51 protein-coding genes and 1 pseudogene (2 of these 52 cut by a window edge) are annotated in these 57671 nt (G+C 64.7%); 23 read left to right on the top strand and 29 right to left on the bottom strand.

Going from position 1 to position 57671, the window contains the following annotated elements; all coding sequences use genetic code 11:
• The 4 genes from H1B27_RS17525 to H1B27_RS17540 form a co-directional block, all read right to left on the bottom strand.
• Positions 1-570, bottom strand: partial view of a DegT/DnrJ/EryC1/StrS family aminotransferase gene (locus tag H1B27_RS17525; RefSeq protein WP_197966887.1) — the start only. 582 nt of this gene lie to the left of the window's left edge; only the first 570 of its 1152 coding nucleotides appear in the window; it begins with the start codon at positions 568-570; the stop codon falls past the left edge of the window.
• A gap of 51 nt (positions 571-621) precedes the next feature.
• A complete protein-coding gene (locus H1B27_RS17530) occupies positions 622-1626 on the bottom strand; it encodes a Gfo/Idh/MocA family protein (RefSeq protein WP_197966888.1) in 1005 nt (334 codons plus the stop codon).
• Between the two features lie 184 nt (positions 1627-1810).
• Positions 1811-3223 (bottom strand): mannose-1-phosphate guanylyltransferase/mannose-6-phosphate isomerase, encoded by a 1413-nt coding sequence (locus H1B27_RS17535; protein ID WP_197966889.1) that lies wholly within the window; start codon positions 3221-3223, stop codon positions 1811-1813.
• A gap of 7 nt (positions 3224-3230) precedes the next feature.
• Entirely contained in the window at positions 3231-4220 is a 990-nt protein-coding gene (locus tag H1B27_RS17540; RefSeq protein WP_197966890.1) for an SDR family NAD(P)-dependent oxidoreductase, read from the bottom strand.
• Between the two features lie 197 nt (positions 4221-4417).
• Between H1B27_RS17540 and H1B27_RS17545 the strand changes: the two genes are divergently transcribed.
• Together H1B27_RS17545 and H1B27_RS17550 are read left to right on the top strand one after the other, a co-directional pair.
• A complete protein-coding gene (locus H1B27_RS17545) occupies positions 4418-5377 on the top strand; it encodes a lysylphosphatidylglycerol synthase transmembrane domain-containing protein (RefSeq protein WP_061878871.1) in 960 nt (319 codons plus the stop codon).
• On the top strand, positions 5374-6393 hold the full coding sequence (locus H1B27_RS17550; RefSeq protein ID WP_197966891.1) for an MraY family glycosyltransferase: 1020 nt from the start codon (positions 5374-5376) through the stop codon (positions 6391-6393). The genes H1B27_RS17545 and H1B27_RS17550 overlap by 4 nt, the downstream gene beginning before the upstream one ends.
• Here H1B27_RS17550 and H1B27_RS17555 read toward each other — a convergent pair.
• From H1B27_RS17555 to rfaD, 5 genes are all read right to left on the bottom strand, one after another.
• Entirely contained in the window at positions 6381-7328 is a 948-nt protein-coding gene (locus tag H1B27_RS17555; protein ID WP_197966892.1) for an NAD-dependent epimerase/dehydratase family protein, read from the bottom strand. The genes H1B27_RS17550 and H1B27_RS17555 overlap by 13 nt on opposite strands.
• Positions 7329-7410: 82 nt before the next feature.
• Entirely contained in the window at positions 7411-9324 is a 1914-nt protein-coding gene (locus H1B27_RS17560) for a nucleoside-diphosphate sugar epimerase/dehydratase (protein WP_197966893.1), read from the bottom strand.
• 84 nt (positions 9325-9408) lie between these two features.
• Complete coding sequence (locus H1B27_RS17565) at positions 9409-10695, bottom strand: O-antigen ligase family protein (RefSeq protein ID WP_197966894.1); 1287 nt, start codon at positions 10693-10695, stop codon at positions 9409-9411.
• The gene (rfaE1, locus tag H1B27_RS17570; protein ID WP_197966895.1) at positions 10692-12176 is read right to left on the bottom strand and encodes a D-glycero-beta-D-manno-heptose-7-phosphate kinase; all 1485 of its coding nucleotides are present in this window, start codon (positions 12174-12176) and stop codon (positions 10692-10694) included. The genes H1B27_RS17565 and rfaE1 overlap by 4 nt, the downstream gene beginning before the upstream one ends.
• An 11-nt stretch (positions 12177-12187) precedes the next feature.
• The gene (gene rfaD, locus H1B27_RS17575; protein WP_131872936.1) at positions 12188-13168 is read right to left on the bottom strand and encodes an ADP-glyceromanno-heptose 6-epimerase; all 981 of its coding nucleotides are present in this window, start codon (positions 13166-13168) and stop codon (positions 12188-12190) included.
• 162 nt (positions 13169-13330) lie between these two features.
• On the opposite strand from rfaD, the gene waaF reads away from it, so the two are divergent.
• The gene (gene waaF, locus H1B27_RS17580) at positions 13331-14422 is read left to right on the top strand and encodes a lipopolysaccharide heptosyltransferase II (protein ID WP_197966896.1); all 1092 of its coding nucleotides are present in this window, start codon (positions 13331-13333) and stop codon (positions 14420-14422) included.
• 75 nt (positions 14423-14497) lie between these two features.
• Here waaF and H1B27_RS17585 read toward each other — a convergent pair whose 3' ends face one another.
• On the bottom strand, positions 14498-16048 hold the full coding sequence (locus H1B27_RS17585) for a hypothetical protein (RefSeq protein WP_197966897.1): 1551 nt from the start codon (positions 16046-16048) through the stop codon (positions 14498-14500).
• A 469-nt stretch (positions 16049-16517) separates the two neighbouring features.
• Entirely contained in the window at positions 16518-17555 is a 1038-nt protein-coding gene (locus H1B27_RS17590; RefSeq protein WP_197966898.1) for a glycosyltransferase family 4 protein, read from the bottom strand.
• A gap of 126 nt (positions 17556-17681) precedes the next feature.
• On the opposite strand from H1B27_RS17590, the gene galE reads away from it, so the two are divergent.
• From galE to H1B27_RS17605, 3 genes are all read left to right on the top strand, one after another.
• On the top strand, positions 17682-18695 hold the full coding sequence (gene galE, locus H1B27_RS17595; protein WP_197966899.1) for a UDP-glucose 4-epimerase GalE: 1014 nt from the start codon (positions 17682-17684) through the stop codon (positions 18693-18695).
• Between the two features lie 118 nt (positions 18696-18813).
• Positions 18814-20622: an ABC transporter ATP-binding protein gene (locus H1B27_RS17600; RefSeq protein ID WP_197966900.1), complete on the top strand. Its 1809-nt coding sequence runs from the start codon at positions 18814-18816 to the stop codon at positions 20620-20622.
• 34 nt (positions 20623-20656) lie between these two features.
• The gene (locus H1B27_RS17605; RefSeq protein ID WP_061878860.1) at positions 20657-21358 is read left to right on the top strand and encodes a fumarylacetoacetate hydrolase family protein; all 702 of its coding nucleotides are present in this window, start codon (positions 20657-20659) and stop codon (positions 21356-21358) included.
• A 62-nt stretch (positions 21359-21420) separates the two neighbouring features.
• On the opposite strand, the gene H1B27_RS17610 is transcribed toward H1B27_RS17605, so the two are convergent.
• The 4 genes from H1B27_RS17610 to H1B27_RS17625 form a co-directional block, all read right to left on the bottom strand.
• Entirely contained in the window at positions 21421-21879 is a 459-nt protein-coding gene (locus H1B27_RS17610) for a YybH family protein (protein WP_197966901.1), read from the bottom strand.
• Between the two features lie 12 nt (positions 21880-21891).
• Positions 21892-22821, bottom strand: a complete 930-nt coding sequence (locus tag H1B27_RS17615) for an aspartyl/asparaginyl beta-hydroxylase domain-containing protein (RefSeq protein ID WP_197966902.1) — start codon at positions 22819-22821, stop codon at positions 21892-21894.
• Between the two features lie 146 nt (positions 22822-22967).
• Positions 22968-23123 carry a hypothetical protein gene (locus H1B27_RS17620; protein WP_162832013.1) on the bottom strand — a complete coding sequence of 52 codons (156 nt, stop codon included), beginning with the start codon at positions 23121-23123 and terminating at the stop codon, positions 22968-22970.
• Positions 23124-23269: 146 nt separating this feature from the next.
• Positions 23270-24193 carry a LysR family transcriptional regulator gene (locus H1B27_RS17625; RefSeq protein WP_197966903.1) on the bottom strand — a complete coding sequence of 308 codons (924 nt, stop codon included), beginning with the start codon at positions 24191-24193 and terminating at the stop codon, positions 23270-23272.
• Between the two features lie 213 nt (positions 24194-24406).
• Between H1B27_RS17625 and H1B27_RS17630 the strand changes: the two genes are divergently transcribed.
• From H1B27_RS17630 to H1B27_RS17640, 3 genes are read left to right on the top strand one after another with little or no spacing between them, the layout of a single operon-like run.
• A complete protein-coding gene (locus H1B27_RS17630; protein ID WP_197966904.1) occupies positions 24407-25117 on the top strand; it encodes an SDR family NAD(P)-dependent oxidoreductase in 711 nt (236 codons plus the stop codon).
• A gap of 16 nt (positions 25118-25133) precedes the next feature.
• On the top strand, positions 25134-25364 hold the full coding sequence (locus H1B27_RS17635) for a tautomerase family protein (RefSeq protein ID WP_197966905.1): 231 nt from the start codon (positions 25134-25136) through the stop codon (positions 25362-25364).
• A 28-nt stretch (positions 25365-25392) separates the two neighbouring features.
• Positions 25393-26622, top strand: a complete 1230-nt coding sequence (locus H1B27_RS17640) for a YbfB/YjiJ family MFS transporter (protein ID WP_197966906.1) — start codon at positions 25393-25395, stop codon at positions 26620-26622.
• Between the two features lie 18 nt (positions 26623-26640).
• Here the strand turns inward: H1B27_RS17640 and H1B27_RS17645 are convergent, their stop codons facing one another.
• The 4 genes from H1B27_RS17645 to H1B27_RS17660 form a co-directional block, all read right to left on the bottom strand.
• Positions 26641-28101 (bottom strand): flavin-containing monooxygenase, encoded by a 1461-nt coding sequence (locus H1B27_RS17645; protein ID WP_197966907.1) that lies wholly within the window; start codon positions 28099-28101, stop codon positions 26641-26643.
• A gap of 159 nt (positions 28102-28260) precedes the next feature.
• On the bottom strand, positions 28261-29682 hold the full coding sequence (gene ahcY / locus H1B27_RS17650; protein WP_061878853.1) for an adenosylhomocysteinase: 1422 nt from the start codon (positions 29680-29682) through the stop codon (positions 28261-28263).
• A gap of 87 nt (positions 29683-29769) precedes the next feature.
• A complete protein-coding gene (metK, locus tag H1B27_RS17655) occupies positions 29770-30966 on the bottom strand; it encodes a methionine adenosyltransferase (RefSeq protein WP_061878852.1) in 1197 nt (398 codons plus the stop codon).
• 60 nt (positions 30967-31026) lie between these two features.
• On the bottom strand, positions 31027-32382 hold the full coding sequence (locus H1B27_RS17660) for a hypothetical protein (RefSeq protein WP_061878907.1): 1356 nt from the start codon (positions 32380-32382) through the stop codon (positions 31027-31029).
• A gap of 117 nt (positions 32383-32499) precedes the next feature.
• On the opposite strand from H1B27_RS17660, the pseudogene H1B27_RS40160 reads away from it, so the two are divergent.
• Positions 32500-32713 (top strand): annotated as a pseudogene (locus H1B27_RS40160) (caspase family protein); the annotation flags it as partial.
• Between the two features lie 169 nt (positions 32714-32882).
• Here the strand turns inward: H1B27_RS40160 and H1B27_RS17665 are convergent.
• The 6 genes from H1B27_RS17665 to H1B27_RS17690 all read right to left on the bottom strand — a co-directional run bounded on the left by H1B27_RS17665 (position 32883) and on the right by H1B27_RS17690 (position 38803).
• Positions 32883-34001 carry a cobalamin-independent methionine synthase II family protein gene (locus H1B27_RS17665; protein ID WP_197966908.1) on the bottom strand — a complete coding sequence of 373 codons (1119 nt, stop codon included), beginning with the start codon at positions 33999-34001 and terminating at the stop codon, positions 32883-32885.
• Between the two features lie 73 nt (positions 34002-34074).
• The gene (locus tag H1B27_RS17670; protein WP_061878850.1) at positions 34075-34791 is read right to left on the bottom strand and encodes an ABC transporter ATP-binding protein; all 717 of its coding nucleotides are present in this window, start codon (positions 34789-34791) and stop codon (positions 34075-34077) included.
• Positions 34784-35539 (bottom strand): ABC transporter ATP-binding protein, encoded by a 756-nt coding sequence (locus H1B27_RS17675; protein ID WP_197966909.1) that lies wholly within the window; start codon positions 35537-35539, stop codon positions 34784-34786. The genes H1B27_RS17670 and H1B27_RS17675 overlap by 8 nt, the downstream gene beginning before the upstream one ends.
• The gene (locus H1B27_RS17680; RefSeq protein ID WP_197966910.1) at positions 35536-36564 is read right to left on the bottom strand and encodes a branched-chain amino acid ABC transporter permease; all 1029 of its coding nucleotides are present in this window, start codon (positions 36562-36564) and stop codon (positions 35536-35538) included. Before H1B27_RS17680 ends, H1B27_RS17675 begins: the two co-directional genes overlap by 4 nt.
• An 8-nt stretch (positions 36565-36572) precedes the next feature.
• On the bottom strand, positions 36573-37442 hold the full coding sequence (locus H1B27_RS17685; protein ID WP_197966911.1) for a branched-chain amino acid ABC transporter permease: 870 nt from the start codon (positions 37440-37442) through the stop codon (positions 36573-36575).
• A gap of 170 nt (positions 37443-37612) precedes the next feature.
• Complete coding sequence (locus tag H1B27_RS17690; RefSeq protein ID WP_197966912.1) at positions 37613-38803, bottom strand: ABC transporter substrate-binding protein; 1191 nt, start codon at positions 38801-38803, stop codon at positions 37613-37615.
• Positions 38804-39302: 499 nt separating this feature from the next.
• Between H1B27_RS17690 and H1B27_RS17695 the strand changes: the two genes are divergently transcribed.
• Entirely contained in the window at positions 39303-39587 is a 285-nt protein-coding gene (locus H1B27_RS17695) for a hypothetical protein (protein WP_197966913.1), read from the top strand.
• A gap of 113 nt (positions 39588-39700) precedes the next feature.
• Here H1B27_RS17695 and purU read toward each other — a convergent pair whose 3' ends face one another.
• Complete coding sequence (gene purU / locus H1B27_RS17700; protein WP_197966914.1) at positions 39701-40564, bottom strand: formyltetrahydrofolate deformylase; 864 nt, start codon at positions 40562-40564, stop codon at positions 39701-39703.
• A gap of 152 nt (positions 40565-40716) precedes the next feature.
• Here purU and H1B27_RS17705 point away from each other — a divergent pair, with 152 nt between their 5' ends.
• Entirely contained in the window at positions 40717-41556 is an 840-nt protein-coding gene (locus H1B27_RS17705) for a uroporphyrinogen-III synthase (protein WP_197966915.1), read from the top strand.
• 123 nt (positions 41557-41679) lie between these two features.
• Positions 41680-42942, top strand: coding sequence for an MFS transporter (locus H1B27_RS17710; protein WP_197966916.1), 1263 nt, complete (start codon positions 41680-41682; stop codon positions 42940-42942).
• Positions 42943-42954: 12 nt separating this feature from the next.
• Here H1B27_RS17710 and H1B27_RS17715 read toward each other — a convergent pair whose 3' ends face one another.
• The gene (locus tag H1B27_RS17715) at positions 42955-43629 is read right to left on the bottom strand and encodes a Crp/Fnr family transcriptional regulator (RefSeq protein ID WP_028181433.1); all 675 of its coding nucleotides are present in this window, start codon (positions 43627-43629) and stop codon (positions 42955-42957) included.
• Positions 43630-43964: 335 nt separating this feature from the next.
• On the opposite strand from H1B27_RS17715, the gene H1B27_RS17720 reads away from it, so the two are divergent.
• A complete protein-coding gene (locus tag H1B27_RS17720; RefSeq protein WP_035674435.1) occupies positions 43965-44786 on the top strand; it encodes an ABC transporter ATP-binding protein in 822 nt (273 codons plus the stop codon).
• The gene (locus tag H1B27_RS17725) at positions 44783-46714 is read left to right on the top strand and encodes a long-chain fatty acid--CoA ligase (RefSeq protein ID WP_197966917.1); all 1932 of its coding nucleotides are present in this window, start codon (positions 44783-44785) and stop codon (positions 46712-46714) included. The genes H1B27_RS17720 and H1B27_RS17725 overlap by 4 nt, the downstream gene beginning before the upstream one ends.
• Before the next feature lie 68 nt (positions 46715-46782).
• Here H1B27_RS17725 and H1B27_RS17730 read toward each other — a convergent pair whose 3' ends face one another.
• Positions 46783-47148 (bottom strand): endonuclease domain-containing protein, encoded by a 366-nt coding sequence (locus tag H1B27_RS17730; RefSeq protein ID WP_061878906.1) that lies wholly within the window; start codon positions 47146-47148, stop codon positions 46783-46785.
• Positions 47149-47231: 83 nt separating this feature from the next.
• Between H1B27_RS17730 and H1B27_RS17735 the strand changes: the two genes are divergently transcribed.
• From H1B27_RS17735 to H1B27_RS17750, 4 genes are all read left to right on the top strand, one after another.
• Positions 47232-48125, top strand: coding sequence for a branched-chain amino acid ABC transporter permease (locus H1B27_RS17735; RefSeq protein WP_061878841.1), 894 nt, complete (start codon positions 47232-47234; stop codon positions 48123-48125).
• Positions 48126-48128: 3 nt separating this feature from the next.
• Positions 48129-49202, top strand: a complete 1074-nt coding sequence (locus H1B27_RS17740; RefSeq protein ID WP_197966918.1) for a branched-chain amino acid ABC transporter permease — start codon at positions 48129-48131, stop codon at positions 49200-49202.
• 44 nt (positions 49203-49246) lie between these two features.
• Complete coding sequence (locus H1B27_RS17745; RefSeq protein WP_061878839.1) at positions 49247-50530, top strand: ABC transporter substrate-binding protein; 1284 nt, start codon at positions 49247-49249, stop codon at positions 50528-50530.
• A gap of 130 nt (positions 50531-50660) precedes the next feature.
• Entirely contained in the window at positions 50661-51500 is an 840-nt protein-coding gene (locus H1B27_RS17750; protein WP_197966919.1) for an ABC transporter ATP-binding protein, read from the top strand.
• A gap of 60 nt (positions 51501-51560) precedes the next feature.
• Here the strand turns inward: H1B27_RS17750 and H1B27_RS17755 are convergent, their stop codons facing one another.
• Positions 51561-52715: an AGE family epimerase/isomerase gene (locus H1B27_RS17755; protein ID WP_197966920.1), complete on the bottom strand. Its 1155-nt coding sequence runs from the start codon at positions 52713-52715 to the stop codon at positions 51561-51563.
• An 86-nt stretch (positions 52716-52801) separates the two neighbouring features.
• On the opposite strand from H1B27_RS17755, the gene H1B27_RS17760 reads away from it, so the two are divergent.
• The 4 genes from H1B27_RS17760 to H1B27_RS17775 form a co-directional block, all read left to right on the top strand.
• Positions 52802-54025, top strand: a complete 1224-nt coding sequence (locus tag H1B27_RS17760; protein WP_197966921.1) for a phenylacetate--CoA ligase family protein — start codon at positions 52802-52804, stop codon at positions 54023-54025.
• Positions 54026-54348: 323 nt separating this feature from the next.
• Positions 54349-55725, top strand: coding sequence for a GHMP family kinase ATP-binding protein (locus H1B27_RS17765; RefSeq protein ID WP_197966922.1), 1377 nt, complete (start codon positions 54349-54351; stop codon positions 55723-55725).
• Positions 55726-55747: 22 nt separating this feature from the next.
• On the top strand, positions 55748-57667 hold the full coding sequence (locus H1B27_RS17770; protein WP_246515491.1) for an N-acetylneuraminate synthase family protein: 1920 nt from the start codon (positions 55748-55750) through the stop codon (positions 57665-57667).
• A protein-coding gene (locus H1B27_RS17775) for an acylneuraminate cytidylyltransferase family protein (RefSeq protein ID WP_061880722.1) crosses the window boundary here: on the top strand, positions 57667-57671 show its beginning. It continues 685 nt past the right edge of the window; the window shows 5 of its 690 coding nt (coding positions 1-5); the start codon lies at positions 57667-57669; its stop codon lies beyond the right edge, outside the window. The genes H1B27_RS17770 and H1B27_RS17775 overlap by 1 nt, the downstream gene beginning before the upstream one ends.

The following is a 57671-nucleotide window of genomic DNA, read 5'->3' on the forward strand; positions in this document are numbered from 1 at the left end:
GGCATGCGCGAGCGTGCCGAGCTTGCGGCCCTTGTAGCTCGCGCCAAACGCTTGCGCGGCGTCGTCGAGCACGAACAGGCCCTCGGCCTTGGCGATCTCGGCGATGGAGTCGTGATCGGCCGGCTGGCCGAACAGGTCGACCGGAATCACCGCGGCGGGCTTGAGGCCGGCCTTGCGAGCGGTCGCGATGCCGCGCTTCAGCGATTCCGGGCTCATGTTGAAGGTCGCCTCGTCCACGTCGACATAGACAGGCGTCGCGCCGGTCCGCGCCACCGGCGAGGCGGTCGCGATGAAGGTGAAGGATGGACACAGCACGGCATCGCCGGGCCCGACATTCTTCGCCATCATCACCATCAGGATCGCGTCGGTGCCGCTGGCGCAGCCGATCACGTGCTTGGCGCCGCTGTAGGCCGCGAGCTGCTTTTCCAGCTCGAAGACCTCCGGGCCATTGACGAACTGGCAATGGTCGAGCACGCGCTTGACGGCGACATCGAGCGAAGCGCCGAGCCGGCGCCGCTGCGAGGCGACGTCGATGAAGGGAATGGGATCGGAACGCAGATGCTGGTTCATAGTCTGGTTCTTGGCGCCTTGTGACGTTTGAGCGGTCGACATGGAAAAGGGTCAGCCGGCGACGCGGCGCGGAGCCTTGCGGACAGGCGCCGTCGCCGCAGGCCGCGACGGCGTTTCGAGACATTGCGTGGCGATCTCGAGGCTGGCGACGCCTTCATCGCCCGTTACCGCCGGCGTATCGCCATGGCGCACCGCCTTGAGGAACGCGATCAGCTCGGCGCGCAGCGGCTCATCGTGGCCGACCGGCAGATGCCGCATCGAGTAGCTGCCGTCGGGCTTGAAGCCGAAGCACTCGGTGACCTGGCGCGTGAGCAGATCGCCCATCACGTATTTGCCGCGCGTGGCGACCGTGACGCTGCGCGCCTTGAACGGCGTCAGCCAGTTGGTGTTGATGTGGGCGAGCACGCCGTTGGCGGTGCGGAACTGCAGGAGCGCGATGTCCTCGCGCTCGGCGACGGCGCTCGACAATTGCGGCTGCACCTCGACGATGTCGGATTCGGTGAACCAGCGGATCAGATCGATGTCGTGCACGGCAAGGTCGATGACGACGCCGACATTGGACATGCGCGGCGGAAACGGGCCGACGCGCGTGATGGCGATGGAGAGAATGTCCTCGCCCGCAATGGCCTGCTTGACCGCGGCGACCGCCGGATTGAAGCGCTCGACATGGCCGACCATCAGCGTCACGCCGGTCTTCTGTGCCGCGGCGACGATCTCGCGGCCCTCTTCCACGGTGGAGGCGATCGGCTTCTCGACCAGCACGTGGATGTTCTTGGCGATGCAGTCGAGCGCGACCTCGTGATGCAGATGGGTGGGCGCGGCGATGGTCACGGCATCGACGCCTTCGGCGAAGAGCTGGTCGAGCGTCTCGAAGCTTTCGCAACCGGCGAGCTCCGTTGCCCGCGCACGATGTGCCGCCGAGGGATCGACGACGCCGACGAGGCTGACGCCGGGTAGACCCGCAAGCACGCGCGCGTGGTTGCTGCCCATCACGCCGGCACCAATGACGCCGACGCGCAAGCCGGCCTTCGCCGGTGCAGATCCTTTGGAACTCATCTGAGCAAACCCCGATTCAACCCAAATCCCCGGCGCCTCTCCTAGCACGGCCGCCACATTTGTGGCGAATGCGGAGCTGGGAGCCCGGACACGATTTGATTCAAAAAGTTACACGTTCCCCGGGCCTTAAGCCGCAAAACATACCGTCTTCCCGGCCCGGGGCACATGATTCGGAGCTTGCTGGTTACGACCTTTGATAGTCGTCTTCAATCCGGATGATGTCGTCTTCCCCCAGATAAGAGCCGGTCTGGACCTCGATCAGCTCCAGCTGGATCTTGCCGGGGTTCTCCATCCGGTGCACGGCGCCCATCGGGATGTAGATCGACTCGTTCTCGTGCACCGTCTTCACGGCCTCGTTGACGGTGACCTGGGCCGTGCCCCGCACCACGATCCAGTGCTCGGCGCGATGATGGTGCTTCTGCAGCGACAGGCGCCCGCCCGGCTTCACCACGATGCGCTTGACCTGGTGACGCTCGCCATTGTCGACGGACTGATAGCTGCCCCAGGGCCGGTGCACCTTGAGATGCTCCTCGGTGACCTTCGGCGCGACCGCCTTCAGCTTGGTCACCAGGCGCTTCAGGCCGTTGGCATCCTTCTGGCGCGAGACCAGGATCGCGTCCGCGGTGGCGACCACGACGAGATCGTCGACGCCTTCGAGCGCGACCAGCGCGGCATCGGTCGTGACGTTGCAGTTGCGGGAGTCCTCGAACACGGCGGTGCCATGCGCCGCATTGCCCTGCGCGTCCTTCTCCGACAGCTCCCACACAGCGAGCCAGGAGCCGACGTCGGACCAGCCGCACGACACCGGCACCACGGCCGCGCGCGCGGTCTTTTCCATCACCGCATAGTCGATCGAGATCGCCTTCGCCGCGCCGAACGCCTCCGGCTCCAGCGTGACGAAGCCGAGATCGCGGCCGGCATTGTTGACGGCGCTGGTGACGGCCTCGACGCTTCCCGCATCGACCCTGCGATATTCGTCGAGCAGCACGGCGGCCGGGAACATGAAGTTGCCGCTGTTCCAGAGATAGCCGGAATTGACGTAGTCGGACGCCTTCACCGCGTCCGGCTTCTCGACGAAGCGCGCAACCGCATGCACTTCGCCGGAAATCACCTCGCCCGGATTGATGTAGCCGTATTCGGTCGCCGGCCGCTCCGGCTTGACGCCGAAGGTGACGATGCGCCCGGCGCGCGCGGCGGTGAGGCCCTCGCGGCAGGCCGCGACGAAGGCGGCATTGTCCTGCACCACGTGGTCGGCGGCGAGCGCGAGCACGATCGCTTCGCTGTCGCGGTTCTGCGCGAACACCGCGCCCGCCGCGATCGCAGGGCCGGAATCGCGTCGCATCGGCTCGAGGATCACGTCGGCCTCGATGCCGATCTCGGCGAGCTGCTCCAGCACCATGAAGCGATAGGCCGCATTGGTGATGACGATCGGGCGATCGAACAGCGAGGGATCGGACACGCGCAGCAGCGTGTCCTGGAAGGTCGAGCGCGTGCCGAACAGCGGCAGGAACTGCTTGGGGCGAACCTCGCGCGAAGCGGGCCACAGCCGCGTGCCGGCACCGCCGCACATGATCAGGGGGAATATGCGTTTGTCCATCGTGATCTCAAACCTTGAAGTAGTCGCGATACCAGGTGACGAAATGATGGACCCCATGCTCGATCGGCGTTGACGGTGCAAAGCCGGTGTCGCGCATCAGATCCTCGACATCCGCGAACGTTTCCCGCACATCTCCCGGCTGCATCGGCAGCAATTCTTTGATCGCCGTCCGGCCCAGCTCCCGCTCCAGAAGACCGACGACGTGCATCAGCTCCTCCGGATGGTGGTTGCCGACATTGTAGAGCTTAAACGGCGCATTTGCGGCAGCCGGATCGTCCGCGGGCACAAGATCGATCAGCTTCGATACGACGCGGGTCACATCATCGATATAGGTGAAGTCGCGCCGCATCTCGCCATGGTTAAAGAGCCGGATCGGCTTGCCCGCCATGATGGCCTTCGCGAACAGAAATACGGCCATGTCGGGCCGGCCCCACGGGCCGTAAATGGTAAAGAAGCGCAGCCCCGTGACCGGCAGGCGGTAGAGATGGCTGTAGGACTGCGCCATCACCTCGTTCGCCTTCTTGGTCGCGGCATAGAAGCTGACGGGATGATCGGTGCGGTCTGCAACCGCAAATGGCAGTTTTGTGTTGGCGCCGTAAACGGAGGATGACGAGGCGTAGACGAGATGACGACAGCCGTTGTTGCGGCAGCCCTCCAGCACGTTGAGAAAGCCATGGAGATTGGAATCGGCATAGGCGTGCGGCTGCTCGATCGAGTAGCGCACGCCGGCCTGCGCCGCCATATGCACGACTTTGGCAAAACGATGTTGGGCAAACAGCGCCGCCATCGCCTCGCGGTCGGCGAGGTCGGCCTCGACGAAGGAGAAGCGGGAATCGTGCCTGAGCAGCGCCAGGCGCGCTTTCTTCAGCGCCGGATCGTAATAGCTGTTGAGATTGTCGAGCCCGACGACGGGACGGCCTTCGTGCAGGAGCTGCCGGGCGACGTGAAAGCCGATGAATCCGGCGGCACCCGTGACCAAAATCGCCTGATCCGTCATCCTGTTCCCTGGGGATCCCTCGCCCGGTCCTGTTTAGCCGCCAGCTCGATCGGGTCGCAATAGGCTCGCCGCTGCCCTCACAACACCCCAACGACGGCTATTGCAAGATCGGCGCCAAGACCATACCAAAGCGGCCGAATTCGGCGCCTCGCGTCGGGTTGCCTCAAATCTACGCAAACCCTGTCCATGCGGGCGAGATGCGCCGAATCCTGTTGTCGACGGCCAAGATCATGATTTCCGCGGCGCTGCTCTATCTGGCGCTGCGCAAGGTGGACCTGTCCGAATTGTTTTCGCGCTTCACCGTCACCAGCCTGTTCTGGATCGGCGTCGCGATCGCGGTTGCGTTCCTGCAGATCTTCGTCGGCGTGCTGCGCTGGCGCCAGATCAGCGCCGTCTGCGGCGCGCCGCTCGAGCTCAGCCGCGCCATGCGCTACAACGTGATCGGCTCGTTCTTCAACCAGACCCTGCCGTCGGCGATCGGCGGCGATGCGGTCCGGCTCTGGCTGGTCGCGCGCGCCGGTGCCGGCTGGCGTGCGGCGACCTACTCGATCTTCGTCGACCGCGCGATCGGCCTGATCGCGCTCGCGGTTCTCATCGTCGCCAGCCTGCCCTGGAGTTACACCCTCATCACCGATCCCCACGGGCGCTCGGCGCTGCTGCTCATCGACCTCGTGGCGCTCGCCGGCGGCCTCGGCTTCCTGATTTTCGGCGCGCTGAAATGGCCCTGGCTGAAGACCTGGTGGGGCACGCATCACATTCACGCCTGCGCGGTGATCGCCAATCGCGTGATCTTCAGCGGCACCCGCGGGCCGATCGTCGCAATCCTGTCGGTCCTCGTTCACGTGCTGGCCGTCGTCATCGCCTGGTGCGTCGTGCGGTCGATTGCGGCCCCGGTTCGCTTCAGCGACGTCTTTCTGCTGGTGCCGCCGGTGATGCTGATCACGATGATGCCGATCTCGATCGCCGGCTGGGGCGTGCGCGAAGCCACGATGAGCCTTGCGTTCGGCTTCGCGGGACTTGCCGCCAACGAGGGCGTCAACGTCTCGCTGCTGTTCGGCGCCGTGTACTTCATCGTCGGCGCCGTCGGCGGCCTGGTCTGGATCCTCAGCGCGGAGAAAGCCGCGCAAGGGTCGGCCCCCATCGGAGTGCCGGAGTGAGCTCGACCACCGAAGCGCTCGCCGGCGCGCCCTTGCTGCTTGCCGTTGCGATCGCCGCGCTGATCTCGGCGCTCGTCACCTGGACCAGCCGTCCCCTGCTCCAGCGCTACGCACTGGCGCGACCGAACGCGCGGTCCTCACATCGCATCCCGACCCCGCAGGGCGCGGGTATCGCGGTGATCGCCGCGACCCTGATCGTCGCCTCGCTCTGGGCCGTCTGGGCGAACGTCGCTATCCCGCCGGTGCTGATCGGCGCGACGGTGCTGATCGCGCTGGTCGGGTTTGCCGACGACATAAAGTCGCTGCCGGTGATCGTGCGGCTGGTGCTGCAGGCGGCCTGCGTCGGCGCAGTGGTGTTCACCGCGCCGGAGACCGCACGCATCGTGCCGGCGCTGCCGCTTGCGCTCGAGCGCGGCCTCATCGTCCTTGCCGGAGTCTGGTTCGTGAACCTCGTCAACTTCATGGACGGGCTCGACCTGATGACGGTGGCGGAAGTCGTGCCGGTCACCGCGGCGCTGCTGCTGCTGGGAATGCTCGGGGATCTCTCGTGGCCGGCCCTGCTGATCGCCGCCGCGCTGTGCGGTGCCATGCTCGGCTTTGCGCCGTTCAACCGCCCGGTCGCAAGGGTCTTCCTGGGCGATGTCGGCAGCCTGCCGATCGGCCTCTTGCTCGGCTGGTGCCTGCTGGAGCTCGCCTTCCGGGGGCAGACGGCCGCAGCGCTGCTGTTGCCCGCCTACTATCTTGCGGATTCCACCATCACGCTGTTCCGGCGCGTCATCAGGCGCGAACCGTTCTGGTCGGCACACCGCACGCACTTTTATCAGCGTGCAACCGACAACGGGTTCACGGTGAAGCGGGTGGTCGGCGAGGCATTCGCGCTCAATCTCGTGCTGGCATTGCTCGCCATCGTCACCGTTCGCGCCGGTTCGACGACGATCACGATCGTCTGCCTGTTCGCCGGCGCGGGCGTGGTCGGAGTCGTGCTGCGCCGTTTCTCCCGGCCTCAGGGCTCCTGATCCGAGACCGCCAGGCGCAGGCCCTCCTCGAGGGTGACCTGCGGCTGCCAGCCGGTTGCGATCGCCTTCGAAATGTCGAGCTCAAGCGAGCCGATCAGGCCGTCATGCATATCCTGCCGGCCCATCATGCGGAGGACCGCACCGAGCAGCTCTGACGGCATGCGGAACAGCCGGCTGCTCTTGCCGGAGGCTCGCGCCAGACATGCGATGAATTCAGGCGTCGAGACCCGCTCCCGGTCGGCCAACAGGAAGATCTCGAAATTGCCCCCCGGGTCGGGATGGCCGAGCCGGTACAGGATGAACGACGACAGGTTCTGCACGGAGAGAAAGTTGCGGCGATTGCGGATTGCCGCGAACGGCAACGGCAGTCCCAGCCTCACCGCCCGTGCCAGCAGCGGGAAATTGCCCTTGGCGCCCGCGCCATAGATGAGCGGCGGCCTGATCACCGAGATCTTCATTCCGCTGTCGCGCGCCAGCGCGCTCAAGCCCGCCTCGGCCTCCGCCTTGGACGTGCCATAGAGGCCACGCGGCGTCGGAACGTCGCTCTCGCGGAACGGTGCACGGCCTTCATTGGTCCGGCCGTGAACGAGGACGGTGCTGATGAAGATGAACTGGCGCACGCCGGCCGTCGCCGCGGAGCGCGCCAGATGCAGTGTGCCGTCGACATTGACGTCGCGGTAGAGCTGGACCGCGTGTTCATCGTTCTTGTAGTGCACGCGCGCGGCGAGATGGACGACGGCATCGACGCCTTCAAGCGCGGCCTGCCAGTCGGTTTCGGGGCCGATCGATCCGATCAGAACCTCGCCGTCGGCCCCATCCGCGCGGCGCACCGCGCGGCGGACCGACCACCCCGCCCGCGTCAGCGCAGGCACGATATGGCGGCCGAGGAAGCCGCTCGCCCCCGTCACCAGCGCGAGCGGCTTTGTCTCGCTCATCGTTGCTCCACCAGAACCGCGTTGCGCGACGATCCGCAGGCCGGAGCGGCACAGGCGACAATCTGACCTCGACGCTGCATGGTCAGGCCGCCGTCGACCCGAATTCGGGCACCGCATCCTTCAGGATGGTCCTGATGGTGGCGCGATCGTCGCGGGCGATCGCCTGCTCCAGCGCAGCAATCCATTTGCGCAGCGTCTGCATCGGCGGCTCGTTCGGCTGCGCGGCCATGATGCCGGGAACACCGATCTCGCGGGTCGGCTCCTCGGAGGCGAACAGGATCTCGTGCAGCCGCTCGCCCGGCCGCATGCCGGTGAACACAATATCGATGTCGTAGCCCGGCTGCAGTCCGGAAAGACGGATCATGCGCTCGGCGAGATCGACGATCTTGACCGGCTGGCCCATGTTGAGCACGTAGACCGAGACGTCAGGGCAATGCGTCCCGAGCGCATGCGTGGCCGCGGTGATGACGAGATCGCAGGCCTCGCGGATGGTCATGAAGTAGCGGACCATATCGGGATGCGTCACCGTCACCGGGCCGCCGGCCTCGATCTGCGCCTTGAACTTCGGCACCACCGAGCCGTTCGAGGCCAGCACGTTGCCGAACCGGACCGAGATCAGCCGCATCGGCGGCTTGGCGCCGCCGCTGCCTGCGGCGAGCTCGTGATCCAGCGCCTGACAGTACATCTCCGCAAAGCGCTTGGTCAGGCCGAGCATCGACACCGGCTCGATCGCCTTGTCGGTCGAGATCATCACCATCGCCCCGGCACCGGCCGCCACGGCGGCATCGGCAACATTGATCGAGCCGAAGATGTTGGTCTTGACGCCTTCGCTCCAGTCGCGTTCGAGGATCGGAACGTGCTTGAGCGCCGCGGCGTGGAACACGATGTCCGGCCTGAACTCCGCCATCAGGCGCATGATGCGCTCGCGGTCGCGAATGTCGGCGATCCGCCCTTCGATCTCAGCTGCCGCCCCCCGCGCGGCGAGCGCTTCCGTGATCGCGTAGAGCGCGGGCTCGGAGTTTTCCACGATCAGGAGCCGCGCCGCGCCGAAGGCGACGACGCGCTCGCAGATTTCTGCACCGATCGAGCCGCCGCCGCCGGTGACGATGACGGCCTTGCCCCTGATCAGCGCTTCCAGGCGCCCATAGTCGATCGTCTCGCTCGGCCGCAGCAGGAGGTCCTCGACCGCGACCGCGGTGAGCCGCGGCGTGTCGCCGCTCTCCAGCGAGGGCATGCGGTTGACGATCACTCCCAGCTTGCGCGCCCGCATCAGGATCGATTCCGGGTGTGCTTCCGGCTCGAATGCCGACGGTGTCATGATGAGGCGCGCGATCGCCTTGTTGCGCTTGGCGAAGTCCGCGATGACGTCCTCGACGTCGTCGATGCCGCCCAGCACCGGCAGGTTACGGATGAACTGGCCGCGATCCGCCATCGAGGGCGACAATACGCCGACGGGCCAGATGTGCTTGATGGCCCCGCTCTCGATGCCGCGCAGCAGCACCTCCGCATCCGCGGCGCGGCCGATCAGCAGCGTCGGGGCGGCATCGTTGCCCTTCGCGTGACGCCGCACCCGCGTATAGCGGAAGTAGCGATAGGCCATGCGCAGCGCGCTGAGGAACGCGATCTCCAGGAACCAGTAGAGAACGATCGTCACCTTGCCGAGGAAAAAGGCGCCGCGGACGTTGGGAGCGACGAAGATGTAGTCGAGCACGAGCAGGGCGACGGTGAGCACGGTCGCCGCGCGGATGATGTTCAGCGCATCCGGCAGCGAGATGAAGCGCCACTTCGTCGTGGTCAGGTTCAAGACGAAGAACACGACCACGCTGAAGGCAAGAAAATAGGGCAGGATCTGGAACAGCAGCGGCAGGCGCTCGAAGAAGTCTTCGCCACCCTCGAATCGCAGATAGAAGGCGGCAAAAAGCGCGGCAGTGGTCGCCAGCAGGTCGTGGAGCGCGATCAGGAAATTGCGCGAGGTAAGATGCGAAAGACGCGTCATCCGCCGACCGATAAAAACCCAGTTAGATGCAACCTGACCGCGCTGATAACCCATCTGGACAAGACTTGCCAGCCGCGCGACCGCTCAGGAACCGGCTTCCCTCATCTTCGCCTCGGCCTGTTGTGCCCGGATCACCATGCCGCCGGCAACGCCGACGCCGATGACGTACATCCAACCCTCGTGGAAGTCGAACAGATGCGAGTTGAACAGCGAGGTGAAGACGTTCTGCACCACGACCAGGAACCCGATCCAATTGGCAAGCCCATCGCCGCGAAACAACAGCAGATGCAGGATCCAGATCGTGTAGAGAACGGCGACGCCGATCAGACCCCATTGCACGGCAACATTCAACGTCTGATTGTGGGGGTTGCCGATCACTTCGGCTGACGCCTTGTGCTGACCGGCGGGCGTCGCGACGCGCTCGAACAACCCGCGGGTCGAACCGGTGCCGTGCCCCAGGATCGGCGCCTCCGCGAAGAAACCGAGCGACTTTCGCCAGAATTCGAGCCTCAGGCCCAGCGAGGTCGCCTCGCCCCTCTCCATATAGCGCGTGTAGTCGTCCGTAAACCTCTCGGCAGTATGGCGCAAATGCGGCGAGACCTGCCAGGCGAGAAAGGCGCCGGCGAGCAACGCGGCGGCGACGATCGCAATGCTGCGCCACCTGAGGTGAAGGAGCGCGAACACGCCGAACATGATCGGAATGGTGACGAGCGCGGTGCGCGACACCACCACGAAGGCCATGTTGACGAAGAAGCTGAGCGCAAGCGCCGTGAGCAGGGCGGCGAACCAATATCGCTTCTCCCGCAGCAGCATCACGATCGGATAGGCGAGCGCGACCGCGCAGAGCGTGAATTCCTGGCTCTGGTCGATGTAGTTCTTGACGAAGATGCCGCGCTCGGGCGGATCGGTCTTAAGCGCAAGATTGGGATAGAATGCGACCAGCCACGACATCACCGACAACAGGGCGCAGGACACCAGGAAGGCGACGAAGACCCACCGGCCGCGCGGCGAGCGCTCGAAATGATAGAGCAGGACCGGCAGCACGAGCAGCTTGACGGTCGGATTGACCGCATAGAAGCGTGCGCCCCAGGCCGCATCCGACCACAGCGTCCCCACCAGCGCGAGCAGCACCAGCGCGATCGGCGCCACACAGATCGGACGCTTCAGCGATTGCAGGAAGGCGCGGACGTCGAGGAACGGCACCATGCAGAGCAGCATCAGCGCGTTGAATATCCCCGCGAGCGACGTCGACCAGGGCAGCGACGCCGCGGTCAGGATCGCGAACAGGTCGACTGTCTCGCGCCAGGCCGCCGGACTGCGCAGGCGCCGCCGCAACATCTGGCCGGGAGTCTCCCCGGCAAGCGCCGTCACTTACCGCCTCCCCGGGCGCGATGAACCAGCGCCGTCGTGCTGAAGCCCTGGAGGATGTCGACCAGCACGACCACCCCGCCCGCGGCCTCGACCACCTCGTGGCCGACGACCTGCTCGCGGGTGTAGTCGCCGCCTTTCACCAGCACGCCGGGCTTGATCCTGGTGATCAGGTCGATCGGCGTGTCCTCCGCGAAGATGACGACGAGATCGACGGCCTCCAGCGCGGCGAGCACCTCGGCACGCGCGCGCTCGTCCTGCACCGGACGATCGGCGCCCTTCAGCCGCCGCACCGAGGCGTCGCTGTTGAGCCCCACGATCAGGCGGTCGCAGGCGGCGCGCGCCGCGGTCAGCACCTTGACGTGACCGGGATGGAGGATGTCGAAACAGCCATTGGTGAAGCCGACGCGCTGGCCCTGCCTCTTCCATTCGGCGAGCTGGGCATCGAGCGCAGCCGGATCGAGCACGATCTTCTCCTCGGCCGCGAGGGTGGCATGCGGCAGGATCTTTCGGCGCAGCTCGGCCGCGCTCACGCTGGCGGTGCCCTGCTTGCCGACGGCGACGGCGGCGGCGGCATTGGCCACGCGCAGCGCCGTATCCCAGTCCGCGCCGGCCGCAAGCGATACTGCGAGCGCGGCGGCGACGGTGTCACCGGCGCCGGAGACGTCGCGCACCTTCACCGGGAAGGCCGGAACGTGCACGGCCCCGCCATTGCGCGGTACCAGCGTCATGCCGTGCTCGCCCTGCGTGACCAGGATCGCCTCGCAATCGGCGAGCCGCATCACGTCCTCGCTGGCCTCGACGATGCTCTGCACCGTCTCGGCACGGCTGCGGGTCGCCTCCGAGAATTCCTTGCGATTGGGCGTGAGCAGCGTGGCACCGCGATAGATCGCCCAGTTCAGGCTCTTGGGATCGACCACCACGGGCTTGCCGAGCTTTCGCGCAGCGTCGATGGTGTGGCGGATCACGCGCGCGGTCAGCACGCCCTTGGCGTAGTCGGACAGCAGCACGATGTCGGCGCGCGCGATCTGCGGCAGGATCGCGTCGATCAGTTTGGTTTCGATGTCATCGGAAGCAGGCGCCGCCTGCTCCCAATCCGCGCGCAGCATGTGCGTGGAAAAATGCTCGGAGACGAAGCGGGCTTTTCGCGTGGTCGGCCGCGAGGGATCGCACACCAGCACGCTCTCGATACCGGCCTGCTCACCCAGCGCCGATGCCAGCCGCCTGCCCGCATCGTCCTCGCCGATGAGGCCGACGAAGATGCAGCGTGCGCCGAGCGACGCGACATTGCGCGCGACGTTGCCGGCGCCGCCGATGTGAATCTCGCTGCGCTGGGCCGTGATGACAGGCGTCGGCGCTTCCGGCGAGATCCGCGACACCTCGCCATAGACGAACTCGTCCAGCATGATGTCGCCGATGCAAAGCACCGTGCGGCCTGAGATCGTTTGCGCGAAGGCGTCGAAATCAAGAATGGGGGTCGCCATGATCAAAGGCCTCAGCGGAAGCGGTCGGGCCGGTCGAGATAATCCCCGACATAGGCTTTGACCGCGTCCTCGAGCGTCGTGAATCCGCCGTTATAGCCGGCGCGGCAGAGGCGATCGACCTCGCTCTGGGTGAAGTATTGATAGCTGTTGCGGATGCTCTCGGGCATGTCGATGTATTCGATGTTGGGCCTGGTGCCGAGCGCAGCGTAGGCAGCCAGCATCAGATCCCTGAAGCTGCGCGCCTTGCCGGTGCCGACGTTGAACAGGCCGGACACCGACGGCGTCGCCAGCAGCCACATGACCACGCGCACGACGTCGTCGACATAGATGAAGTCGCGGCGCTGGTCGCCGTCTTCGATGCCCTCGCGATGCGACTTGAACAGCTGCACGACGCGGCCCGCCTTGACGTCGTCGAAGCGCCGCGCCAGCACGCTCATCATCGAGCCCTTGTGGTATTCGTTGGGGCCGAACACGTTGAAGAATTTCAGCCCGGCCCATTGCGGCGGCAGCGGATCGCCGTTCGCCACGCGCGCGGCGACCGCGAGATCGAACATGTGCTTGCTCCAGCCGTAGAGATTCATCGGCCGCAATTTTTTCAGTGCCGGTAGCGAAGCGTCGTCGCCGAAGCCGGCCTCGCCGTCGCCATAGGTCGCCGCCGAGGATGCATAGATGAACGGCACCGCGTTCATCGTGCACCAGTCCAGCAGGCGCATCGACAGGCGGAAATTGGTCTCGAACACGAGGTCGCCGTCGGTCGCGGTGGTCGCGGAGATCGCCCCGAGATGGATCATGGCCTCCAACTTGCGGCCCTTAAGCCAGTCGGGCAGTTCGGCCGGGGGAACGATATCCACAAGCTGCCGCTTGGCGAGGTTGCGCCACTTGCCCTCGGTGCCGAGCAGGTCGCAGACCACGACGTCGCTGCGGCCGGCTTGGTTCAGCGCGGCCACGACATTCGATCCGATAAAACCGGCCCCGCCGGTCACCAGCAACATTCCAACTACCTGCCCGCTTTTCTTAGTGCCCGGTCCTGCCGTAGCGCATGATCCGCCAAAGTGTAAGCGGTTTTGGGATCGTCGCTTCTGCCGGCTTTACCTGCCGGCCGGGAGCGGCTACCGAACCGCCAACATCAGCACGCCGTCGGTTCTCATTAACGAATGAATATTGATTCGCAATTTGTTGGAGATGCAGACCGGAGCGACACCCGCCCGATCCTGATCATTCCCTACATGTGGATCGGCGATTTCGTGCGGAATCATACCGTCGTGCGGGTCCTGAAGGAGCGCTGGCCGAACCGGCCGGTCGATCTCCTGACCACGTCGCTGTGCGCCCCGCTGATCGATTACATGCCCGGCGTGCGCGCCGGCATCGTCTGGGACCTGCCGCGCAGCAGGCTCGCAATGGGCCGCCAGCTCGGTCTGGCAGAACTCCTTCGGAAACGGAATTACGGTACCGCCCTGGTGCTGCCCAGGACCTGGAAGGCAGCGATCGCGCCGGCGCTGGCCGGTATTCCTGAACGGGTCGGCTTCGTCGGCGAGTTTCGGTTCGGCCTCATCAACCGCTGGCGCTGGGGCGAGAAGAGACTGCCCCGCTTCATCGACAAGAACGCCGCGCTGGCCCAGCCCGACGGCGCCCCCCTGCCTCCGGAATGGCCGGTGCCGCAACTGCGGGTCCCGGCCGAGGAGATCGTCCGCTGGCGCGAGGCCAACGGCCTCAGCGGCGGAGCCGCCGTGGCGCTCGCCCCGGGCTCGGTCGGGGTCTCAAAACGCTGGACCTACTATCCCGAGGCTGCCCGCCTCCTGGTCGAGCGTGGCCTGGAGGTCTGGGTGGTCGGCGGCCCCGCCGAAAAGGGCTTGGCCCAGGAGATCGTCGCCGCGGGCGGCAAGGGGACCGCTGGCGGCCCCGGGGTCCGGGACCTTACCGGCACCGATCTGCGCAACGGCGTCCTCGCCATGGCCGCGGCCGGCGTCGCCATCTCCAACGATTCCGGCCTGATGCACGTCGCCGCCGCCCTGGACACGCCCACCATGGGCATCTTCGGCCCCACCAGCCCCTACCTCTGGGCGCCCCTCAACAGCCTTGCGGCAACAGTGGTGCAGGACAAGGAAATGCTGCCCTGCCAGCCCTGCCAGAGCACGATCTGCAAGATGAACGACCACAGGTGCATGCGGGATCTCGCGGCATCAGAAGTGGTGGGAATTGCGGAGAGGGTGCTGGGTGAGGCCGGGGCGCACAAGCGCCAAAGTTGACCCCTTAAATCCGCCGCTCGCTTGCTTGTGACGTTGACACGACCTTGCGAAACCATGGCGGCAGAGCCGCAGGCATCACTTCGTGCGCGTACGAAATTCCCGCTGATAGCAGACACGCAAACGGGCGTTTTTGGAATCCTGGCAGAGTGCGGACGAGTACGGGTTCGTATCCTCGGCTGGATAGTGCTCGAGCATCACGTTCAGCGACTGCACCATCTCCTGCTGCCCCTTGGCGCTATGGGCGATCCGCTTGAACATGTCGGGCAGCAGCGGCTTCAGGGCTTGATAGGTGTCTGAGGGCAGCTTGTCGGTCTCTATCGATGCGGCAAAGGCGTGCTGCTTCAGCGCCAACCGGATCAGCTCGATATCGTCCTGATTGAGTTGTCCGTTCTTGAGCCTTGCACTGAGGAAACTTGCGACGAGTTTCGACTGAGTCGTTGGAATCAATCCAGCTCCGTAGTCCTGTCTCAGGATGGCATTCACTGTGGCCCGGTCATTCTCCGATGTGGGCGCGGAAGACAGACGGGCCGGTTTGGATCCCGGCACCACCGGGAAGCCATAACGGCGATTAATCATCTCGAACGGATCCGCGCGGCTGTTTGCAAAAGGTTCGGTCGCCGCGGCGAGGCACAGATTGGGAATTTCACCTCCGCCACATCGTCTCGTCGTGAAATAGAACGGAACGCGCGCATTGCTCGCGTGCAGCGCCGTCCTGATCTCGGCCGGGACCAGGTTGCCGTCATGCTGCTCGGCAATCGTGATGGTGATCGGGGCGGATTCAATGTTGGCGAACGCGATATTCAGATCCGGACGAAACTGGCCATCGGCGCCCTGTACATCGAGAGGTTTGGACAATGACACGAGGACATCGGCTTCGCGCTGATCGACGGTGTCTTCGATCAAGCATCGGCCGCCGACGACCTCATGAACGAATTCAGCCGCGATGAGGCTCAGCGTCTCGGGACAGCTCTCGCGATGTTCGAGGTGAAATCTCCTCCAACGCGGCAGCCATGTGACTTCGACCATTCGCTGCATCGAGCCGTCAGGCCCTCTCTTTTGCGTCTCGGTGCTGATCATCCGGGCGCCACGCGCGTTATGGTCCCGGATAATGACGTGGTCGATATGCCCCTTGAACAGCAACTGCTGGCAAAGATCCGCGCAGGGCGGCGGAGGGGTCGGATCGTGGCTTTCGGGTTGCCGCCAATTCGTCCAGTAATTGTCCTGCTCGGGATACGGAAGCTCAAAGGAGCGCGGCTGGAACGACGATGGCACCGGACCCGTGATATCTGTCGCGAGCAGTTTCTCGAGCTGGCTTTGGCTGCGGTAATGAGGCAGCAACGCAGCCGCGGCGAGCACCGCCGCCACAACCGTGGCGCCAAGCAGGTTGCTTCCAAGGAATCGCGCCAGCAGATATCCGGGGAGTGCAGCGAGAGAGTAATAAAGCAACGTGGGAGCTGCGATCAGTATCTGCCCCGGGAGGATGAACAGCAACAGGCCGAGCGTGACCATCCCTGGGATGAGCGCGATCAATGTCAGTCCAATCAGGGCAAGGAAGGAAATGCCAACGAAGGGTGGCACCAAGGACAGCGCATTGAAGCGATCGGAAGGAGACATGCGGTCTGGCATTTGGCTTCGCTCGCGCAACGGCATCCATCTTCGCGGTCGCGGCGCGCAATTAGGTAGCATCCGCAGATGTCGTCAACCTCTAATGCGCCCGATGCCCAATTTTGCGTGAAACCGTACAATTTGCTCGCATGCGCGTAGCTGAACTGTAACGTTGACCGCGTCAACGGCGACGAGCTCGAAGTCACGTTCCTGCGTCAGAACGCCAAAAAAGAAACAGCGCGGCCAGACGCCGATTCGATCAAGTGGTGAATGGTCCGTTCGCCACGGCGCGCGGACTGCCGGCCCGCAGCTACGGTTAATCGGGCATTCTGGGACGATACCTGTCTAGCACTGTTTTGCCCGACGGGTCAAATCGACTTCGCAAAATCCGCAAGAGACCGCACCGACCGCCAAGCCATTGATTCTCCTAACCCCGGCTACTGTGCATGGGGTTGTTTCGCAGTTTTTGTTTGCGACCGGCGAAACCGCGTCAGAGCAGGGACCGATAGACCTCGCCGATCCGCGCCGCTTCGGCATCGAGGCTGAACTTCTCGAGCACGCGCCGGCGCCCCCGCTCGCCCATCGCTGCCGCAGCGGCCACATCGCGCATCAGCGGCTCCAGCGCCGCAGCGAGCGCGTCGGCATCACCCGGCGGACCCAGCACGCCGGTGACGCCATCCTCCACCACGAGCTCGGCCGCGCCGGCGCGCGACGCGACGAGCGCGCTGCCCGCCGCCATCGCCTCGATCAGCGTCAGGCCAAAACCCTCGTTGCGCGAGGTGAAGGCGTAGATCGTCAGCCGCTGATACCAGCGCTGCACCGCTTCGATCGGCAGCTCGCCTGTGATGACGATGCGCGATTGCAGGTTCGCTGCCTCGATCCGCTTCTTCAGGTCGTTGGCAAAGGGCGTCTGCTCGGGCGTGACCTGACCGACGATGACGGCGGAGAACTCAGGATAGCGCGGCAACAGGCGGCACATCGCATCGACGAACACGTCGGTGCCCTTCTGCGCCCGCACGCGGCCGAAGCAGCCGATGGCGTAGCGGCCCGGCAGCGCGGCTTCCGCGAAGGCCGCAGCGCGATCGGTCGGCGGCGCATAGACGTCGGTGTCGACGCCGTGCGGAATCACCGTCGCCTTCACCTTCAGGAACGAGGCCGAGACGTCGCTCGTTGCGATGATCGCGTCCATGCGCCGGATCAGCCAGCGCGTGATCCAGCTGTGACGCCGCTGCGCCGCCGAGGTGAACACGAGTTTCAGCGGCCAGCCGAGCGCGCGCAACGCGAGGCCTGCGATCATCTCGTTGTTGCGGCGCGCATGCCAGATCACGGGCCGCTTGCGGCGCCACAGTTTCAGAAAATCGGCAACACTCAGCCGCGCGATCCCCTCCGGCGCGTCCGATCCGAACCAGGCCGCGCGATACAGTTTCGCCAGCCGCGGCGCCACCATCCGGTTGGTCGCGGTGACCCCGGAATAGCGCCTGTGCAGATTTGGCACGATCAATTCGAGATCGCCGGGGAAACTCGCCACGTCACACTCCATTTCGCAAAGTCCCTATACGCAACATTAAGCATAGTGACCAGTTCAGCCGCGCCGATACCCCCTCTTCACCACGCAAGCGCTAGCTTCGCGCGTTGATCGAAGACGGGTGAGATCATGACTGTGCTAGTCACCGGCGGCGCCGGCTACATCGGAAGTCACACGGTCCTGGCGCTGGCGGAAGCCGGCGAGGACGTCGTCGTGATCGACGATCTCTCCACCGGTTTCTCAGCTTATCTGCCCGAAGGCGTGCCGCTGTTCATCGGCGATGCCGGCGATGAAAACCTGCTCGAAGGCGTGATCGCCCAGCACGACGTCGAGAGCATCATCCATTTCGCGGGCTCGGTCGTCGTGCCGGATTCGATGCGCGATCCGCTCGGCTACTACCGCAACAACTTCACGACCGCGCGCAACCTGCTCAACGTCGCAGTCAAGCGCGGCATCGGTCGCTTCATCTTCTCCTCGACCGCCGCCGTCTACGGCAATCCGGACCAGGTGCCGGTGCCCGAGCACGCGCCGACGCGGCCGCTGTCGCCCTACGGCTCGTCGAAGCTGATGACCGAGATCATGCTGCATGACGTCGCCGCCGCCTACGGCATGCAATATGTGACGTTGCGTTACTTCAACGTCGCCGGCGCCGACCCGCAGGCGCGCATCGGGCTCGCCACCGTCGGCGCCACGCATCTGCTCAAGATCGCGGTGGAAGCGGCGACCGGCCAGCGCGCCAAGATCGACGTGTTCGGCACCGACTATCCGACCCCGGACGGCAGCTGCATCCGCGACTTCATCCACGTCACGGACCTCTCGCAGGCCCACCGGTCGGCGCTCGCTTACCTGCGCAACGGCGGCGCCTCGACGACGCTGAATTGCGGCTATGGCCGCGGCTATTCGGTGCTGGAGACCATCGACGCCGTGCGCCGGGTGTCGGGCCGCAGCTTCGCCGTGCAGTACGCCCCGCGCCGGCCCGGCGACATCATGACCATGGTCGCCGACACCAGCCGCATCCGCAGCCTGCTCGATTGGCGGCCGCAATATGAGGACCTCGAGACCATCGCAGCCCATGCGCTGGCCTGGGAGGACAAGCTGTTCCGCGAGCGCCACGGCGAGCTCCGCCACGCCGCCTCCGCCTAGAATCATCCCAAGCGCAAGCCCTTAATTGGGCTTGAAAAACCGCAGCTGAGCGGGCACAGAGGCCCATCGATCCCTGACGCGCAGGCAGGTTTTGTCCCGCGCCGTCAATGGACACCGGATGGCCCAGTTTCCGAAGAAAATCACCGACGATCCCTACGCGGCAGCGGTCCTGATTCGCCGCCTGGTCACGGAACAGGGCATCGTCTACTGGCGGCGCTACCTTGTCGCCTTCGCGCTGATGGCGCTCGCCGCGGGCGCGACCGCAGGCGCGACCTATGTGCTCGGCCAGGTCATCAACCAGGCCTATGTCGACAAGAACATCCCGGGCATCGCGATGTTCTCGGGCATCACGGTCCTGTTGCTGTTCATCAAGGGCGTGGCGACCTACGGCCACATGGTGATCCTGACCAAGATCAGTAACGCGATTCTTGCCGCCAACCAGCGCCAGCTGTTCGCCAAGCTGATGCGCGAGAGCGTCGGCTTCTTCTCCGAGCGGCATTCGTCCGAGTTCCTGGCCCGGCTGACGGCGGGCGCCAAATCGATCACCGACGTGCTCAACATGCTGGTCAACGCCATCGGGCGCGACCTCCTGATGCTGCTCGCCATGATCGGCGTGATGGTATGGCAGGATCCGCTGATGTCGTTCATCGGCCTCGTCGCCGTGCCGCCGGCAATGCTGGTGCTGCGCAAGCTGGTCAAGCGTATCAAGGGCCTCGCCTTCAACCAGTTCACCGGCACCGCCGACATCATGGAGACGATGCAGGAATCGCTGCAAGGCATCCGCACCGTCAAGGCGTTCACGCTCGAAGAGACCATGCAGAAGCGGATCGACGAGAATATCGCGGTCGTCGAGCGCAACGCCAACAAGATGGCGCGCGTCGCCAACCGCTCCAACCCGCTGATGGAAATGCTCGGCGGCTTCGCGGTCGCCGGCTGCCTGATGTACGGCGGCTATGCCGTGGTCGCGCTCAACGCCACGCCCGGCGCGTTCTTCTCCTTCATGACCGCGTTCCTGATGGCGACCGAGCCGGCCAAGCGGCTGGCGCGGCTCAACATCGACCTCAACAGCCAGCTGGTCGGTGCGCGCATGCTGCTCGAAGTCGTCGACAGCCCGGCGAGCGAGCAGTCCGACGACGACAAGCCGTCGCTGAAGCTGTCGGATGCCCGTATCGAGCTGCGCGACGTCAGCTTCTCCTATCGCGACGGCGAGACCGTGCTCAACCGCATGAGCTTCACGGCCGAGCCCGGCAAGGTCACCGCGCTGGTCGGTCCCTCCGGCGGCGGCAAGTCGACCGTGCTGGCGCTGCTCTTGCGCTTCTACGAGGTGACGCAAGGCGACATCGTGATCGACGGCCAGTCGATCGGCGCGGTCTCGCGCAAATCGCTGCGGGCGCAGACCGCCTATGTCGGCCAGGACGTCTATCTGTTCCGCGACACCATCCGCAGCAACATCGCCTTCGGCCGGCCGGGCGCGAGCGAGGACGAAATCGTCGACGCCGCCAAGGCCGCCTGCGCGCATGATTTCATCATGGGCTTCCCGCTCGGCTACGACACGCCGGTCGGCGAGCACGGCACGCAGCTCTCCGGCGGCCAGCGCCAGCGCATCGCGGTGGCCCGCGCGCTGATCAAGAACGCGCCGATCATCCTGTTGGACGAAGCCACCGCCGCGCTCGATTCCGAATCCGAGCGGCAGGTGCAGGAGGCGATCGAGCACCTCTGCCGGAACCGCACCACCATCGTGATCGCACACCGCCTGCACACCATCATGCACGCCGACGCCATCCTGGTGGTCGAGGGCGGCGAGATCGTCGAGCAGGGCCGGCACGACGAGCTGCTCCGCCGCGGCGGGCGCTATGCCTCGTTCTTCCGGTTGCAGCATAGGGACAGCAGCCCCTTGGAGCTGGCGCCGATCAGCGCAACCGCCTAGAATTCTCTTCACCTCAAGAGCCGCGAGACCTTACATGAACGCCGCCTCCTACGTCATCCCGCTTCCGCCCCAGGCTTCGCTTCCCGTCGTCGGCGAGAGCGGCCGTTATCCGGTGCGCCGCATCTGGTGCGTCGGCCGCAATTATCTCGAGCACATCCGCGAGATGGGCAATGACGAGCGCGCCCCGCCGTTCTTCTTCGCCAAGCACGCCGACATGCTGGTGCCCGATGGCGCCACCATTCCCTATCCGCCGCTGACCAAGGACCTGCATCACGAGGTCGAACTGATCGTCGCGATGAAGAGCGGCGGCCTCAATATCCCCGCCGACAAGGCGCTGGACCACGTTTACGGCTACGCCGTCGGCATCGACCTCACCCGCCGCGACCTCCAGATCGCCTCGCGCAAGAAGGAGCGTCCCTGGGAGATCGGGAAGTCGTTCGACTATTCGGCGCCCTGCTCCGCGATTCAGCCGGCCTCGAAAATCGGCCATCCTTCCAAGGGCAAGATCTGGCTGACGGTCAACGGCAAGGAGGCGCAGAAGGGCGACCTCACCGAGCTGATCTGGAACGTGCCCGAGATCATCTGGCAACTCTCGCAGCAGGTGAAGCTCGCCGCCGGCGACATCATCATGACCGGCACGCCCGCCGGCGTGTCGCAGCTCCAACCCGGCGACAAGCTCGAATGCGGCGTCGACGGCGTCGGCACGCTGAAGGTGAGCATCGGCCAGCCGGAGTAGGCTGCACACATCTGGAATCAAAAGCCCCGGAGGGGGGAACCCATCCGGGGCTTTTTCTGTCTTTACCAAGCCTTCACCGGCCGATTGGCATGGCTCGTCTGCGGTACACCGCGATTGAGCGACATGTGCGAATGCACGCACAGCCAACCATCGCCATTTCTGGAAAACACCATCGTTGCGCGGCCGGGCCGCGCAAACGCGCTGCCATCGGGATGATAGCCCGTGCTCGTCCACGGCGCGATCACAGTCGCCATCGTGCCATCGGCAGACGCCAGAACGGAGGTCTGCTCGATAACAAAGCGGAAATCGGTCGTCTTCGGCCAGACGTTGTCCCACTGCGTCGAGACCCACTGATCAAGGCCGGGGATGACATCGTTGTGCGTGCCGAAGGCGAGCACGTCCGGATGGAAAAGCGGCCGCGCCGAAGCGTAGTCGACCTCGCGGACATAGCCCGCGAAGGTCTCCAGCCAGTTGCGGAAGAACTGCGTGATCTCCGCGTCAGCAATCGGCAGGGAGGTCATTGGCCGGATCATTCACCGTAGCGCCGACCACACGATGAGGCCGAGGATCAGCGCCGTCAGCGAGTATTTCAGCGTGTAGTAGACGTTGCGGTTCCACTCCTTGACCTTGCGGCTGGCGAGATGGATCTCGTAGAGCTTGCCGAACATCTTGTTGAGCACGCCGACATTCTCGCCATCGACGTTCTGAGTCGCCGACGCCTTGACGATGTGATGGCTGACCCAGCGGTTGATCGCGGTCATGAAGCCGTACTTCATCGGACGCTCGACGTCGCAGAACAGGATGATGCGGTTGGCGTCGGTCGCATTCTCGGCGCTGTGGATGAAGGTCTCGTCGAACATGAAGGCCTCGCCGTCGCGCCAGACGCATTCGACGCCGTCGACGAGAATCCGGCACTTGTTCGAGTTCGGGGTGACCAAGCCGAGATGGTAGCGCAGCGAGCCCGCGAAGGGATCGCGGTGGGCACCGAGCTTGCCGCCCGGGGGCAGCATCGCGAACATCGCGCCGTGCACGCTCGGGATCGCGTTCAGGAGCTCCACCGTCTTCGGGCACAGCGTGCGTGCCGAGGGCAGGAAGTCGTCGTACCATTTCAGGTAAAACCGCTTCCAGCCGCTCTTGAAGAACGAGTAGAAGCCCCAATCGTTGTTCTTCGCCGCGGCGCGAATGAAGCCTTCGTCGAACAGGCGCACCGCCTCGTCTCGGATGGTCTCCCAATTCTCGCTGAGGGGCTTCAGCTCCGGAAACTGCTCGACCGGGATCACCGGCTTGTTCGGCACGGCCGAGCCGGCGTACATCAGCACGTTGTAGGGCGCGAGATAGGTCGAGTGATCGCCGAGTTGGCGCGCGAAGCGCAGCCGTTGCTTGCCGCGGAAGTGAACGTAAATCGTCGAGGCCGCCAGCACATAAAGAATGACAAGTTGCGGCGCAAAAAGCTGTTTCAGCATTTCCCCAGTTCCCAAGTGAACCCAGCCGGGGACGTCATCTACTCCGGCCGGGCCCGAGCGACAAGATATTCACCGGAGGGTTGCAATCACGCTGGGGAGAGCGTTCGGCCGGGAACTCGGGGTTGAAAGGGCCGGAACCGGCCGAATCAAGCCCGCGACAGCGCCTGCAGCCCCTTGAAGGTCAGGCGTTTGGGATCGGTGACGCCGGCCAGGTAGAGGCGGCGGATGAAGGCGATGACGGCCTCGCGGTCGCAATCGGTCAGCGCGACGACGGCGTCGACCGCGATCTTCTGGGCTTCCATTGGGCTCACCTCGGCTTTGCGAGTAACCCCGGCCGAGACAGGCTAGGACTCATCCGTTAAATCGGCGTTAACCGTTTTGGAACCCTCGCCGATTCAGCCGGGCCGCCGTATACGCAAAACAACGCATTGCGGGGGCGCGAAGCAGCTCAGCGCGCCTTGATGCTCTTCTTCAGCAGCGCAAACTGCTTCTTCAGCCGGGGCACCGCGAAGTCGGTGAAGGCCCGCACCTTCGGCACCGAGAGCCGGCCCTGCGGGCAGATCAAATGCGCGGGCATCTCCGGGTCCTCGTCGCCGGCCAGGACGATCTCGAGCTCGCCGCGCGCGACCTGTTCGGCGACCTGGTACGAATACATCCGCGCCACGCCCCGCCCGGCGACGGCGGAGGCCACTGCCGCATAGGTGCTGTTGACGACGAGCCGCGGGGTGAACTGCACCGAGCGCGGCACCGATGAACCCGCCTGTGGCGCGAAGGTCCAGGAATTGGGCAGATGCGCCATGGCGACGATCTGGTGCTTGGCGAGATCGCCGGGCTCGGCGATGCGCGGATGCTGCTTCAGATAGCGCGGCGCTGCCACCACGACACGGCTGATCTCTCCGACCCGCATGGCAATCATCGCCGAATCCGCCAAGGGACCGATGCGAAGCGCGACGTCGATCCCCTCCTCGATCAGATTGACCGCGCGATCGAACAGCAGGAGCTTTGCCGACACGGTGGGGCAGGCATCGAGAAACGCATCCAGAATCGGCCGCAAGACCATCTCCCCCGAGACCACGGGAGCGGTGATCGTGAGCAGGCCGCGCGGCGCCGTAAGCGGTCCGGCCGCGATGTCGTCGGCTTCCTCTAGCTCGGCGAGCACACGGCGGCAGATCGCGGCATAGCGCTCCCCCTCCTCGCTCAGCTTGATCGAGCGCGTGGTCCGGTGCAGCAGTTCGGCGCCCACGCGTTCTTCCAGAAAGGCGATGGCCCGGCTCACCGCCGCCGGCGAGCGGCCGAGTTTGCGTCCTGCGGCGGCCAAGCTGCCTTCGTCCACGGCCAGGACAAACACTTTCATCGCATCCAGACGATCCATTCCCTTCCCGTCTTGCTCTGAGCTTCCGCTCGCAGGCTAGGCGTTCGCCGCAACCTCGACAACTACCGCCGTGCGCCGGCCCCGCATTCGTTCGCGCGGCGAAAGAGTGTGTGCCGGACAGCGGCTATTCGCGACCGGGCCGCCGCGGCGTACCTCAGCACGCAAGCCAGCCGCTGCTGGCGCAGATCTCAAAGCCAACAACAGGAGCCCATCATGGGTATCGAGCAGAAGGTCGCCATCGTCACCGGTGCATCGCAGGGTATCGGCGCCGCATTGGTGCAGGGTTTTCGCGATCGCAACTACCGCGTCGTCGCGACGGCGCGCTCCATCAAGCCGTCTGGCGACGATGACGTCCTCGCCGTTCCCGGCGACATCGCCGACCGTTCCACTGCCGAGCGCGTCGTCTCGCAGGCGATCGCCCGCTTCGGCCGGGTCGACACGCTGGTCAACAACGCCGGCACCTTCGTCGCAAAGCCGTTCACGCAATACACGGCCGAGGACTATGCCGCGGTGATGGGAACGAACGTCGCGGGCTTCTTCAACATCACGCAGCTCGCCATCGCCGAGATGGAGAAGCAGGGGTCCGGCCACGTGGTGCAGATCACGACCACGCTGGCGGATCAAGCCAATTCCAACGTGCCATCCGTGCTGGCCTCGCTGAGCAAGGGCGGGCTGAACGCTGCGACCAGATCGCTCGCGATCGAGTACGCCAAGCGCGGCATCCGCGTGAACGCGGTCTCACCCGGCATCATCAAGTCGCCGATGCATCCGGTCGCGACGCATGCGCAGCTCAGTGCGCTGCACCCGGTCGGCCACATGGGCGAGATGTCCGACATCGTCGATGCGGTCCTCTATCTCGAGGGGGCCTCCTTCGTCACCGGCGAAATCCTGCATGTCGACGGCGGCCAGAGCGCCGGCCATTGAGACGAGGAGAAGCACGATGCCCATCGTCACCATTCAAGTCACCCGCGAGGGAACGACGCCGGAAGCGGCGTCGCTCACTGCGGAGGAGAAGGCCGCGCTGATCAAGGGATCGAGCCAGCTCCTGCTCGACGTGCTCGGCAAGCCGCTCGATTCCACCTTTGTGGTGATCGAGGAAGTGGACACCGACAATTGGGGCTGGGGCGGCCTGCCGGTGCAGGAATTCAGGCGCCGCCGCGCCGCCCGATGATCCACGCCCCCTCGCGCAGGAGGATGACATGACCAACGCAGACACGAAGCGACATCTCGAGACCCATCCGCAACCGCGGCCGGGCTCGGCCTCACGAACAACCTGGCGGTATGCCGTGGCGGGTTTGTCCGCATCGCTGGTCGGGCTTGGCCTCGCCCGCTTCTCCTACACGCCGCTGATCCCGGCTTTGATCGCCGCAAAATGGTTCAGCGCATCCGACGTCGTCTATCTCGGCGCTGCGAACCTCGCCGGCTATCTCGCCGGCGCGCTCGCAGCACGAGCGCTTGCCACCCGCATCGGCGCGGTCCGCGCGTTACGGGCGATGATGCTGCTCGCCACCCTCTCCTTCCTCGCCAGTTCGGCCCCGCTGTCGTTCATCTGGTTTTTCGCGTGGCGCTTCCTCGCCGGCCTCACCGGCGGCATCATCATGGTGCTGGCGGCGTCCGTCATTCTGCCACATACATCGGCCGCACGGCGCGGCATCGTCGGCGGTGTGATCTTCGCAGGCGTCGGCCTCGGCGTCGCGGCATCGGGCACGCTGGTGCCATTGTTGCTGCAACAGGGTTTACAGCAGAGCTGGTATGGCCTCGGCGTGCTGTCCGCCCTGCTCACGCTCGCAAGTTGGTGGAACTGGCCTGCTGAGATCAAGGCCGATACTGCGCCTTCGCATCCAGCCAAACCTCATCGCGTCTCGCCGGCCGCCCGCGCGCTGCTGGTTCAGTACGGCCTCAATGCGGTGGCGCTGGTGCCGCACATGGTCTTCATCGTCGACTTCGTGGCGCGCGGCCTTGGCCAGGGCATTGCCGCGGGATCGCGCTATTGGGTGCTGTACGGTCTCGCCGCGATCGTCGGCCCGTTGATCACTGGTCATGTCGGTGACCGCTCGGGTTTCGGCCCGGCCTTGCGCGCGGCCTTCCTGATCGAGGCGGCAGCCGTGCTGCTGCCAACCGTCAGCACCGCGCCGGTTTCATTGATCGTGTCGAGCGTCGTGGTCGGCGGCTTCACGCCAGGCATCGTACCGCTGGTGCTGGGTCGCATCCATGAGCTCGTGCCTCACTCCAGCCTACAGCAACGCGCGATATGGAGCCATGCCACCACCAGCTTTGCGCTGTTCCAGGCGACCGCCGCTTACGGCTTCTCCTGGATCTACGCCCAGACGGGCGGCGACTACCTGTTGCTGTTCGGCCTCGGCGGCGGCGCCGCGGTGCTGGCGCTCGCGATCGATCTTGGGTTCGCGCTCACCACACGCAAGGCATAGAGGCGATCAGCGGCGCGATCAGGAATATTGCATCACACCATCGTCGATCCGGCCGAAGCGCAGGGAGACGATGTCGAGCGCGTAGTTCTGGTGCAGCCGCCACGGCCGCTTGGAACCCTGCTTCGGCAGTTTTGCCACCGAGCGCTGCACGTAGCCCGAGGTGAAATCGAGCGAGGGCTGCGCGGTGATCTCGGGGTCGTCATTGTGCGGCAGGCATTGACGGAAATTATGCCGGTCCATGTAGTTGATGAGCCGGCAGACATATTCGCAGGTGAGATCGCATTTCAGCGTCCAGGATGCATTGGTGTAGCCGAACGCCGAGGCCATGTTGGGCACGTCGGCATACATCATGCCCTTGTAGGTCAGCGTACTGGCGAAATCGACGGCGCCGCCGTCGACGCTGACCTCGAGACCGCCGACGACCTGGAGCACCAGCCCGGTCGCCGTCACGATGATGTCGGCCGCGAGCTCGCGGCCGTCCTTCAGACGGATACCGTCGCGGGTAAACGTGTCGATCTCGCTGGTGACGACGGAGGCGCGCTGCTCGCGGATCGCCTTGAACAGATCGCCGTCGGGAACAAGGCATAGCCGCTGGTCCCAGGGATTGTAGCGCGGCGTGAAATGGGTGGCGACGTCATAGCCGGGGCCGAGCGCCATCTGCACGCCTTTGAGGATAAGGTCCTTCACCTTGGCCGGACGGCGCCGGCTGAGCTGGAAGAAGAACATCCCCCACATCACGTTGCGCCAGCGGATCAGATGATAGGCGAGCCGCGCCGGCAAATTGCGGCGCAGCTTGTTGGCGAGGGGATCCTGCGCCGGGCGCGACACCACATAGGTCGGCGAACGCTGGAGCATGGTGACCTGCGCCGCTGTCTTGGCGAGCTCCGGCACCAGCGTCACCGCCGTGGCGCCCGAGCCGATCACCACGACACGCTTGCCCGCGTAGTCGATGTCCTCGGTCCACTTCTGCGGATGCACGATGCGGCCGGCGAAATCCGCCGTGCCCTTGAACTCCGGCGTGTAGCCCGCTTCGTATTTGTAATAGCCCGAGCACAAAAACAAGAAATTGCAGGTGAACCGCACGAGCTCGGTCGCGCCCTCGCCCGAGATGCGCTCGGCCTCGACGGTCCAGCGTGCATCAGGCGTCGACCACGACGCGCGCTTGACGCGATGGCGGAAGCGGATGTGCCTGTCGATGCCGTTCTCGGCCGCGGTCTCGCGCACATAGTTCAGGATCTGCGGCCCGTCGGCGATCGCCTTCGGATCCGTCCACGGCTTGAAGGAGTAGCCGAGCGTGAACATGTCGCTGTCGGAACGGATGCCGGGATAGCGGAACAGGTCCCAGGTGCCTCCGATGCAGTCGCGCCCCTCGAGGATGACGTAGCTCTTGGTCGGACACCTGGTCTGCAAATGATAGCCCGCGCCGATGCCTGATAGCCCGGCACCGACGATGAGGACGTCGACATGTTCTGGTTGCATGGTTTCCTCCGCCGCCGGCGAGTGTCCGCCCGCCGCTGCTGGCCGTCAATCCGCAATCAGCCGTGCAGCAACCAAAAGGCGAACCGAATTCCATGCGCCGAAAACAACGAAGCCCCGGATTCGCTCCGGGGCTTCGCGTCGAGATCGATCGAACCAGCATCAGTACCGGTAGTGGTCCGACTTGTACGGGCCTTCCTGCTTGACGCCGATGTAGTCGGCCTGATCCTTGCGCAGTTCGGTGAGCTTGACGCCGATCTTGGCGAGGTGCAGGCGCGCGACCTTCTCGTCGAGCGTCTTCGGCAGCACGTAGACCTTCTTCTCGTACTTGCCGTCCTTGTTGTTGGCGAACAGCTCGATCTGCGCCAGCGTCTGGTTGGTGAAAGACGCCGACATCACGAACGACGGATGGCCCATGGCGTTGCCGAGGTTCACGAGGCGGCCTTCCGACAGCATGATGATGCGGTGCTTGTCGGGGAATTCGATCTCGTCGACCTGCGGCTTGATGTTGGTCCACTTCAGATTGCGGAGCGCCGCGATCTGGATCTCGTTGTCGAAGTGACCGATGTTGCAGACGATGGCGCGATCCTTCATCGCGCGCATGTGCTCGATGGTGATGATGTCCTTGTTGCCGGTGGCGGTGACGAAGATGTCGGCGCGGGGCGCGGCGTCTTCCATGGTCACGACCTCGTAGCCCTCCATCGCGGCCTGCAGCGCGCAGATCGGATCGACTTCCGACACCATGACGCGGCAGCCGGCCTGGCGCAGCGAGGCCGCCGAGCCCTTGCCGACGTCGCCGAAGCCTGCGACCATCGCGACCTTGCCCGACAGCATCACGTCGGTACCGCGGCGGATGCCGTCGACCAGCGATTCACGGCAGCCATAGAGGTTGTCGAACTTCGACTTGGTGACGCTGTCGTTGACGTTGATCGCGGGGAACAGGAGCGTGCCCTTGTTGGCCATCTCGTAGAGGCGATGCACGCCCGTGGTGGTCTCTTCGGAGACGCCCTTGATGTTCTTGGCGATCTCGCCGAAATAGCCCTTCGGCTTCTCCTTGAGGAGGCGCTTGACCAGCGCGTAGAAGATCTCTTCTTCCTCCGAGCCCGGCTTGTCGAGGAAAGCGGTGTCGCCCTTCTCGGCGCGGACGCCGGCATGCACGAGCATGGTGGCATCGCCGCCGTCATCGAGGATCATGTTCGGCGTGCCGCCGCCATGCCAGTCGAACAGCTTTGCGGTGTAGTCCCAGTACTCGGTCAGCGTCTCGCCCTTGACGGCGAACACCGGAATGCCGGCGGCGGCGATCGCGGCCGCGGCGTGATCCTGCGTCGAATAGATGTTGCAGGAGACCCAGCGGATGTCGGCGCCGAGCGCTGCCAGCGTCTCGATCAGTACCGCGGTCTGAATGGTCATGTGCAGCGAGCCGGCGATGCGCGCGCCCTTCAGCGGCTGCTTTGGGCCGTATTCCTCGCGGGTGGCCATCAGGCCGGGCATCTCGGTCTCGGCGAGCGAGATCTCCTTGCGGCCGAAATCGGCGAGCGAAATGTCCTTGACGATGTAATCGGTGAAGCCGGGCTTCGCGTTCATAGGGGGTTCCTGTTTGTTGGCTCGTCTTGTTGGCCCGTCGTTCCGGGGCGCTCGTGAAACGAGCGAACCCGGAACGACGCAAGAGAACTAGAGTGCGCGCTTGAGCGGCTCGACGAGATCGGTCTTCTCCCAGGAGAAGCCGCCCTCGTTGTCGGGCGTCCGGCCGAAATGGCCGTAGGCAGATGTCCGCGCGTAGATCGGGCGGTTGAGGTCGAGATGGCTGCGGATGCCGCGCGGCGTGAGATCCATCGCCTGCGCCGCCGCCTTCTCGAGCTGATCCTCCGACACCTTGCCGGTGCCGTGGGTGTCGATGTAGATCGACAGCGGACGCGCGACACCAATGGCGTAGGCGAGCTGGAGCGTGCAGCGGTCGGCAAGACCGGCCGCGACGATGTTCTTGGCGACGTAGCGCGCAGCGTAAGCCGCCGAGCGGTCGACCTTGGTCGGATCCTTGCCGGAGAACGCGCCGCCGCCGTGCGGGGCCGCGCCGCCATAGGTGTCGACGATGATCTTGCGGCCGGTCAGGCCGGTGTCGCCGTCGGGACCGCCGATGAAGAACTTGCCGGTCGGATTGATGTGCCAGATCGTCTTCGGCGTGATCCAGTCCCTTGGCAGCGCTTCGCGCACATAGGGCTCGACGATGTCACGGATTTGCTTGGAGGTGAGGTCCTCGACCAGATGCTGGTGCGAGACCACGATCTCGCGCACGGCGACCGGCTTGCCGTTCTCGTACTGCACGGTGACCTGGCTCTTGGAATCCGGGCCCAGCACCTTCTCCTTGCCGGAGTGACGGGCTTCGGAGATCAGGCGCAGGATCTTGTGGGCGTAGAAGATCGGCGCCGGCATCAGGTCGGGCGTCTCGTTGGTGGCGTAACCGAACATGATGCCCTGGTCGCCCGCGCCTTCTTCCTTGACCTCGCCCGGCTGAAGCGCATCGACGCCTTGGGCGATGTCGGCCGACTGCGGATGCAGGAGGATCTCGATGTCGCAAGTCTTCCAGTGGAAGCCCTCCTGCTCGTAGCCGATGTCCTTGATCGCGCCCCGGACGACGCTCTCGATCTGCTCGTTGGTCACCGACTCCGGACCGCGGGTCTCGCCGGCGATCACCACCTTGTTGGTGGTTGCGAGCGTCTCGCAGGCGGCGCGGATGGCCCACGGATCGATGCCCGCCTTCGGCCCTTCGCGATAGAACAGGTCGACGATCTCGTCGGAGATCCGGTCACAGACCTTGTCCGGATGGCCCTCGGACACGGACTCGCTGGTGAAGAGATAGGACGCGCGCATCAGTAACCCCTTGTTCCGCCGCTAGCCGGCGGGCGTTTGCGATGTTTACCTTTAATGATGTCAATCACGCCGGCGCGAGATGACGTAGGATTCGTCGAGAAACCAGAGCCCATTGTACTTTCGAAGCACGTCCCTGGCGGCGTCCAGGGTGCGGCTGTTTTGAGTCATTTCCGTCAACCGGTCGTCCTCAATCTGAGCGACATACACTGCCGCATTCCACGCTGCAAAGGCCGTCGAGGTTCCGATAGTGCCCGTGACCTCGTTGGGCAGAGCTTCCATATCATACCTGAAGATCGAACGGTTGTCCGCGTAGGCATTAAAATTTAAGTCGCGGCCCACCGATCCAAGTTCATACTTAACTGCGCGCAATAGCTCATGACGGCTCACTGAGAAAGGGTTTTCTCCCGGCCAGATCGCCTGGATCATTTCCATGCCCGGATCCTGGCCGTGGGAGTGGATTCCGATCAGCCGCCCCCCCGGTCGAAGCGCCCGCGCCAGGGGGGCAATGATGCGCTTGGCCCGGAAATTGACCGAGGACAGGGCCCGGTAGGGCTGGGAAGCGATGACGAGGTCGAAATTGGCCTCGGCCTGGCCCGGCCGCGGAATGGTCGCATCCAGAAGAAACCTGTGGTCCTCGCGATAGAGCACGAGGACGACGGGCCGCTCGTAGAGCGGCATGGCGGTGCGGGGGCTGATCGCGGCGCGCCAGTTCTGCTCCAGGAATGGCCTCAGCTCCGCGATCTGCTGCTCGAACTCGCCCGACGAAGCGCCGCGGAGCGGCACCTCGTGCCAGACGGTAGCGGCCGCCGCAGCCGGCGATGCCGGCGTGAGCCAGGGCGCCTCCGCGTAAAACATGTTGGTGAAGACGAATACCGATGCCGGATGCTCGAAAATGCGATCCGGCACCTTTTCCAGGGTCAGGCGCAGGTCCTCCAGACTGAGCTCCTTGCCGGCGACATAGAACGGCATGTGCGGAAAGCGCTGATGCGTTGCGCGCAGCACCCGCGCCAGCACCGTGCCGTCGCCGACGCCGGCATCGAACAGGCGCAAGGCCGGCGGGCGCGGATGGATGGAGGCCAGTTCCAGCGCGACCCTGTCTGCGATCACTCGCTTTTCGCTGCAGGTGTGGACGAACAGCAGGTATTTCTGGCGGTTCTCGAAGAACCGGAAATTGCCGCGTGGATCGCGCTTTTCGGGCGGGACCTGAAGTCCCCGCGGCGGCGGCATGCCGCCGGCGATCGATGCGGCCATATAGGCCTGGATCCGCTCCAGGGTGTCGATGGTGATGCGTTTTCCCTCGCGCAGGCGATGCACGAGCTTCCCATCATTCACCGCGCGCCGGCCGAACGTCGATTCCGCCATGTCCGCCTTGCGGCAGAACTCCGTGATCTGGCTCAGGATTTCGTCGTTCTTCATGGAGTGGGACACAGTGGGCAGGTAGGTTGGGTTCTGTGTCCTAGCAAATTCTGCCCACTCGGGGAATAGCGCATACGTCCGGCGCCACGATCCGTCCGCGGCGAGCCGCCGCTGATGGGCTACGCGACCGCGCCAGGAGAGGTCCCACCCGACGGCGAAGGCGCGAGCTCGCGGTGCTCCGCCGCTCTCGCGCCAAGTCGACACGCCGGGCGTGGAGGCGCAGAAGATGTTGAGGCGGGTGCGGGCTGAGGTTGGTGTCGGCCACGAAGAACAATCAGGTGCCGTGGTCGAACTCGCCGTGATGGGGGAGGTCGATCGGGCGGAGAGGTGAGATGCTCTCGTGCCCCCGGACGCAGCGCAGCGGCTCTTCAGCGGTGCGCTGCAGAGCCGGGGCCCATATCTCCGAAGAGCAAGTCGAGCAGCATGGATCCCGGCTCTGCGCAGCAACGCAAGAGCGTTGCAGCGCGTCCGGGACATGCGTGAGCCTTAGCTGCGGAGACTTACTGGCCCCACACTTCCTTCGCGATCTCGACCGCAAGGCTGAGCTTGGCCCATTGCTCCTCCTCGGAGAGGACGTTGCCCTCTTCCGTCGAGGCAAAGCCGCATTGCGGCGAGAGTGCGAGTTGCTCCAGCGGGGCGAACTTGGCGGCTTCTTCCAGGCGGCGCTTGATGTCGTCCTTCTTCTCGAGCTCACCGAACTTCGAGGTGATGACGCCGACCACGACGACCTTGTTGCCCTTGGGCAGGAAGCGAAGCGGCTCGAAGCCGCCGGCGCGGTCGCTGTCGTATTCGAGGAAGTAACCGTCGTAATTGGTGCCGGCGAGCATGGTCTCGGCCACCGGCTCGTAGCCGCCCGAGGAGATCCAGGTGGAGCGGAAATTACCGCGGCAGACATGCGTCGTCACCACCATGTCGGCTGGCTTTTCGGCCAGCGCATAGTTGATGATGCGCGCATAGATCTGCTGGAGACCATCCGGGTTGTCGCCGCGCTCACGCGCCTTCTGCAATTCGTCCTGCGAGCAGAGATAGGCCCAGACGGTATCGTCGAACTGGAGATAGCGGCAGCCGGCGTCATAGAAGGCCTTCAGCGCCTTGCGATAGGTCTTGCCGAGATCCTCGTAGAACGCATCGAGATCGGGATAGACGTCCTTGGAGATCGACTTGCGGCCGCCGCGGAAGTGGAGCACCGTCGGCGACGGGATCGTCATCTTGGCGGTAACGTGGGCCTGGTCGGCGTATTTCTTCAGGAAGCGGAAGTGATCCAGCATCGGGTGGTTGTCGGGGAAATCGAGCTTGCCGATGACGCGGACCGCATCGTGGCGGGTTTGCACGCCCGCGAACTGGATGCCGGTGTCGGGGTGGAACAGCTCGCAGCCGGTGAGCTTGGCCAGGAAGTCGAAATGCCACCAGGAGCGGCGGAATTCGCCGTCGGTCGCGAGCTTCAGGCCAATCGAGGCCTGCTTGTGCACGACCTTCTCGATCTCCAAATCCTCGATCTTGCGCAGATCGTCGGCCGAGATCTCGCCCTTCTCGAGCCTGGCGCGCGCCTCCTTGATCTTGGCCGGACGCAGGAGACTGCCGACCTCGTCGGCGCGGAAAGGGGCTCTGGTTCGCTGCATTTTTGTTTCTCCCGAAATTTCAGTCAGCGCTCGTTGTACTCCTTCTCCCCGCAAGCGGGGAGAAGCGAAGAAATCAGTGGACCGCTGCCCCTGCGACGCCGAGGTGGCGTTCCAGGACCGAGGGATCGGCCTTCAGCGCGGCACTCGGGGCGTCGTGGACGATCGTTCCGCGCTCCAATATCACAACGCGGTCGGCGAGCCCCAGAATCTTTTGGGCATTCTGCTCGACGATGATCGAGCAGATGCCGCCCGCCCGGGTGATGGTCCCGATCGCCTTGAGCAGCTCCTCGACGATAATGGGGGCGAGGCCCTCGGTCGGCTCGTCCAGCAGCAGGACTTTCGGGTTGAGGGTCAGCGCGCGGCCGATCGCCAGCATCTGCTGCTCGCCGCCGGAGAGCTGGTTGCCAAAGTTGCTGCGCCGTTCCTTCAGCCGCGGGAACATCTCGTAAACCTTCTCGACGGTCCAGGGACCGGGCTGCTCCACCGCCGTCATGTTCTCTTCCACCGTCAGCGAGCGGAAGATGTTGCGCTCCTGCGGCACCCAGCCAATGCCGGCGCGGGCCCGCTGGTCGGGACGCAGCGTCGTGACGTCGGCGCCGGCGAGCGCGATCGAGCCGGAGAAGCGGCGGGTGACGCCGACGATGGAGTTGATCAGCGTGGTCTTGCCGGTGCCGTTGCGACCGAGCAGCGCCAGCACCTGGCCCTCGGCGAGGCGCAGGGACATGTTGGGCAGGACCACCGCCTCGCCATAGCCGGCGCGCAGGGAATCGATCGCGAGCAGGTCAGACATTGACCGCCTCCTCGCCGAGATAGACAGCCTTCACCTGCGGATCGCGCGCGACCTGTTCGGGCGGCCCCTCGGTGAGCAGCGCGCCCGAGACCAGCACCGAGATGCGGTCGGCGAAGGAGAACACGAGATCCATGTCGTGTTCGATCAGGAGCACGGTGACGTCGCGCGGCAGCGCGCCGACGACGGCGAGAATGTCGTGGCGCTCGCTCTCGGGCACGCCGGCAGCGGGCTCGTCGAGCAGCAGAACGCGCGGCTTGGCGGCAATGGCAACCGCAATCTCGAGCAGGCGCTGCTTGCCGTAGGGCAGCGTCACCGTCTGTTCGTTCATGACGTCGAGCAGGTGGAAGCGCGCCAGCAGTTCGGCAATCTCGTCATTGACGTCATTGCGCGTGCCCATCCGTCGCCACCAGTCGCCGCCATGGCCGAGACGCTCGGAAACGGCAAGGCCGATGGTCTCGAGCGGGGTCAGGTCGGGATAGAGCTGGTTGATCTGGAAGGTACGCGACAGGCCGCGCAGCACGCGCCTGTGCACCGGCAGATCGGTGATGTCCTGGCCTTCGAGCAGGATGCGGCCCGAGTTCGGCTTGAGCACCCCGGTGAGCTGGTTGATGACCGTGGTCTTGCCCGCGCCGTTCGGGCCGATCAGCGCGTGGCGGGCGCCCTGCTCGATCCTCAAGGACAAATCGCGGGTGACGCGCAGGCCGCCGAACTGCTTTTCGAGATTCTTCGTTTCGAGCGCGATGGTCATGCGTCGCTCTCCGGCACGGCAACGACGGCCTTGCGCCCGGCGAGCTGCTTGATCACCAGATTCGGCACATACAGCACCCAGCGATGCAGCCGCTGGCGGCCGACCAGAACGATCACGACCAGCACGAGCCCGATCCAGAACTGCCAGTATTGCGGCGTGATGGTCGAGAACAATTCCTGGAGCATGCGGAACACCACCGCGCCGATCAGCCCGCCATAGAGATAGCCGGTGCCACCGATCACGAGCACCAGCATCAAGTCGGCGGATCGCTCGAAAGCGAACACATCGAGCGAGGCGATCGCAGTGGTCTGGGTGAACAGCGCGCCCGCGATGCCGGCATAGAACGCAGCCAGCGTGTAGATCGCGATCAGGCGGCGGTTGACCGGAATGCCGATGGCGGCGGCCCGGAGCGGATTGTTCTTGATCGCGCGCAGCGACAGGCCGAACGGCGAATGCACGACACGGCGGGCGAACAGGAACAGCAGGAACAGGACAGCCAGCGAATAGAAGAAGCCGGCCTTGCCGAACATGTCGAAGGGGATCACGCCGAAGATCGGCTGCATCTCGATGCCCTGCAGGCCGTCGGTGCCGCCGGTGATGTTGGAGAAGCGCTCGGCGAGCGCCTCCAGCAGCAGGGCGATGCCGAGCGTCACCATCAAACGCGTCAGGTCGACGCCGCGGATCACCAGGAAGCTGGTGGCAAAGCCGAGCACCATCGCGGCAAGACCGGCGACGACCAGCGCCAGCACGGGCTCGGTGACGATGCCATGAAGCGCAAGAAGCCCGGCCGCATAGGCGCCAACGCCGAAGAACGCGGCATGGCCGAGCGAGACGATGCCGGCATAGCCGAGGATCAGGTCGAGCGACATCGTGAACAGCGCGAGCCGCAGGATGTCGGTCATGATCAGATAGCGGTTGGGAAAGGCGAAGCCGCAGGCCAGCACGATCAGCCAGAAGGCGACTTCACCGTAGTGCCACCGCGCGTGGCGCTGGGCGTGATAACCGACGTCGGACGAAGCGCTCATCGGCGAACTCAACGCGCGGCCGTGCGGCCGAACAGGCCGTTCGGGCGCCAGATCAGGATCAGGATCATCATGGTGTAGATCACGAACGGCCCCATCTTCGGCACGTAATATTTGCCGGCGACGTCGCCGATGCCGAGCAGGAGCGAGGCCAGGAACGGGCCGGTGATCGAAGAGGAGCCGCCCACGGTGACCACGATCAGGAAGTAGATCATGAATTTCAGTGGAAAATATGGGTCGAGGCCGAGGATCTCGGCGCTGAGCGCGCCGCCGAGGCCGGCGAGCCCGCATCCGAAGGCGAAGGTGAAGGCGAACACCTGCGGCACGTTGATGCCGAGGCCGCTGGCGGCGCGCGGGTCGTCGACCGCGGCGCGCAGGCGGCTGCCGAAGCGCGTCTTGGCCAGCACCATCTGAAGCGCGATGGTAAGCAGGCCGCAGATCACGATGATCATCAACCGGTAGCGGCCGATGCCGACGCCGAACAGGTCGAACTGGCCCTGGAGCGCGGCCGGCAAATTGATGAAGACGCGCGAGGAGCCCTGGATGTAGTCCACGGCCGCCACCGACATGAAGGTCAGGCCGATCGTGAACAGAACCTGGTCGAGATGGTTGCGCGCATAGAGGTGGCGGTACAGCGTGCGTTCAAGCACTATACCGATTGCAGCCGAAGAAACGAAAGCGAGCGGCAGGGCGGCGAAGAATGGCCAGCCCATCCGGTTGACCAGCACCATGCAGACATAGCCGCCGGCCATGGCGAAGGCGCCATGGGCGAGATTGACGAAATTCATCAGGCCGAGCGTGACCGCGAGCCCGCAGGCGAGCACGAACAGCAGCATGCCGTAAGCAACGCCATCGAACAGGTTGGTGAGGATTGCGGTCATTGTCTCAGCTTGGAGTTGGTCGTCATGGCCGGGCTCGTCCCGGCCATCCACGTTCTTGTCCGGGCCGCCGCGTGGATGCCCGGGTCAAGCCCGGGCATGACGCTGGAGCAAGCGGCATGAGATCCCGGTTTCGCGCTAATGCGCGCTCCGGGATGACGCGCTTTCGCGCGTCACTTCTTGGTCTTGCCGAGGTCCTTGACGGCTTCGAAGGTCGCGAACTCGACGTTGTAGAGCTCGCCGTCGACCTTCTCGACCTTGCGGATGTAGATGTTCTGCACGATGTCACGGGTCTCGGGATCGATCGAGATCGGGCCGCGCGGGCTTTCCCACTTCATCCCCTTCATGGCCTCGACAAGCTTGGTGCCGTCCGTGTCGCCGCCGGTCTTCTTCAGCGCCTCGTAGATCAGATGGATGCCGTCATAGCCGCCCACGGCCATGAAGCCCGGACGGTTGCCGAAGGCCTTCTTGTAGGCTGCGACGAAATCCTTGTTCATCTGCGAGGGATGCGCCGCAGAATAGAGGTGCGCGGTGACGGTGCCAAGCACAGCATCGCCCATGTTGTTGAGCAGGTCGTCGTCGGTGACGTCTCCGGGCCCGATCACTTTGATGCCGGCCTTGTCGAGGCCGCGCTCGGCATACTGTTTCATGAAGTTGCCACCCTGGCCGGCCGGCACGAACACGAAGATCGCATCGGGCTTGGCGTCCTTCATGCGCTGGAGGAACGGCGCGAAGTCAGGATTTTGCAAGGGCGTCTTGACCTCTTCGACCACCTCACCACCGCCCGCGGTGAAATGCTGCTTGAAGAAGTTGAGCGCGTCATTGCCCGGCGCGTAGTCCGAAGTCAGCGTCGCGACCTTCTTGATGCCGTTCTTCACCGCCCAGTCGCCGATGATGGTTGATGACTGCGCCAGCGTGAAGCTGGTGCGCACGATATAGGGCGAGCGCTCGGTGATGATGGAAGTGCCGGCTGCCATCACGACTTCCGGAATCTTGGCCTGCGTGGCGAGCGGCGCGGCAGCAAGCGCGGCTGGAGTCACGCCGAAGCCGGCGATGAAATTGACCTTGTCGTTGACGATCAGCTCCTGCGCGGCGGTCTTGGTCTTGTCCGGGATCGCAGCATCGTCCTTGACGATGATCTCGATCTTCTTGCCGGCGACGGTGTCGCCCTTCTGCTGCATGTAGAGCTTGATCGCGTTCTCGATCTGCTTGCCGGTCGAGGCTTGGCCGCCGGTCATCGGCAGGATCAGACCGATCTTGACGCTGTCCTGGGCCTTCGCAGGCGCGAGGCCGGCAAGGCCTGCAATGGCCGCAACCGCGGCGGCCCAAGTCGCCTTATGCGACAGTTGTTTGCGTTCGAACATCAGATGTCCCTCCCCTTCATTCCTGACCGTTGTGCCCTGGACCGAGTGCCCGGCCCTTGCCTTCACCTTTAGCTGCCGCAAGTGCTCGGCGGCGCCACATGGGCGTCTTTCGCGCCCTGCTTGTCAATCGGACGTTCGGCGGCCCTTCGGCACAGCCCGAGTGTCCAGAAGACCGATCGACTGGACGCGGTGCCACCGCATCGGAGTAGCTCGAGCACCGCCTTCATTTGTACGAATGTACAAACAAAATGGACTTGTCAACGAAAACCCCTGCCCGCGGACCAAGCCATGTTGTCGCGAGCCTCGCACCAAGTCCAGAAATGCGAAGGATCGCGTGCATGGAGGATTTCGCCTTTCTTTTGCAGAATCTGTACATCCACGCGCCTCACTCGGGCGCAACTCGGTAACAAATTACCTACCTCGAATAAGTCTATTTTACCTTGTTGAAGGCTACGCTTCTTCCTGCCGAACTGGCGTCCAATCACCGAACGCGTACACCATGCCCAAGCCTCTTCGTTCCGCCCTCGTCCTCGTTGCGCTTGCCGCGGGGCTGTCCGGCTGCGGGACGGTTAACGAAAAACTCTCCGCCGGCATGGGCGATTACGTCCCGCAATGGGCCGGCGGCCTGCCCGCCGATGCTCCGCCGCGACCGGGCACGCCGCAATACGACGCCTACATGAAGGAACGCGAACGCAAACGCCTGCTGCCGGCCGCGGATCGCGAGAAGGAAGAACAGGCCCAGAAGGGCGCAACGGGAACGGCGTCGGGCAACGCGGTGCGTTGAATCGTCATTCCGGGGCGCCTCGAAGAGGCGAACTATGGTGCGCAATTGCGCACCTGAGAATCTCGAGATTCCGGGTTCGATGCTGGCGCATCGCCCCGGAATGACTCCCACGATCAATCCACGAACACCACCGTCTTGCGGCCGTTGAGGATGACGCGATCGTGGAGATGGTAGCGGATGGCCCGTGCCAGCACGCGGCGCTCGATGTCCCGGCCCTTCCGGACCAGATCCTCAGGCGTGTCGCGATGGCTGATGCGCTCGACGTCCTGGTCGATGATCGGGCCCTCGTCGAGGTCGCGCGTGACGTAATGCGCGGTGGCGCCGATCAGCTTGACGCCGCGCTCATGGGCCTGGTGATAGGGCTTGGCGCCCTTGAAGCCAGGCAGGAACGAGTGGTGGATGTTGATGCAGCGCCCCGACAGCTTTGCCGACAGATCGTCGGACAGGATCTGCATGTAGCGGGCGAGCACCACCAGATCGGTCTTTGTCTTGCCGACGAGGTCCATGATCTGCGCTTCCTGCTCGCGCTTGGTCTCCTTGGTCACGGGCAGATGGTGGAACGGGATGCCGCCGAAATCGAGCCCGGAATAGACTTCGCGCGGATGGTTGGAGACGATCGCGGTCGGAATCATCGGCAATTCGCCGGTGCGCCAGCGATAGAGGATGTCGACCAGGCAGTGGTCGGATTTCGACACCAGCAGCATCACCTTGCGATGCGCGGCGCGGTCCCGCATCTGCCACTCCATGCCGAAACGCTCGGCGATCGCGGCAAAGCCGGTCTGCAGCGCCGACAGTTCCACGGCAAGATCGGCCGCGGTGAACACCACCCGCATGAAGAACTTCTCGGTCTCGACGTCGTCGAACTGCTGGGCGTCGAGGATGTTCTGTCCGTTGTGGGCAAGGAACGTCGACACCGCCGAAACGATGCCGGGGCGATCCGGACAGGACAGGGTCAGGACATATTGATGGTCGGGCATGTTGATGAACAGGCTTGGTTCTTGATGAAGGTTTGTGCAGCGGAACTATCCGCGATTTGCGCCCTGCTCTAGCACCGACCCCGCCCTTGCGCCAATCCCGGGCGCAGAGTCAGGATGAACGGACGATTGCAATCCATGATCGGAGCATACCCATGGCCGACCGCTTGAACGGCTACCGCATCTTAATTCTGGAAACGCGGGAGGAGGCGCAGTTTTCGAAGCTTCTGGCCGAGCAAGGCGCCGAGGTCGTGCAATGCCCGATGTTCACCATCCGTGATGCGCCGGACCCGGCTCCGGTGGAGGCCTGGATCTGGCGTGCCATCGACAAGCCCTTCGACGATCTCGTGCTGATGACGGGCGAAGGCCTGCGTCGGATCATGAAGCTCGCCGGCGCACGCGGGCTCGACACCGCCCTTGTCGCGGCACTCGCCAAAGCGCGAAAATTCACCCGGGGTCCGAAGCCCGGCAAGGCGCTGCGCGAGATCGGTCTCGAGGCGCAGCAGACCACGGAGAAGCCGACCACCGAGGGGGTGATCGAGATGCTGGCCAGGCTCGACCTGAAAGGACGACGCCTCGGTCTCCAGCTCTATCCTGACAAGGACCACGGCGCGCTGACCGGCGCGCTGGCCGCGCGAGGCGCCGCCGTCGATACTGTGCTGCCCTATGTCTACGATTCCAAGGCAGCGGATGCGAACATCGTCGCCGCCATCGACGACATGGCCGAGGGGCGGATCGATTCCATTGCGCTGACCAATCTCGGCCAGGTCCGCCGCCTGATCCAGGCGGCGAAGGCGTATGGCGCCGAAGCAAAACTGCGTACAGGCCTCGAACGGACGTTGATCGCCTCGGTGGGGCCGGCGGTCTCCGGTGAACTCGCCGCGCACGGTCTGCGCACGGACGTCTCGCCGGCGGATGAAGCCTATTTCATGCGTCCGCTGATCTCGGCGATGGCCGCGGCGCTGGCGGAGCGGAAACCGGCCGCGACCAGATAAGAGCTGAGCGCGGGAGCGGCATGCGGCCGCTCTGATTGACACGCGCGTCGGCGGCCCTACGTTGCGGGAAATGAAAAGAAACCACACGGGCTAGGGAATCGCCGTGACACGCGCCATCGCGTCTTGAACACAGCCGCACGACGTTCTGCGCTCGCGCCGTTCCGCATCCGCAATTACCGCTTTCAATGGCCATCGGATCTGCTCACCTCCTGGGCCTTCGAGGTCGAGACGCTGGTACTCGGCTGGTACATCATTGTCGAAACTGGCTCGGTGCTGCTGCTCACCGTGCTTGCTTCACTCCAGTTCGTCGGAACACTGGTCGCGCCCGTGTTCGGCATGATCGGCGACCGCATGGGCCATCGCGATCTCCTGGTCGCGATGCGTCTTGCCTATACGGCGCTGTCGTCGACCATCATGGTCCTGGCGCTGACCGGTCACCTGTCGCCGCTGAGCGTCATGATCATCGTCGCGATCATGGGCCTGATCCGCCCTTCGGATCTCGGCGTCCGCGGCGCGCTGCTTGCCGAGATCATGCCGGCCGGGCAGCTGGTCGGCGCCATCAGCGTTGCGCGCACGACCCAGGACAGCGCCCGCATCGCCGGGGCGTTGACTGGCGCCGGGCTGTTCGCCGTCCTTGGCATTGGGCTCGTGTATGTGGCGATTGCCGGGCTCTACCTCGTGGCTGCGCTTCTGATGCTCTGCCTGACGCGGCCGGAAAGGTCGGTCACCACGAGCAATCTCCCGGCGAACGGCCACGCGGTTTCGAGGTTGCTGGGCGACCTGAAGGAAGGCATCGTCTATGCCTGGAACGGCCCGGGAATGCGCGCGGCGCTGTGCGTCGCCTTCCTGGCCAATCTCACCGCATTTCCCTTCACGGGCGGATTGTTGCACTACATCGCGCGGGAGATCTTTCACACCGACCAGACCGGCCTCGGTTATCTCTCGGCGAGCTTCGCCGTCGGCTCGCTGATCGGCTCCATCACGCTCAGCCTGGTCAGTGGCGTGCGCATTGCCCGGCTTCTGATCGGCGCGACGCTGGCCTGGTACGCCATGCTGCTGGTCTTCGTCGAGGTCAGGTCCATGCCGGTGGCGATGACCTGCCTCGTGCTCGCCGGCATCGCCCAGAGCATGTCGATGATCTCGGCCGCCGTCATTCTGATGCGCACCGCGAGCGCACATCTGCGAGGCCGCGTCATGGGCGTGCGCATGATGGTCATCTATGGCTTGCCGATCGGACTGCTCGCAGCCGGCAGCCTGATCGACGTCATCGGCTATTCCGCGACGGGCTCGCTCTATGCCGCCGCGGGCTTCTTCGCGATGCTGGCGATCGCGGTGCGTTGGCGCGCCGACCTCTGGCCTGTGCACGCCCCCGCCAACGCGCGGTGACGAACATCCGCTCTAATCCCCGTACCCGCGCAGCCGCTCGATATCGAGGATGGTGACGCCGCCATATTCCAGCCGCAGCAGCCCCTCTTTCTCCAGCCGGTTCAGCGCGCGGTTGGCGTTCTGGCGGGACATGCCGGAGAGCGCCCCGATCTCCTCCTGCGTGATCTCCAGATGCGTGGTCGATTCGGGATAGAGGATCGGGTTGAACAGCGAAGCAATGCTGCGGGCGAGGCGCGCGGTGGCGTCCAGGGTGCGGTTGACTTCGAGCATGCCGATGAACTGGCCGAGCCGCTCGTTGAGCTGGCGCACCAGAAAGCGGTTGAAGCCGACGCTGTTCTCGAATAGCCACATGAATGCACTGCGCTCCATCAGTGCGACGCGGCTGTCGCGCAGCGCGACCACGTCATAGCGGCGCGGCTCGTTCTTGAGCACGCTGCCCTCGCCGAACCAGGCCCCTGCCGTCAGCCCGGCAAGGCTGGTCTCCTTGCCGTCGCGCGAGACCCCGCCCATACGTGCCAGGCCGCTCACCATGCCGGCCCAATAGGCAAAAATGTCACCGCGCATGAACACGGTCTCGCCGGTGCCGTAGGACCGCTCCGTGATTCCGGCACGCGCGACCTCGATCTCCGCTTGCGTGAGCTCGCGCGACCAGGCGGCGACGCGCTTCAGATGATCTTCTGAAATCATGATCTGGCGGCCAGCCGCACGATTTCGTCACTCCGCTTTCTGCTGCATTGCAACATGATGGTATCGACCGCCATTCGACCAAAGATGAACGCCGCTGCCGGCCCGCAAACTTTGTCGCAGAATTGTCAGCCCGGAGACATTTCAAAATAGCGCTTTCCCCTATTGAGGACCACCTCGGGCGATACGGCTTTCGATCCCAAACGGGAACGAGAGTACGCGGCTCCGGTCGAGACCATCTGATGCATGGCCTCACCGTCACCGCCGTACTAGGATCGCTCGACAGAACGGACGAAGAGCGCCGCTGAAATGCGCCATGACCGGGAGGGATTCGTTTGGTGGCTACCAGTCTTGAAGTGCGCGGCGTGTCCTTGCGATTCGGCGGTGTGCGAGCGCTGACCGACGTCGGCTTCGCCATCAGGGAGGGCGAGCTGTTCTCGATTATCGGCCCCAACGGCGCCGGCAAGACCTCGATCGTGAACTGTATTTCCGGTCGCTACAAGCCGACCGAAGGCCAGCTCTTCTACCAAGGCCGCGACATCACCGGTTTGACGCCGAATGCCCGCGCCTCGCTCGGCATCGGCCGCACCTTCCAGAACCTGGCGCTGTTCCACCACATGAGCGTGCTCGACAACATCATGGTCGGCCGCCATCACCTCCTGAAGAACAACTTCCTCACGGGCTCGCTGTATTGGCTCACCGGCGCGCGCAAGGAAGAGCTCGAGCACCGCCGCAAGGTCGAGGAGATCATCGACTTCCTCGACCTGCAGTCGGTGCGCAAGGCGACCGCAGGCACGCTCTCCTACGGCCTGCGCAAGCGTGTCGAGCTCGCCCGCGCCATGGCGCTGGAGCCGCGTCTCATTCTCCTCGACGAACCCATGGCCGGCATGAACTTCGAGGAGAAGGAGGACATGGCCCGCTACATCGTCGATCTCAACGAGGAGTTCGGGATGACGGTGGTGATGATCGAGCACGACATGGGCGTGGTGATGGACATCTCCCATCGCGTCATGGTGCTGGATTTCGGCAAGAAGATCGCAGAAGGCGATCCGGCCACCGTGCTCGCCGATCCCCACGTCAAGCGCGCCTATCTTGGCGAGGAGGACGAGGTGCTGGTCGATCCCGACGACGCGCCGCCGGCGCAGGAGAGCGCGGCATGACAGACTATGCAGGCCGCGTCGCGCAGGCCGACACTTATCCGAAGATGCTCCGGCTCAATGCCAGGGAGCACGGCAACGAGATCGCTTTGCGCGAGAAGGATCTCGGGCTCTGGCGCATCTTCACCTGGAACGACTACCAGACAAGGGTGCGCGATTTCGCCCTCGGCCTGGTCGAACTCGGCCTTGGCCGCGGTGATGTCATCGGCATCATCGGCGACAATCGGCCGGACTGGGTCGCGGCGGAAGTCGCGACCCACGCGATCGGTGGACTGAGCCTCGGGCTCTATCGCGACGTGCTGGACGAGGAGGCCTCCTATCTCCTCAACTATGGCGAGGCACAACTCGTCTTTGCCGAGGACGAGGAGCAGGTCGACAAGCTTCTTACCCTTGCCGAGCGCGCGCCCAAGCTGAAGCACATCATCTATTCCGATCCGCGCGGGATGCGGAAATATGACGACCCCCGGCTGATGTCGGCGGAGAAGTTTGCCGAGCTCGGCCGGGCGCGTGCTGTGCGGGAGCCGGAGCTCTACGACAGGCTGGTCGATGCCACCAAGGGCGAGGACGTCGCGATCCTCTGCACGACGTCAGGCACCACCTCGCATCCGAAACTCGCGATGCTCGCGGCCGGGCGCGTGCTCGGCCATTGCGCGACCTATCTCGCCTTCGATCCGAAGGGATCCGATGACGAATACGTCTCGGTGCTGCCGCTTCCCTGGATCATGGAGCAGGTCTACGTGCTCGGCAAAGGTCTCTTGTGCCGGATGAAGATCAACTTCGTCGAAGAGCCCGACACCATGATGAACGATCTGCGCGAGATCGCGCCGACCTTCGTGCTCTTTGCCCCCCGTGTCTGGGAATCGATCGCGGCCGACGTCCGCGCCAAGGTGATGGACGCAACGCCCTTGAAGCAGCGCCTGTTCGACATCGGCATGAAGAGCGGCCTCGCCGCACTCGAACGGGGCAAGCGTTCCGGCCTTGCCGACGCGATCCTGTTCCGCGCGCTGCGCGACCGCCTCGGCTTCACCCGCCTGCGGTCGGCCGCGACCGGCGGCGCAGCGCTCGGCCCCGAAACCTTCAAATTCTTCCAGGCCATGGGAGTGCCGCTGCGCACGCTGTACGGCCAGACCGAGCTGCTGGGGGCCTATACGCTGCATCGCGAGGGCAAGGTCGATCCTGATACGACAGGCGTGCCGATGGCCGACAGCATCGAGATCCGCATCGACAATGCCGACGTCCACGGCGTCGGTGAGATCGTGGTGCGGCATCCCAACATGTTCCTTGGCTATTACAAGAATCCCGAGGCGAGCGTCGCCGACATCAAGGACGGCTGGATGTGCTCCGGCGATGCCGGCTATTTCAATGCCGACCGGCAGCTCGTCGTCATCGACCGCATCAAGGATCTCGCGGAGACCTCGCGCGGCGAGCGCTTCTCGCCGCAATTCATCGAGAACAAGCTGAAATTCTCGCCCTATATCGCGGAGGCCGTGGTGCTGGGCGCCGGCCGCGACGCGCTCGCGGCCATGATCTGCATCCGCTATTCCATCATCTCGAAATGGGCGGAGAAGAACCGGCTCTCCTTCACGACCTACAGCGACCTCGCCTCACGGCCGGAGGTCTACGCCCTGCTGCAGAAGGAGGTCGAGACCGTCAACGGCACGCTGCCGCCGGCCCAGCGCATCTCGCGCTTCCTGCTGCTCTACAAGGAGCTCGACGCCGACGACGGCGAGCTCACCCGGACGCGAAAGGTGCGCCGCGGCGTCATCAACGAGAAATACGCCGGCATCATCGACGCGATCTACCGCGGCGATTTCGACATCCCTGTCGACACCGTGATCCGCTTCCAGGACGGCACCACGCAGCGGGTACGCACCACGTTGCGGGTGGTGGATCTGGGGGTGCATGGGCACATGGCGGAGGCGGCGGAATGAGCCGGGTGTCCATCGCGCGCGGTGCTGCCCTTCGCCTCTCCCCGCTTGCGGGGAGAGGCCGGAGCGCGTCAGCGATCCGGGTGAGGGGGAGTCGCCGCGAGGGTGGTGACAATCGTTTCGAGAACGCCAGCCAAGTTGCTCGAGACGTCGTTGTTCCAGAAGCGCAGTATCCGGTAATTTCGGTCGGCCAGCCACCTGTCGCGTGCGGCGTCATGGGGACTGTCGGCATGCTGCCCACCGTCCACCTCGATGATCAGTCGGGCTTCGCGGCAAATGAAGTCGACAATGTAGGGCCCAATCGGCTCTTGTCGGACGAACTTATAGCCGTTCAGTCGGCGAGCGCGCAGGCGATACCACAACACCCCTTCTGCATCCGTCGAGGCGCTGCGCAGACTTCTGGCACGTCCGGTCTTGGACTCATCGACACCTCGCATGCGCAGACTCCCCCTCACCCGCCGCGCGTTTCGCGCGTCGGCCTCTCCCCGCAGGCGGGGAGAGGCGAAGGACAGCATATCACATGAACACCGCTTTCCTCATCCAGCTCCTGGTCAACGGCCTCGTGGTCGGCACGCTCTATGGCGTGGTCGCGATGTCGTTCGTGCTGATCTACAAGGCGACGCAGGTCGTCAATTTCGCGCAAGGGGAATTGCTGCTGGTCGGCGCCTGGGTATGCTGGGCGCTGCTGGCGAAATACCAGGTGCCGTTCTTGATCGGCATGCCGATCACGCTGGTGTTCATGTTCGTATTCGGCATCGCGATCCAGGTGCTCATCCTGCGGCCGATGATCGGCGAGCCCATCATCTCGGTGATCATGGTCACGATCGGCCTCTCCACCGTGCTGCAGGCGACGCTGAAGTGGATGTTCGGCGTCAATCCGCAGCCGTTCCCGCGGGTGTTCGAAAGCCAGTCCGTCAGCCTGTTCGGGCTCCAGATCCAGACCGTCTATGTCATGAGCCTCGTCGTCTCGGTTGCCATGATGATCGGCATGGCCTGGTTCTTCCGCGCCTCCAAATACGGCCTCGCCATGCGCGCCACGGCGTTCAACCAGCAGGTCGCACAGTCGCTCGGCATTTCCGTGAAGAGCGTGTTCGCGATGGCCTGGGCGATCTCGGCGACGGTCTCGGCGGTTGCCGGCGTCGTCGTTGCGGTCGTGAACGGCGTGTCCTCGGGCCTTGCCGCCTACGGCATCAAGGTGTTCCCGGCCGCGATCCTCGGCGGGCTGGATTCAGTTGGCGGCGCCGTGCTTGGCGGCATCATCATCGGACTGCTCGAGAACGTCGCCCAATATGTCGACAGCGAGTATCTGCACTGGGGCAATCTCTACGAGATCGCGCCGTTCTACGTCCTCATCATCGTGCTGATGATCAAGCCCTACGGGCTGTTCGGCACCCACGACATCGAGCGGATCTGACCCATGGCCGGCCCTGCCCTCATTCCTGCTGGTGATTTCCGCACCTCCTACGCGGCCGACACCACGATCTTCCCGACCGCGACGAGCCGCAACTTCGCCATCGCAGGCGTAGCGCTGCTGTGCCTCGCGCCGCAATTTTTCAGCGGCTATTGGCTCAGCATCCTGATCCAGATCGGCATCTTCTCCATCGCGGCGCTCGGGCTCAATATCCTGGTCGGCTTCACCGGCCAGATCTCGATCGGCCATGCCGCCTTCTTCCTGCTCGGGGCATTTACCTCCGCCTACATTTCCAACAACGCGCCGATCCCGGTGTTCTTCGCAATCCCGCTCGCCGGCGTCGTCACTGCGCTGGTCGGGCTGATCTTCGGCATTCCGGCGGCGCGGCTGAAAGGTCTTTACCTCGTCATTGCGACGCTGGCTGCGCAGTACATCCTGCTCGACTTCTTCTCGCGCGCCGAATGGTTTTCCGGCGGCTCGGTGCCGGCGAGCGCCGCGCCGTTCTCGATCTTCGGCTACACACTGCGCGGCGACAGGCAGTACTTCTACGTCGTGCTGGCCTATGTGCTCGTGAGCTACGTCCTCGTCACCAATCTGATGCGCACCCGTGACGGCCGCGCGCTGGTGGCGATCCGCGACCATTATCTCTCGGCCGAGATCATGGGCATCAACCTCACCAAGTACCGGACGCTGTCGTTCGGGCTCGCCGCCTTCTTCGCCGGCATCGCCGGCGCGCTCTATGCGCACTACCAGCTCGTGGTGTCGCAGGAGGGCTTCGGCATCGAGCGTTCGATCCTGTTCCTCGCCATGATCATCATCGGCGGCACCGGCTCGATCATGGGCACGCTGATGGGTACCGCCTTCGTGGTGCTGCTGCCGGAATCGATGGAGTGGCTAAGCCATCATCTGAAGGGCGGAGCGATCGACCAGGCGCTCTCGCTCAACAACAATATCACCTTCCTGCGCGAGATCGCGATCGGAGTGATCATCATCGCATTCCTGATGTTCGAGCCTGACGGGCTCGCGCATCGCTGGCGGCAGATCAAGGCGTACTGGAAACTCTACCCGTTCTCGCATTGAGCGCGGGCAACTTCACTTAAACAATAAACAGGAGGAACCGACCCATGACGATGAAGTCCCTTTTGAGCACCGCATCGCTCGCGATTGCGATCGCCGCATTCTCGGCCGGCGCGCAGGCGCAAATCGCGATCGGACATCTCGCGGACTATTCCGGCGGCACCTCGGACGTCGGCACGCCCTTCGGGCAGGCCGTCGCCGACACCTTCGCCTGGGTCAACAAGAACGGCGGCATCGGCGGCAAGCAGGTCAATCTCGACACCAACGATTACGGCTATCAGGTGCCGCGCGCGATTGCGCTCTACAAGAAGTGGTCGGCGCCCGACTCCAAGGTCGCCGCAATCATGGGCTGGGGCACGGCGGACACCGAGGCGCTGACCGGTTTCCTTGCCCAGGACAAGATCCCCGACATGTCCGGCTCCTATGCCGCCGCCCTGACCGATCCCGGAGGGGTCAGCGGCAAGGCCAAGCCTGCGCCTTATAATTTCTTCTATGGCCCGAGCTATTCGGACGCGCTGCGCGCGATGCTGATGTGGGCGGCCGAGGACTGGAAGGCCAAGGGCAAGTCCGGCAAACCCAAATTCGTGCACATGGGCGCCAACCACCCCTATCCGAACGCGCCAAAAGCCGCCGGCGAAGCCATGGCGCAAGAGCTTGGCTTCGAGGTGCTGCCGCCGCTCATATTCGCTCTGACGCCCGGTGACTACAGCGCGCAATGCCTGAGCCTGAAATCCTCGGGCGCCAACTACGCCTATCTCGGCAACACCGCCGCCTCCAACATCTCGGTGATGAAGGCCTGCAAGACGGCTGGGGTAGACATCCAGTTCCTCGGCAATGTCTGGGGCATGGACGAGAACGCCGCCAAGACCGCCGGGGATGCCGCCAACGGCGTGATCTTCCCGCTGCGGACCGCGGTGAGCTGGGGCGGCGATGCACCCGGCATGAAGACGATGATGGAGATCTCGAAGATGTCCGATCCCACCGGCAAGGTCTATCGTCCCGTGCACTACGTCGCGGCCGTCTGCTCGGCGATGTACATGAAGGAGGCGATCGACTGGGCCGCCAAGAACGGCGGCGCCACCGGCGAGAACGTCGCCAAGGGCTTCCACCAGAAGAAGGATTGGGTGCCGGCCGGGATGGAGGGCGTCTGCAATCCCTCGACCTGGACCGAGAAGGATCATCGCGGCACGCTGAAGGTGGATCTCTATCGCACCAAAATCTCGGGCGCGACCGACGGCGACCTCAACGATCTCATGGCCAAAGGCACGATCAAGCTCGAGAAGGTCAAGACCGTCGAGTTGCCGCGCAAGCCGGAATTGCTGGGGTGGTGAGCTAGTGCGTCCGTCGTTCCGGGACGATGCGAAGCATCGGACCCGGAACCTCGAGATTCTGGGTTCGGTCCTGCGGACCGCCCCGGAATGACGCGATAGAGCCGCGACGACACCGAGAGAGTAACCAGCCATGAGTGAAACGGCTCAGATCGAGCGCCCCTCCCCAAGCATCGTCCCCGCACCGCCCCTCCTCGCCGTGCGCAACATCGAAGTCGTCTACGACGACGTCATCCTGGTGCTGCGCGGCCTCAGCCTCGACGTGCCGAAAGGTGCGATCGTGGCGCTGCTGGGCGCCAACGGCGCCGGCAAGTCGACGACGCTGAAGGCGATCTCCGGGTTGCTCAAGACCGAGGACGGCGAGGTGACGCGCGGCGAGATCCTGTTCGAAGGCGAGCGGATCAACGGCATCGACCCCGACAAGATCGTGCGCCGCGGCATCTTCCAGGTGATGGAGGGCCGGCGCATCGTCGCCGACATGACGTCGCTGGAGAACCTCAAGCTCGGCGCCTTCACCCGCAGGGACCGCGAGGTCGACGCCGACCTCGACATGGTCTTCAACTACTTTCCGCGCCTGAAGGAGCGCACTGGCCTTGCCGGCTATCTCTCTGGCGGTGAGCAGCAGATGCTCGCGATCGGCCGCGCCCTGATGGCGCGCCCGAAGATGATCTTGATGGATGAGCCTTCGATGGGCTTGTCGCCGCTGCTGGTGAAAGAGGTGTTCTCGATCATCCAGAAGATCAACCGCGACCTCGGCGTCACCATCCTGCTGGTCGAGCAGAACGCGCGCGCTGCGCTCTCGGTGGCAAGCCACGGCTACATCATGGAACAGGGCAAGGTCGTGCTCGACGGCAGCGCGGACGACTTGCGCGACAACGAGGACGTCAAGGAGTTCTACCTCGGCGGCGCCGGCGACCAGCGCAAGAGCTTCAAGAACCTCAAGAGCTTCAAGCGGCGCAAGCGCTGGCTGTAGCGTTTTCAAGCGAAGTGGGAACCGGTTCGCGTGAAGAAAACACGTCGATACAGAAGAGCTTCAACTCTCAAGCACCTGTTCCGCTTCCGTGACTGCGCAGAGAACATGATAGAACGACGACGCAGGAATGATGTCGATCAGCGATTTGCCGTCGCGATCGAACTGGTCGTACCAGCCGCCCTTCACGGGATGGCTGAGATAATGCCGTTCGAGCCGCACCAGCGCCGCGCGCGCCTCGTCCGCCGCCCCCGCCTCGCCCGACTCGGCCTGCGCGATCCACGCCTTCGCGATCTCGGTCTGCGGCCACAGCCGACGCGTGCTGCGGCGGATGTTGCCGACGTCGTCCCCCTCGTCGATCAGGCAGCCGGTGGCCTCGTCGCGATAGCGCAGCGCGGTCGACAGCAGTTCGGCACGCCGCGGCGCGGTCGGGCAGCCCGTGATGCGCTCGAAACCCTTCAGCAGCCAGACCCATTCCGCCTGGTGACCGGGCTCGACGCTGACGGGCTCGATCTTCGACCAGTCTTCCTCGAAGTACTCGGTCAGGATGCGCTTCTGCTTGTCGTAGAGATTGGCCAGGAACAGTGCAAAGAATTCTCCGGCACGGTTCTGGAACGACAGATCGTGGGTCGCCTCGAAGCACGCGATCATCGCCTCGAACAGATGCATGTGCGGGTTCTGTCGGCGCGGCAGCGAGACCGGAAGGCCTTCGTGAACGCCCCCATGCGGCGAGCGCAGATGGCCATCGAGGAAGGCGAGCAGCGCATCGATCTCGGCACGGACCTGCGCATCCTGGTCGAGGGCGTAGACGGCCGCGAGCGCAAAGAGGACGAAGGCGTGGTCATAGGCATCGCGCCGGGCATCCAGCACCGCTCCCTCGGGCGTCAGCCGGTGCACATAGCCGGGCCGGCCGTCGGGCGCCTTCGCTCTCGCCAGCAGATCCTCAAGCCCCTTCAGCGCGATGCCACGCCCCTCAGGATACCACCCCATCTGCGCCGCCTTGGCGTAGCACCAGATCTGGCGCGCCTGCACGAATACGCGCCGGGGTGCGGCCGCATCCGCCGCGCCGTCGCGGTGCAGCCGGTCGATGAAACCACCCGCAGCCTGATCCCAGCCGACCGTCGACCACAGCGGCAGCGCCTCGTCGATCATGCGGCGCTTCAGGCGCGCGACTACGTTCGACGCCTCGTCCGCCGCAATGATTCCTTCGTCCGCCATCGGGTCCTCTCTAGGCCTCACCAATGGCGGTCTGATACCCATGCTGGTGGCGGCGCGCAACGGATGCCAACACGGAAAGAACAGCCATGACCGCCCATTACGACGCCCGCGAGACCCGTGAACAAGCAGCGCGCGAGGCCGACCTGTTCTCCCGCCTGCCAGGGGTGCTGCGAGCCGCGATGGCCGCCCCGGCCTATGCCGAGCGGCTCAAAGGCTGCGATCCCGACGCCGTGACCTCCAGGGCGGCCCTGGCGGGCCTGCCGGTGTTGCGCAAATCGGAGCTGCCCGCCCTGCATAAGGCCTCTGCGCCTTTCGGGGGCCTCGTGGCGGGGCCTCCCGGCTCGTTCGCCCGCCTCTTCACCTCCCCCGGCCCGATCTTCGAGCCGGAAGGACGGCAAGGAGATCCCTGGCGCGGCGCAAGGGCGCTGTTCGCGGCGGGGTTCCGTCCTGACGATATCGTCCTCAATACCTTCAGCTATCATCTCACCCCCGGCGGCTTCATCTTCGACGCCTCCGCACGCGCGCTCGGCTGCGCGGTTATCCCCGCCGGCCCCGGCAATACGGAACAGCAATTCGAGCTGATCGAGGCCTACCGGCCGGTTGGCTACAGCGGCACGCCGGATTTCCTGAAGATCCTGCTCGACGCCGCAGCAAGCTCCGGGCGCGACATCTGCTCGATCAAGCGCGCGCTGGTCTCGGGCGCCGCGTTCCCGCCCTCGCTCCAGGCCGAGATCAAGGCGCGCGGCATCGACGCCTACCAAGCCTTCGGCACCGCCGATCTCGGCCTCATCGCATTCGAGACCGAGGCGCGCGAGGGCATGGTCGTGAACGAGGACCTGATCCTGGAGATCGTCAAGCCCGGCACCGGAGATCCGGTTGCGCCGGGCGACGTCGGCGAGATCGTCGTGACCTCGCTCGATCCGCACCATCCCTGGATCCGGCTCGCCCTCGGCGATCTCACCGCGGCCCTACCCGGCACGAGCCCATGCGGGCGCACAAACATGCGCATCAAGGGCTGGATGGGCCGCGCCGACCAGACCACCAAGGTCAAGGGCATGTTCGTCCGGCCCGAGCAGATCGCCGAGATCGGCAAGCGCCATACCTCGCTTGGAAGACTACGCCTCGTGGTCACACGGCAGGGCGAGAGCGACGCGATGACATTGAGAGCGGAAACGGCGACCGCGAGCGAGGCGCTACGCGAAGAGATCGCCGGAACTCTGCGCGCCGTGACCAAGCTCGGTGGCGCCGTCGAACTGGTCAGCCTCGGCGCACTGCCGAATGACGGCAAGGTGATCGCGGACGAACGCTGACCTCAAGTGACGTCGAGTCCCGGATGCGTGAAGCGTATCCCTTGCAGCCGAGATCCACTCGCCGTCGCGCAGAAGCAATGCTGATGCCCGTACTTGATCCCCGAGTTGCCTCCAGTCGCGACCATCTCGTTCGGCCCCGTTACGGAAGCCTTCTCCAAGGGCCCCGGCCGATGTAAATCGGCTACGGCCCGGCCAAAGTGCTTGCACCCGCCATTCTGGCGCGAGTCCGGCGTGGCCTAGAAACCTTGCATCGTCGCTGCCGCTCCCGTATTACCAACCTTGCTACGATATGGCCGGAATCGGCCCTTTCTGGACCCCAAAACGTGCTTGAACGAACCCTCGTCACCATCGCCGAGACCGAGACCATTGAGGAAGCTTTCCGGCGCCTGAATGCGAATATGCTCGGCATCCTGTTCGCGCAGGACGCGAGCGGACGAATCGTCGGCGCCGTGACGGACGGTGACATCCGCAGGCGCATGCTGACCGGCATCACGATCCAGGACCGGGTCGCGTCCTGCATCAATCGCAACTTCGTCTGGGCGCCGATCGGCGGCCCGCGCGAGCAGATCCTGAAGCTGCTCGACCAGCGCGTGCACGTGGTGCCGATCCTCGATGGCGAGGGACAGCTGGTCGACGTATTCAGCCGCGAGCTGTTCAACCTCTCGGAAGAGAGCGAGGTGTTCGCGCGTGCCCGCTCGCCGGTGCGGATCAGCTTCTCCGGCGGCGGCACCGACCTGACCCATTACTTCGTGGCGAATGACGGCGGCGCGGTCATCAGCGCCACGATCAAGATGTACGCCCACGCGACGCTGCGGCGCCGGAGCGATCCCAGCATCCGGATCTACTCGCACGATTTCCGCCGCACGGTCGAGGCCGACAATCTCGCAGAACTCGGAACGGGCGGAGATCTCGCGCTGATCAAGTCGGTCGTGCGCCTGATCAAGCCGACCTATGGATTCGAGCTCGAGGTGTCCGCCGACTTCCCGGTCGGTTCCGGCCTCGGCGGCTCCGCTGTGGTCTCGTCCGCGATCATCGGTTGCTTCAACGAATTCCGTGGGGATCAGTGGGACCGCCACGAGATCGCGGAAATGGCTTTCCAGGCCGAGCGGCTGATGCTCAACATTCCCGGCGGCTGGCAGGATCAGTACGCCACCGTGTTCGGCGGCTTCAATCACATGGAGTTCTTCTCCGACCAGAACACCATCGTGCCGCTTCGTCTCGATCCCAACATCATCGCCGAGCTCGAGGAAAGCCTGGTGCTCTGCTACGCCGGCTCCGGCCGCGATTCAGGCGCCATTCACCGTGACCAGAAGGCTCAGCACGAGACCAGCGACGCCGTCGCCGCCGCTGCCAAGCAAAAGGAAGTGACGCGCGACATAAGGCGGCATCTGCTGCGCGGCCAGCTCCTGGAATGCGGCCGGCTGATCGACGAGGCCTGGCACGCCAAACGGAAGCTGAGCTCGAAGATCTCGTCGGAGGCGATCGACGCGATCTACGATTTCGCCAAGCAGCACGGCGCGGTCGGCGGCAAGCTCCTGGGCGCCGGCGGCGGCGGTTACTTCCTGTTCTTCGTACGTCCGTTCGAGCGCTACCAGCTCATCGCGGCGCTGGAACAGCAGGGGCATCGCTGTTCGCGCATCATGTTCGAAGAGAACGGGCTGCGGACGTGGAAGTCGCGCGTTCCCGCGCGGCTCGCCTGACGCATATGAGACGAGAATGTTGATGACATCGCCCAAACAGTCTGCTCCGGTCCGTATTGGCAACCGTCTTCTGGGCGAGGGCGAACCCTGCTATGTCATCGCCGAAATCGGCAACAACCACAATGGCGACTTCGACCGCGCCATTGCGCTGGTCGATGCCGCGGTCGCGGCCGGGGCGGATTGCGCCAAATTCCAGATGCGCAAGCTGGAGGAAGTCTATCGCGCCTCGAGCCTGTCCGGGAAGGACGACGACCTCGCCGTCGAATATACGCTCGATCTGCTTCGCCGCTTCGAGTTGCCGACCGCGCAGCAAAAGAAGATCGCCGAGTACTGCGCAGCCAAGGGTATCGAGTACCTCTGCACGCCCTGGGACGCGAAGAGCGTCGCCGTGCTCGAAGGCTTCGGTGTGCACGCCTACAAGATCGCCTCGGCCGACCTCACCAATCTGCCGCTGCTCGCCCGCCTCGCGGCCACCGGCAAGACGCTGATCGTCTCGACCGGCATGAGCACGACGGACGAGATCAAGGCCGCGGCGAAATTCCTCGACGACCGCAATGCCAGCTACGTGCTGCTGCATTGCCAGAGCACCTATCCGGCCGCGCTCCACAACATCCATTTGCGTTTCATGGAAACACTGCGCGAGATCCATCCGGTCGTCGGCTATTCCGGCCACGAGCGCGGCATCGCCGTTTCGACGGCCGCCGTCGCGCTTGGCGCCGTCGTCATCGAACGCCACATCACGCTTGATCGCGAGATGGAAGGTCCGGACCATGCCGCAAGTCTCGAGCCGGAGGAGTTCAAGGCGCTCGTCTCCGGCATTCGCGAGGTGGAAGCGGCGCGCGGCGAGAAGCTCGCCGAGCGCGCGCTGAGCCAGGGCGAGTTGATCAACCGCGAAAACCTCGCCAAGAGCCTGGTGGCCGCGCGCGACCTTCCGGCCGGTACGATGATCTCCGAAAGCGACATCGCCGTGAAGAGCCCGGGACAGGGCCTGTCGCCGCTGAAGATGCCGGCGCTGCTCGGCCGCAGGCTGACGCGGACGATGGCGGCGGACGACTATTTCTTCCAGAGCGACCTCGACGAAGGCGTCGCAAAGGCACGGCGCTACCGTTTCGACCGGCCCTGGGGTGTGCCGGTGCGTTATCACGATACCGCGCGCTTCCTGGAGATCTGCGACCCCGACATCATCGAATTCCACCTCAGCTACAGCGACATGGAGCGCGATCCCGCGGCCTATCTCTCCGGTACCTATGATCTCGGCTTCGTCGTGCATGCGCCGGAGCTGTTTGCCGGCTCCAAGCTGATGGACCTTGCAACCCCCGACGAGGCGCTGCGGCGCTACTCGCTGGAGCAGACGCAAGCGGTGATCGACATCACGCGCGGCCTCAAGAAGTTCTTTCCCAAGACCAAGCGCCCGCCCATCGTCGCCAATGTCGGCGGCTTCACCATGGACGAGCCGCTGCCGCCGGAGGAGAAGGCCGAGCGCTACCGCATCTTTGCGCAGAGCTTGACCGAGCTTGACATGGACGGCGTCGAGCTGACGCCGCAGACCATGGCACCGTTCCCCTGGCATTTCGGTGGCCAGCGTCATCAGAACATCTTTATCTTCCCGGAGGAGTCGGCCGCGTTCTGCGCCAGGCATGATCTGCGCATGTGCGTCGACATCTCCCACACCAAGCTCGCCGCCAATCATTTCGGCTTCGACTTTGCACAAGGCCTCGCCCAGCTCGGGCCGCACACTGCACATCTGCATTTCGGCGACGCCAAGGGGCTCGACGGCGAAGGTCTCCAGATCGGCGAAGGCGAGATCGATTTCGACGAAATCGGACAGGTGCTGCGCAAGCATGCGCCGACGGCGTCGTTCATTCCCGAGATATGGCAGGGCCACAAGAACATGGGCGAAGGCTTCTGGACCGCGCTCGAGCGTCTCGAGGGACATATCTGATGGC

Origin of the sequence: Bradyrhizobium diversitatis, from assembly GCF_016031635.1 — a bacterium.
Classification (GTDB): Bacteria; Pseudomonadota; Alphaproteobacteria; order Rhizobiales; family Xanthobacteraceae; genus Bradyrhizobium; species Bradyrhizobium diversitatis.

Coding starts and splice junctions, on each gene's coding strand:
- H1B27_RS17530 (WP_197966888.1), bottom strand. CDS start 1,626: ATGAGTTCCAAAGGATCTGCACCGGCGAAGGCCGGCTTGCGCGTCGGC.
- H1B27_RS17535 (WP_197966889.1), bottom strand. CDS start 3,223: ATGGACAAACGCATATTCCCCCTGATCATGTGCGGCGGTGCCGGCACG.
- H1B27_RS17540 (WP_197966890.1), bottom strand. CDS start 4,220: ATGACGGATCAGGCGATTTTGGTCACGGGTGCCGCCGGATTCATCGGC.
- H1B27_RS17545 (WP_061878871.1), top strand. CDS start 4,418: ATGCGCCGAATCCTGTTGTCGACGGCCAAGATCATGATTTCCGCGGCG.
- H1B27_RS17555 (WP_197966892.1), bottom strand. CDS start 7,328: ATGAGCGAGACAAAGCCGCTCGCGCTGGTGACGGGGGCGAGCGGCTTC.
- H1B27_RS17560 (WP_197966893.1), bottom strand. CDS start 9,324: ATGACGCGTCTTTCGCATCTTACCTCGCGCAATTTCCTGATCGCGCTC.
- rfaE1 (WP_197966895.1), bottom strand. CDS start 12,176: ATGGCGACCCCCATTCTTGATTTCGACGCCTTCGCGCAAACGATCTCA.
- rfaD (WP_131872936.1), bottom strand. CDS start 13,168: ATGTTGCTGGTGACCGGCGGGGCCGGTTTTATCGGATCGAATGTCGTG.
- waaF (WP_197966896.1), top strand. CDS start 13,331: ATGAATATTGATTCGCAATTTGTTGGAGATGCAGACCGGAGCGACACC.
- H1B27_RS17585 (WP_197966897.1), bottom strand. CDS start 16,048: ATGCCAGACCGCATGTCTCCTTCCGATCGCTTCAATGCGCTGTCCTTG.
- galE (WP_197966899.1), top strand. CDS start 17,682: ATGACTGTGCTAGTCACCGGCGGCGCCGGCTACATCGGAAGTCACACG.
- H1B27_RS17600 (WP_197966900.1), top strand. CDS start 18,814: ATGGCCCAGTTTCCGAAGAAAATCACCGACGATCCCTACGCGGCAGCG.
- H1B27_RS17605 (WP_061878860.1), top strand. CDS start 20,657: ATGAACGCCGCCTCCTACGTCATCCCGCTTCCGCCCCAGGCTTCGCTT.
- H1B27_RS17610 (WP_197966901.1), bottom strand. CDS start 21,879: ATGACCTCCCTGCCGATTGCTGACGCGGAGATCACGCAGTTCTTCCGC.
- H1B27_RS17615 (WP_197966902.1), bottom strand. CDS start 22,821: ATGCTGAAACAGCTTTTTGCGCCGCAACTTGTCATTCTTTATGTGCTG.
- H1B27_RS17620 (WP_162832013.1), bottom strand. CDS start 23,123: ATGGAAGCCCAGAAGATCGCGGTCGACGCCGTCGTCGCGCTGACCGAT.
- H1B27_RS17625 (WP_197966903.1), bottom strand. CDS start 24,193: ATGGATCGTCTGGATGCGATGAAAGTGTTTGTCCTGGCCGTGGACGAA.
- H1B27_RS17630 (WP_197966904.1), top strand. CDS start 24,407: ATGGGTATCGAGCAGAAGGTCGCCATCGTCACCGGTGCATCGCAGGGT.
- H1B27_RS17635 (WP_197966905.1), top strand. CDS start 25,134: ATGCCCATCGTCACCATTCAAGTCACCCGCGAGGGAACGACGCCGGAA.
- H1B27_RS17640 (WP_197966906.1), top strand. CDS start 25,393: ATGACCAACGCAGACACGAAGCGACATCTCGAGACCCATCCGCAACCG.
- H1B27_RS17645 (WP_197966907.1), bottom strand. CDS start 28,101: ATGCAACCAGAACATGTCGACGTCCTCATCGTCGGTGCCGGGCTATCA.
- ahcY (WP_061878853.1), bottom strand. CDS start 29,682: ATGAACGCGAAGCCCGGCTTCACCGATTACATCGTCAAGGACATTTCG.
- metK (WP_061878852.1), bottom strand. CDS start 30,966: ATGCGCGCGTCCTATCTCTTCACCAGCGAGTCCGTGTCCGAGGGCCAT.
- H1B27_RS17660 (WP_061878907.1), bottom strand. CDS start 32,382: ATGAAGAACGACGAAATCCTGAGCCAGATCACGGAGTTCTGCCGCAAG.
- H1B27_RS17665 (WP_197966908.1), bottom strand. CDS start 34,001: ATGCAGCGAACCAGAGCCCCTTTCCGCGCCGACGAGGTCGGCAGTCTC.
- H1B27_RS17670 (WP_061878850.1), bottom strand. CDS start 34,791: ATGTCTGACCTGCTCGCGATCGATTCCCTGCGCGCCGGCTATGGCGAG.
- H1B27_RS17675 (WP_197966909.1), bottom strand. CDS start 35,539: ATGACCATCGCGCTCGAAACGAAGAATCTCGAAAAGCAGTTCGGCGGC.
- H1B27_RS17680 (WP_197966910.1), bottom strand. CDS start 36,564: ATGAGCGCTTCGTCCGACGTCGGTTATCACGCCCAGCGCCACGCGCGG.
- H1B27_RS17685 (WP_197966911.1), bottom strand. CDS start 37,442: ATGACCGCAATCCTCACCAACCTGTTCGATGGCGTTGCTTACGGCATG.
- H1B27_RS17690 (WP_197966912.1), bottom strand. CDS start 38,803: ATGTTCGAACGCAAACAACTGTCGCATAAGGCGACTTGGGCCGCCGCG.
- H1B27_RS17695 (WP_197966913.1), top strand. CDS start 39,303: ATGCCCAAGCCTCTTCGTTCCGCCCTCGTCCTCGTTGCGCTTGCCGCG.
- purU (WP_197966914.1), bottom strand. CDS start 40,564: ATGCCCGACCATCAATATGTCCTGACCCTGTCCTGTCCGGATCGCCCC.
- H1B27_RS17705 (WP_197966915.1), top strand. CDS start 40,717: ATGGCCGACCGCTTGAACGGCTACCGCATCTTAATTCTGGAAACGCGG.
- H1B27_RS17715 (WP_028181433.1), bottom strand. CDS start 43,629: ATGATTTCAGAAGATCATCTGAAGCGCGTCGCCGCCTGGTCGCGCGAG.
- H1B27_RS17725 (WP_197966917.1), top strand. CDS start 44,783: ATGACAGACTATGCAGGCCGCGTCGCGCAGGCCGACACTTATCCGAAG.
- H1B27_RS17730 (WP_061878906.1), bottom strand. CDS start 47,148: ATGCGAGGTGTCGATGAGTCCAAGACCGGACGTGCCAGAAGTCTGCGC.
- H1B27_RS17735 (WP_061878841.1), top strand. CDS start 47,232: ATGAACACCGCTTTCCTCATCCAGCTCCTGGTCAACGGCCTCGTGGTC.
- H1B27_RS17740 (WP_197966918.1), top strand. CDS start 48,129: ATGGCCGGCCCTGCCCTCATTCCTGCTGGTGATTTCCGCACCTCCTAC.
- H1B27_RS17745 (WP_061878839.1), top strand. CDS start 49,247: ATGACGATGAAGTCCCTTTTGAGCACCGCATCGCTCGCGATTGCGATC.
- H1B27_RS17750 (WP_197966919.1), top strand. CDS start 50,661: ATGAGTGAAACGGCTCAGATCGAGCGCCCCTCCCCAAGCATCGTCCCC.
- H1B27_RS17755 (WP_197966920.1), bottom strand. CDS start 52,715: ATGGCGGACGAAGGAATCATTGCGGCGGACGAGGCGTCGAACGTAGTC.
- H1B27_RS17760 (WP_197966921.1), top strand. CDS start 52,802: ATGACCGCCCATTACGACGCCCGCGAGACCCGTGAACAAGCAGCGCGC.
- H1B27_RS17770 (WP_246515491.1), top strand. CDS start 55,748: ATGACATCGCCCAAACAGTCTGCTCCGGTCCGTATTGGCAACCGTCTT.